The sequence below is a fragment of the Streptomyces sp. NPDC102274 genome, from assembly GCF_044766385.1.
GTDB lineage: Bacteria > Actinomycetota > Actinomycetes > Streptomycetales > Streptomycetaceae > Streptomyces.
Genome location: NZ_JBIWLW010000007.1, coordinates 57,672 through 110,236, shown reverse-complemented (window position 1 = coordinate 110,236; position 52,565 = coordinate 57,672). Strand labels below are relative to the sequence as shown.

The window sequence follows — 52,565 nt, the reverse complement described above, 5'->3', positions numbered from 1 at the left end:
TGCGGGGTGCGGTGCGGGGTGCGGTGCGGGGTGCGGTGCGGGGTGCGGTGCGGGGTGCGGTGCGGGGTGCGGTGCGGGGTGCGGTGCGGGGTGCGGTGCGGGGTGCGGGGTGCCGGGGCCCGGGGCCTCCGGAGGTGCGTGTCCGGACTGCTATCCTCACCGCGCTTCGCGCGAGCTGCGACGCTTTACGTCCTGACACGCACCTCCTGCGACCCCGACCCCCTCCCCCCGGCGGTCGCCTGCCCCCACCGCCCGGCTGGGGAATTGGGGGTGGGTGCGGCCCGGTGGGCCCCGCTACTCGCCATCTCGGTGGGGGTGAGTGGGCCGGTGCGGCCAGAACCTGGCCACTCGCCCGTCCTGGCGGAGCGATCGGGCTCGATACGGGAAGATGCCGCCGCGTCCCCCACCCGCCGTCGCACACGAACGCGTCGCTTGAGCGGGCGGTGAAGGGGGGCGCGCAGGGGGGTCGTGTCCGGGACACTAAAGCATGATGTGTGGCGCACGACCTCCCGTGCCCCGACTGTGGGCAGCTGCGCGCCGTACGAGGGTCCGGGGGTGTCCCCCGGAAAAGCCCAGCATGCCGTCCAGGGCGCGAGCCCCGGAGCGACACCCGGCGACAACCCGCACCCGGCAACAGGCCCCAGCCGAAACGCACCCCGAACCACGACCCCCCGCCGGGAGACGCTACGCCCAGAGCTGGCCGCGCAGCGTTTCGATCGCCTCTTCCGTCGTCGTCGCCGTGTAGACGCCCGTCGACAGGTACTTCCAGCCCCCGTCCGCGACCACGAAGACGATGTCCGCGCTCTCGCCCGCCTTCAGCGCCTTCCGGCCGACACCGATCGCCGCGTGCAGCGCCGCGCCCGTCGAGACGCCCGCGAAGATACCTTCCTGCTGGAGCAGTTCACGGGTGCGCGTGACCGCGTCGGCGGAGCTGACGGAGAATCGGGTCGTGAGGACGGACGCGTCGTACAGCTCCGGGACGAAGCCCTCGTCCAGGTTGCGCAGGCCGTAGACCAGGTCGTCGTAGCGCGGCTCCGCGGCGACGATCTGGATGCTCTCGACGTTCTCGCGCAGATAGCGCCCCACGCCCATCAGCGTGCCCGTCGTTCCCAGGCCCGCCACGAAGTGCGTGATGGAGGGCAGGTCGGCCAGGATCTCCGGGCCGGTGGTGGCGTAGTGGGCGCCCGCGTTGTCCGGGTTGCCGTACTGGTAGAGCATCACCCAGGACGGGTTCTCGGCCGCCAGCTCCTTGGCGACCCGTACGGCCGTGTTGGAGCCGCCCGCCGCGGGGGACGAGACGATCTCCGCTCCCCACATGGCGAGCAGGTCGCGCCGCTCCTGGGAGGTGTTCTCCGGCATCACGCAGACGATGCGGTAGCCCTTGAGCCTGGCCGCCATGGCCAGCGAGATGCCGGTGTTGCCGCTGGTGGGCTCCAGGATGGTGCAGCCCGGGGTGAGCCGTCCGTCCTTCTCGGCCTGTTCGACCATGTGCAGGGCGGGCCGGTCCTTGATCGAGCCGGTCGGGTTGCGGTCCTCCAGCTTGGCCCAGATCCGGACCTCGTCCGACGGCGAGAGCCGTGGGAGCCGGACCAGGGGCGTGTTGCCGACCGCCGCCAGCGGGGAGTCGTACCGCATCAGGCCGCGTACCTGTCGAGCGCGCCACCGGCCACGGCCGGGAGGATGGTGACGCTGTCGCCGTCGGCGAGCTTGGTGGAGACGCCGTCGAGGAAGCGGACGTCCTCGTCGTTGAGGTAGACGTTGACGAAGCGGCGGAGCTGGTTGTCCTTGGCCGGGTCGAGGAGCCGCTCCCGGATACCGGCGTGCCGGGTTTCGAGGTCGGCGAAGAGCTCGGAGAGCGTGTCGCCGCTGCCCTCGACGGCCTTGGCGCCGTCGGTGTAGGTGCGGAGGATGGTCGGGATGCGGACCTCGATGGCCATGGCATGGACTCCTGATCGGGAGAGGGCGTGACGGGCGCGCGGCTCGGGCCCCCGCGCGAGGGGATACGTGGTGGGGACAGCCGGATCGCGGCGAACCGCGCTCGGGGCCGTCGCTCAGCCGGCGGCGCTGGGACAGATGGCACTGGCGAGGCGGCACAGATCGACGTGCAGCCGCGCCACGAGCAGCGGGGTGCTCGGCGTCTTGTCGCTCACGCCCTGGAAAACCATGCGGTCATCGTATCGATTCCCGGTTGGCGGTCCCGCATGTGATCTCGTATCCCGGACGGCCCATATCCGTCAGGCGGACGGCGGGAGATAGACGACGGTGGGCGCGCCGGTGGCGGGGTGCGTGCTGACCTCGGCGGTCACCCCGTAGACGATGGCGAGCAGCTCGGTGGTGAAAACCTCGTGCGGGGTGCCGGAGGCGACGATCCGGCCTTCCTGGAGGACGTAGACGCGGTCGCAGTAGTACGCGGCGAGGTTCAGATCGTGCAGGGCGAGCAGGTTGGTGGTGCCGGACTCTCTGATCAGGGTGAGGATTTCGAGCTGGTAGCGGATGTCGAGGTGGTTGGTCGGCTCGTCGAGTACGAGCAGGGCGGGCCGCTGGACCAGGGCGCGGGCGACCAGGGCGCGCTGGCGTTCGCCGCCGGAGAGGGAGGGAAAGGCGCGGTCCGCGAGGCCGGCGATCCCGACGCGGCCGAGTGCGGCGTCCGCGAGGGCGGCGTCGGCGGCGGTGTCGGCCTCCCAGAAGCGTTTGTGCGGGGAGCGGCCCATCGCGACGACCTCGCGGACGGTCAGTTCGAAGTCCAGTTGTCCGTCCTGCGGGACGGTGGCGACGCGGCGCGCCCTGGCCTTGGGGGTCATGGTGAGCAGGTCGTCGCCGTCGAGCAGGGCCCGTCCGTGGCTGGGGCGGAGCGTTCCGTAGACGCAGCGCAGGAGGGTGGTCTTGCCGCTGCCGTTGGGGCCGACGAGTCCGACGGTCTCGCCGGGGGCCGCGGTCAGGTCGGCGCCGTCGACGAGCCGGCGGCCGTCGGCGGCGTAGGAGAGTCCTTCGAGCCGGAGTGTCGCCGTCATACGGGGGCTCCTTCGGGGCGGCGGCGCATCAGCCACAGGAGGGCGGGGCCGCCGGTGAGCGCGGTGAGTACGCCGACGGGCACGTCCTGGGGCGCGGCGACGGTACGGGCCGCGAGGTCGGCGAAGACCAGGAGGACGGCTCCGCCCAGCGCCGCGACCGGCAGCAGGGCGCGGTGGCCGGCGCCGACGGCCATTCTGGCGGCGTGCGGGACGAGCAGTCCGATGAAGCCGACGGCGCCGCTGGCGGCCACCATCACGCCGGTGACCAGGGAGGCGAGGACGAAGACCGCGGCGCGGAAGCGCGAGGTGTCCAGGCCGAGTACGGTCGCGCCCTCCTCGCCCGCCAGCAGCAGGTCGAGCGGCCGGGCCAGGGCCATGAGCAGCGCGGTGCCGAGGGTGAGGACGACCGCGGGCAAGAACAGGGTGGACCAGCGGGCGCTGCCGAGGCCGCCGAAGGTCCAGTAGACGGCTTCCTGGAAGTGCTCGGGGCGTGCGGAGACGATCAGGACGAGGGTGGTGAGCGCGGAGAGGATGTACGAGACGGCGACCCCGGCGAGGACGAGCCGGCCGCCGGTCATCGTGGACCGGCGGCGGGCCAGCCCGTACACCAGCGCCAGGGCGAGGAGCGAGCCGGCGAAGGCCGCGGCGGGCATGGCGACGGTGGTGGTGATCCCGCCGCCGATGCCGAGGACCATGACCAGCACGGCGCCGGCGGACGCTCCGGAGGAGATGCCGAGGAGGAAGGGGTCGGCGAGCCGGTTGCGTACGAGCGCCTGGAGGACGGTGCCGACGACGGCGAGCCCGGCGCCGACGACCACGCCGAGCAGCACGCGGGGCAGCCGTACGTCGAGCACGATGGTGCGGAAGGGGCTGGGGTCGGCGCCGCCGGTGAGGATGGTGATCACCTGGCCGGGCGGAATACGTACGGAGCCGAGGGCGAGGCCCGCGACGACGGCGGTGGCGAGTGCGGCGGCGAGGCAGCCGAGCACCAGGGGGTAGCGGAGCCGCCCGTGGCCGGGCGGGGTGGTCCGGGTCATGGCTTACTTGACGGTCTCGGGGTGGAGCTGCGCGGCGAGCCGTTCGATGGCGTCGGGCGCGCGTACGCCGAGGACCACGTCCGAGAGCGGCATGACGGCGAACCGCTTGTTCCTGACGGCCGGTACGTCCTTGAGCACGGGGTCCTCCAGCAGCCGCTTCTTCTTCTGGGCGACGGTGGTGGAGCCGTAGTCGTAGACGACGATGACGTCGGGCTTGCGGGCGACGACCTGTTCCCAGGTGGCGTCGCCGAAGGACTTGCCGAGGTCGGCGAAGACATTGCGGCCGCCGGCGCGGGTGATCAGTTCGTTGCCGATGCCCTTGCCGCCGGCGGTGAAGGCGGTCTTGTCGCCGCTGTCGTAGACGAAGACGGAGAGCGGCTCGACGCCTTTGAGCAGGGCGGCGGTGTCCGTGACGGTGGTGCGGGCGGCGGCGATCCACTTCTCGGCGCGGTCGGGGACGCCGAAGGTGCGGCCCGTTTCACGGACCTCCCGGTAGACGTCGTCGAGGGTCGTCCTGTCCTTGGGGCAGTTCTCCAGGTTGAGCCGGGTGTTGATGCCGGCGGACCGGAGCTCGTCGCGGCCGCGACCGTCCTTGGCGGCGAAGGCGCTGGCGTAGCCGCCGTAGACGAAGTCGGGGTCGGCGGCGAGCAGCCGCTCCTTGGAGGGGTACTCCTTGGCGAGCACCGGGACGCTCTTGTACGCCTTCTCGTAGGCGGAGAGGATCCGGTCGTCCAGCCAGGCCGTGCCGACGAGGGACTTCTCCAGGCCGAGCGCCAGCATCACTTCGGTGACGTGCTGGTTCATGGTGACGACCCGCTCCGGCGGCGCCTGATAGGTGGTTTTCACCCCGCAGTTGGTGACGGTGTACGGGAAGCCGGGAGCGGCGGTCGCGGCCCGCGCGCCGTCCTTCGCGTCCGTGGAGGTGGAGGTGGAGCCGCCGCAGGCGGTGAGCGGGAGCAGCAGGGCGGATATGACGGCGGACGTGAGCGCACGGCGGCGCCGGGACGGCACAGACACGACAGGGCCTCCTCCGGGGGATTTCCGCGTCCCCTGGCTGGTGGGAGAAGGGCGGCAGGTCAGTTCCTGGCTGCCAAGCTCTGGGCCTGGTCACAGTGGCGGGACCGCGCCGGATTCACACCGGCTTCCTGATCCCCGCCGCCTCGGTTCGGCGCTCAGTTTGTCAGATCTTGCCAGCGCCGCGACGGGCGCCTCAGACGATCTCGACGTCCTCTTCCGTGACCTCGCCCTCGACGATGCGGTACGAGCGGAACTGGAAGGGGCCCGCGTCGTCGTGATCGGCGGTGGAGACGAGGACGTAGTGGGCGCCCGGCTCGTTGGCGTATGTGATGTCCGTACGGGACGGATACGCCTCGGTCGCGGTGTGCGAGTGGTAGATGATCACCGGCTCTTCGTCGCGGTCGTCCATCTCCCGGTAGAGCGTGAGCAGATCCGCCGAGTCGAACTCGTAGAAGGTGGGCGAGCGGGCGGCGTTGAGCATGGGGATGAACCGCTCGGCCCGGCCGGTCCCGGCGGGGCCCGCGACCACGCCGCACGCCTCGTCGGGATGGTCGGCGCGCGCGTGCTCGACGATCTTGTCGTGCAGGGCCTGGGTAATGGTGAGCATGGAGAAAATATAAAGGGACGAGTGCGGCCCCCGGATCCGGGAGGGAGTTTCCCGGTTCCGGGGGCCGTCAGGGTCTCGGCCGCGTTACTCCGCGGAGGCGTACTCCGGGGTGGGGTCGCCCGGGGCCGCGCCCGCCTCGGTCCGCGGGGTGCGGCGCTTGAGGTACTGCCAGCCGACGAGGAGACAGACCGCCCAGACCGCCCCCACGTAGAGGGAGACCCGCGCGTCCTTGTCGTACGCGATCAGACAGGTGACGAGGGCCAGGAAGCCCACGGCGACCCAGCTGCACACCGAACCGCCCGGGGCGGGGAACGACGAGGCGGGCAGCAGGCCCGCCCGTACCCCGCGGCGGTAGCGGATATGGCTGATCAGGATCATCATCCAGGTCCAGACACCGGCGGCGGTGGCCACGGACGTCACATAGCCGAAGGCCTTCTCCGGGACGATGTAGTTGAGGACCACGCCGATGCCCATGAGGGCGACGGAGACGGTGATGCCGAACGCCGGTGTCTTGCGGGAGTTGAGCCTGCCGAAGAGCTTCGGCGCCTCGCTGTTGGCGGCGAGGTCACGCAGCATCCGCCCGGTGGAGTACATGCCCGAGTTGCAGGAGGAGAGCGCGGCGGTCAGCACCACGAAGTTGACGATGCCGGCCGCGAGCGGGATGCCCATCTTCTCGAAGGCGTGGACAAAGGGGCTGGCGCCCGCCGAGAACTCGGTCCACTTGACGACCGCGAGGATGACGGACAGCGCGCCCACGTAGAAGACGATGATGCGCCAGGGCAGCGTGTTGATCGCCTTGGGGAGGGTCTTCTCGGGGTTCTCGGACTCGCCCGCGGTCACGCCGACCAGCTCGACGGCGAGATAGGCGAACATGACGCCCTGGAGGGTCATCAGGCTGGAGCCGATGCCGTTGGGGAAGATCCCGTCGTGCGCCCAGAGGTTGGAGGCGGCGGCGGTGTCACCGGCGTCGGAGAAGCCGAGGGTGAGCACGCCGAGACCGATGACGATCATTCCGATGATCGCGGTGACCTTGATCATCGAGAACCAGAACTCGACCTCGCCGAAGATCTTCACCGAGATCAGGTTGACGCCGAAGAGCACCACCAGGAAGACCAGGGCACTGACCCACTGGGGGATCTGGGGGAACCAGAAGTGGATGTAGATGGCCGCGGCGGTCAGTTCCGCCATCCCGGTGACGACCCACATCAGCCAGTACGTCCAGCCGGTGGCGAAGCCGAAGAACGGGCCGAGGAACTCTCTGGCGTACTCCGCGAAGGAGCCCGAGACCGGCCGGTAGAGGAGCAGCTCACCGAGCGCCCGCATGATGAAGAAGATCACGACGCCGGCGAGGGCGTACATGAGGATGATGCTGGGTCCGGCCTTGGCGATATTCGCTCCGGCGCCCATGAAGAGCCCGACGCCGATGGCGCCGCCGATGGCGATCATCTGGACCTGACGGCTGCCGAGTCCGCGCTCGTAGCCCTCCTCCGAGGCGCTGCCGCCGGTCGGTCCTCCGACGGTCCCGTCGCCGCCGTACTCCTTGTCGACCTGCGCAGAGGTCATGGTCGTGCGCCCTTTCTCCATGCAGATCCGCGCCGTGCTCGGCCGCGGACCAGTTCCCGATCCCCCCGGATATGGATGGAGTGCCGCCGGCGGTCGGCCGGCCGAAGCGCCCCCGGGGACAAGGGTGGCGTCCCCGGGGGGTCGTGCAGATCTATCACGGTGAACCGGGCGCTCGGCGAAGCAAGCTGTGGCGCAGACCACAGCGAGAAGGGGACAAATCGCACCGCGACCCGCAAAGGTCGCCGGAGCGTTGACGCGATCGTTATGCCGAATTGAGCGTCACCTGAGCGTACGGAAGGGGGCTCACCGGCAACGGGCATATGACATGCGGGAGTCAAGGCATGAGCGTCTCGACGAGCGATTCCTGGAGCGCGCCGAGCCAGAGATAGGCCATCACCATCGGCTTGCGCGGATCGGAGTCGGGCAGCCGGTAGAGCTCGCCGCCCTCGTCCTCGTCAGCGACTTCCAGGCGCGTGCCGATGGTCAGCCGCAGATCGTTGAGCGCGCCGAGCCAGTGCCGGCAGTCGTCGGAGGTCAGCTTGAGTACGGCGGCGCCCCCGCCCTCCACGGCGAGCGCGTCCAGCGTGCGGACGAGCGCCATGCCGTCCTCGCGCTTGCGGCCACGCAGATCGTTTTCCGTGAACCGTCTGAACTCCGAGGAGAATTCACGGAGTTCGTCGTCGTCATCGCCGTACGCGTCCGGGAAGAGCCGCGCCAGCGCCGGGTCGGCGGGCGGCTCGCTGGGGCCCTCGCTGAAGAGCGAGGCGAGCGGGTCCTCGCCCTGGGCCGGCTCGTCACCCGGCCCTATCAGCTCCAGCAGCTGCACCGCGAGCGAGCGCAGGATCGAGATCTCGACCTCGTCGAGCGCGACGGCCGCGCCGCCGCCCGGGACCGCCTCGAACTGCCCGGCCATCAGGCGCGGTCCTGCGAGAGGGTGGCCCACAGCCCGAATCCGTGCATCGCCTGTACGTCGCGCTCCATCTCCTCGCGGCTGCCGCTGGAGACGATCGCGCGGCCCTTGTGGTGGACGTCGAGCATCAGCTTGTGCGCCTTGTCCTTCGGATAGCCGAAATAGGTCTGGAAGACGTACGCCACATAACTCATCAGGTTGACCGGGTCGTTGTGCACGATCGTCACCCACGGCACATCGGGTTCGGGGACGGCGAAAGTCTCCTCGGCCGATTCGGGGCGTTCGATCTCAGTCGGGGCAACACTCACGGTTCGGGACGACCTTCTTCTCTGCGGGGGCGTGCCGGAATTCACAGCCTCACAGGAACCATGCTGCCACCCGTCGTGGCGTGTCGCACAAACGGCCACGAGAAATCGTCAAGGTGACGAGTATTGGGTAGCATCGTCATATGAACAATGCGGACCTTGGGCTGCCAGAAGAGGAAGCGCGCGAAGCGCATCCTGACAACGGTGGCGGCGGCCGACGGGTGGGCGTTCCGTCGACCGCGCTCTTCACCGATCAGTACGAGCTGACGATGCTCCGGGCAGCGCTCCGGGCCGGCACGGCCGACCGGCGCTCGGTCTTCGAGGTCTTCACCCGGCGGCTGCCCGCGGGGCGCCGGTACGGGGTCGTGGCCGGCACCGGACGCGTCCTGGACGCCGTGGAGAACTTCCGGTTCGACACGGATGTCCTGGGCTTCCTCCGGGAGCAGGGGATCGTGGACGAGTCGACGCTCGATTGGCTGGCCTCGTACCGCTTCAGGGGGGACATCTGGGGCTATCCGGAGGGCGAGGTGTACTTCCCGGGCTCGCCGATCCTGCGGGTCGAGGGCTCCTTCGCCGAGTGCGTGCTGCTGGAGACCGTGATCCTGTCGATCCTCAACCACGACTCGGCCATCGCGGCGGCGGCCTCCCGGATGGCGGCGGCGGCGAACGGGCGCGGACTGATCGAGATGGGCGCGCGCCGTACGCACGAGCTGGCCGCGGTCGCCGCCGCGCGCGCCGCGTACGTCGGCGGCTTCGACACCACCTCGGACCTGGCGGCCGGGTTCCGCTACGGCATTCCCACGGTGGGCACCAGCGCGCACGCGTTCACCCTGTTGCACGACAGCGAACGTGACGCCTTCCGGGCGCAGATCGACTCGCTCGGCCGGGGAACGACGCTTCTCGTCGACACATTCGATGTCGCCGAGGCCGTGCGGACGGCCGTGGAGATCGCGGGGCCCGAGCTGGGCGCCGTCCGGATCGACTCCGGCGATCTGCTGCTGGTCGCGCACCGGGTACGGCAGCAGCTGGACGAGCTGGGCGCGGTGAACACCAAGATCGTGGTGACCTCGGACCTGGACGAGTACGCGATCGCCTCGCTGGCGGCGGCGCCGGTCGACGCGTACGGCGTCGGCACCCAGCTGGTCACCGGCAGCGGGCATCCGACCTGCTCCATGGTCTACAAGATCGTCGCGCGCGCGACCTCCGCCGACCCGAAGGCCCCGCTGCGCCCCGTGGCGAAGAAGTCGCTGGGCGGCAAGACCTCCATCGGCGGCCGCAAGTGGGCCGCGCGGCGGCGGGACGCCGAGGGGTACGCCGAGGCCGAGGTCATCGGCACGGGCCGGGTACCACCGGAGCTGCTGGACCGGCAACTGCTGGTGGAGCTGGTCAAGGGCGGCGAGATCGTCGCGCGCGAGTCGCTGGACGCCGTGCGCGACCGGCATGTCGCGGCGCGTGCGGGGCTGCCGATGTCGGCGATGCAGCTGTCGCGGGGCGAGCCCGTGATCCCGACCGAGTACGTGTGAGCGCGTACGTGTGAGCAAGTACGTGTGAGAGCGGGCAGGTGGAGGACCCGGTACGTGTGAGACGGAGGGGGCGGTGGTAGCGGTGGGAGGACAGGACTGCGCGGACACGCCCGGACACGCCTACCCCTCCCGCGACGGGAGCGGAGTCTCTAGGCTCGAAAACGTGCCCGAACAGCCCCCGTCCCCCGCCCCCGGCACCACCCGCTCCCCCATCGAAGGATGACCGCCATGCACCGCGCATTGATCGTCGTAGACGTGCAGAACGATTTCTGTGAGGGCGGCAGCGTCCCGGTGGCGGGGGGCTCCGAGGTGGCCGCCGCCGTCACCGATCTGATCGGCCGCGCGACCCCCGGGTACCGGTATGTGGTCGCCACCCGTGATCACCACATCGACCCCGGTGATCACTTCGCGACGCCCCCGGCCGTCCCCGACTTCGTCCGCAGCTGGCCGGTGCACTGCGTGGCGGGCACGGAGGGCGTGGGTTTCCACCCGAATTTCGCCCCGGCCGTGGCCTCCGGCGCGATCGACGCGGTCTTCGACAAGGGCGCGTACTCGGCGGCCTACAGCGGCTTCGAGGGCGCCGACGAGAACGGCGTCCGGCTGGTGGACTGGCTGCGGTCGCGCGCGGTCGCCGAGGTCGATGTGGTCGGTATCGCCATGGACCACTGCGTACGGGCCACGGCGCTGGACGCGGTCCGTGAGGGCTTCGTCACGCGCGTACTGCTCGACCTGACCGCCGGCGTGGCCCCGGAGACCACGGAGCGGGCGATGGAGGAGCTGGGCGAGGCGGGCGCGGAGCTGACCGGCAAGCCGGTCGTCCACGTCGCCTGAGGGGCGAACGCCCGAACGGTCTCGGGTCGGCCCGCAGGCCGCCTCAGGGGCCCCTCAGACACTCCCCAGACCCTCCCAGGCGGCCCCTCAGGAGCCCCTCGGGCCCTCCTCAGGCCCTTCCGGTACCCGTCGACCACCCCACCCTCGCCGGGGGTCTCAGCAGCGCTCGTATCGGCTGCCAGAGCTGGTCCAGGCACTCCGGTGTGGTCCGCCACAGCAGGCCGTCCGGGTGATGGAGCACCGCCGTGATCTCGTCCGGTGTCGGGGGCTCCGCATTGCCCCGCAGATAGACCGCCCGCAGCCCCAGGTTCCGCAGCCTGGTCAGGGCGCGGGCGCGGTTCGCGGCGTGCACCAGAACGCGTACCGTGCCGCCCTCGGCCGCCGGGCTGGGCAGGGTCAGTGCCACCACCACCGTGCCGTTCGGGAGCTTGCTGAAGCCTCCGCCTGCCATGTCCTTCATCTCCCCCGCGAGACATCGTGTCAATAAGAGATCGTAGGACGCACCTAAACACGAACGGCCGCCGCCCGCTAGAGGGCGACGGCCGATCACGCATTTGACCTGCGGTTACTTGGGGTTACCTACCCGAGGGACCCACCTTGACCGTCATCGTCTGCCCGTCCAGGGGCTGGCTGACGATGCTGATCCTGGTGTTCGTGTCAGTTACCAGGACGCTTCCGCCCTTGTTCTGCTCGCTCCAGTAGGTGCCCTTCCGGTCGTCGAAGACCGGGACACCGAGCTGCGGAGCGATCCGCGTCAGCTTGTCCGCGTTGTGCAGCGACAGACCGGACGCCGGCCACCAGCTGAACGCCGAGTCGTACGCCTGGATCCTGTTGCGCATCAGCGTGCCATCCGCCCACTTCAGCGGCTTGGCGTGCGCGTCGATCGGCAGGATCAGACCCTGGCCCGGGTGCTCGCTGGTGTTGTTGTTCTTCTGCGAGGTGTCCCACTGCCAGATCAGCAGACCGGGCTGGTAGGGGAAGTGCTCGACCTTGCCGTCGTTCGGCGCGGTGAAGCCGAAGTTGTACGGGCCGACCTTGAGGGTCTTGTCGTACGAGACGTACTGACGGTTCTCGGCGATGTAGTACTGGTCGTAGTCCTGGGTGAAGGACTCACCGATGCGCGAGAAGCCCTTCGCGGTCCAGCCCGCGTCGTCGCCCTCGGCGTTGTCCGCGAACACGGGCGCGCCGTCGGCGACCAGGCTGATCTCGTCCGCGGTGAAGCCCTTGCCGCCCGCGCCGCCGTCCGTCTGGTAGCGGAAGCGGAGGTCGATCTTCTTGCCCGCGTAGGCGTCCAGCGAGTAGACGAGCTTCTTGTACGCGCCCGAGACACCGGTCAGCGTCGGCTTGTCGGCGGCGTCACGGGGGATCGCCTTGCCGTCGGCCGTGCCGTCGACCGGCGTGTAGTTGGCGCCGCCGTCCGTCGACACCTCGGCGTAGAGGTAGTCGTAGTCGGCCTCGATGTCCCACCAGCCCTGGAGCTCCAGCGACGCCGTGGACTTGCCGGTCAGATCGACCGAACGGGTGAGGGTGTTCTTGAGGTCGTCACCCATGTCGCTCCACCACTGCTTGGTGCCCTCGGTGGGCTTCACCACGCTGGTGGTCGTGGACTTCTTGGGCAGGTCGACGATGAGCGCCTGCGGGTTCTTGGTGTTGTACTCCGAGACGCCCAGCTTGTGGGTGGAGTTCGTCGCGGCCTTGCCCTTGGTGTAGTTGAGCCAGCCGAGCTGGAGCTTGTCCCAGGCTGTCATGTCGCCCGGCAGGTCGCCGATCGCGTCCTTGCCGGTGCCCAGCCAGGAACCCGACGACATCAGGGACCAGAAGGCGGTGGAGTTCTCGCCGCCCGCGGTGTCGTACAGGTCGGGCAGGCCCAGGTCGTGGCCGTACTCGTGGGCGAAGACGCCGAGGCCGCCGTTCTCCGGCTGCATCGTGTAGTCACCGACCCAGATCCCGGTGTCGCCGACCTGCGTGCCGCCGGACTTGTTGCCGACCGGGCCCGTGCTGCCCGCGTTCGTGCCGTACGCGTACCAGCGGTGCGCCCACAGGGCGTTCTCGCCCTCGGCGCCGCCGCCGGCCGACTCGTCCTCGCCCGCGTGCACGATCTGGAAGTGGTCGATGTAGCCGTCGGGCTCGTTGAAGTCGCCGTCGTTGTCGAAGTCGTAGCGGTCCCACTGGTCGTACTGGGCGAGGTCCGCCTTGATCTCGGCGTCCGACTTGCCCTGCGCCTTCTGGTCCGCGGTCCAGGCGGTGACACCGTCGCGCACCGCGTCCCAGACGTTGGAGCAGTTGGTGCTGCCGCAGTAGTTCGAGCCGTAACGGGCCTCGTTGTACTCGACCTTGACCCAGTCGGAGACCTCGCCCTCGACCGAGTAACGGCCGGAGGAGGTCTTCTCGTAGTAGGTCTTGAGCGACTCCTTCTGCTTGCCGCTCGCGTCCTTGCCCTCACCGAAGTAGAGGTCCTGGAAGTGCGCCTGGTTGTAATCGGCCTGCCAGGCGGTGGAGTTGTCGACCTTGCGGTCGGGCTCGGCTATCTCGTTGTGCTGGGGGCCGGGCTCGCCGCCGTACCTCTTGACGGGCGGCTGCGGTCCGTCGGCGCCGTCCGGGTCGTACATCGTGGTGTCGTCGACCTTGTCGCCGAACTCCACGAGGATGGTGAAGATCTTGTCGGTCTTCTCCCGGCCCAGCTCGACGTACTTCTTGTCGCCGAGCTTGACCACCTGGGAGCCGTCGCGCTTCTGCACGGTGGCGTCACCGGCGATGACCTGCTGGAGCGCCGCCTCGCGCTGCTGCGCCTGCTGCTTGCTGAACGGGCCGTCCAAGTCGTGTTCGACATGGCCCTTCTGGGGCGCCGGGTCACGGCGCTCGATGTCCGCGGAGCCGGACGCGGGGTTGTCCTGGGCCTGTGCCGTGGTGAAAGCTGAGGCCGTGGCGGCGGTCGCGGCCAGAGCCACGATCACCGCGGACAGTGTTCTCGCCCGTCGATTCCTGATCACTTGATGCTTGTCCTCCCCGGCGCACGCGATTCACGGACCGGGAGTGATGGATCCGCGCGCTATGCGCGTCATAAGTGACGACATTGGACCGGAGTTGAAGAAGAAAAGACAGACCTTGACTTGCACTGGTCAACTGCACTATGCGGCCTTCCGGTTCCGCTATTCGGACATGACTCCAGGGCTGGATGATTTCGGACAACCGGCGCACTGACACGGCCCATCGGCAGGGGGCGTGACTCGATGCGCCCCCCGTGCACCGGCACCGTGGGTGAGGTCACGCTTACTAATCGCTCCGCTCGGGCATCCACCGTCGTAGAGTCGCTTGACAGTGCGACCCGCCCTGCGACGTACGTGCGAGATACGCGAAACGCCCCCAACGCCCCCGAATATGACGCCCCGAGGACGGATTCCGCCATGCCGCGTCCGACTGCCGCACAGCTCGCCTACGGAACCGCCACCGTCGTCTGTTCCACCCTCGTCATGCTTCTGCTCTCCGGCACCGCCGCCGGTCTCGGCATCGCGGTGATCGGACTCGCCGCTCTGAGCCTGGGGCTGCTGGTCGCCCTGACCATCCCGGCCAACAGCCGTACCACGACGGCGCGTACGGCCCCCGCGTGTACGGCCGCGCTGCGGCCCGACACGCCCCCGGCGACGAGCGCGCAGCTGCCCGGACAGCGGGCCGAGGCCCGGATGGGCCAGCCCTCACTGCGTCGCTGACACCACGACCGTTCTGGCGGCCTTGTCGTGCAGACCCTGCCGGTAGGGCCTGCTGGCCAGGATCGACACGATGATGATGGCCCACCAGATACAGAGGCAGCACAGCAGCGCCGGCAGCCAGAGGACCACCGAACGCAGCAGTGCGGAGCCGGTGTCGGGGACCGCGCCGTCGTTGAGCATCGCGACGCGCAGCTTCAGCCAGCGTTTGCCGAGCGTCTGCCCGTACTTACGGTCCATCAGGGTGTCGTAGCCGACGAACAACACGATCGAGATGACCGACCAGATCCACTGCGTGCCGGTATTCACCTGATCGGTGACCTCGTCCCACGCACCGGTGTTGTTCGCGGTGCTCCAGCCCCCGACGAACAGCGACACGATCGCCAGTGGGATGAAGATGATCAGGGCGTCGATGACCCGGGCCAGGAACCGCGTGCCGAACGGCGCGAGCGGCGGCATCCCGGCGAGCGGATCCCTGCCGCCGTACGACTCCCCGCCAAAGGCCTCCGAGCCGTACGGGGAGCCCGGGGGCGGCTGCCCGCCGGCGCCGCCGTAGGGGGCGCCGTACGGGGAGTCGTACGGAGATCCCGGCGGCGGGCCCTGCGGCGCCGGAGGCTCCTCGGACGGACCCTCGGGCGGAGGCCCCTCGGGCGAGGGCCCCTGCGGCTTCTTGAGGAACGGGTCTTCCTCGGGGGGCTCGCCGGGCGGCGGCTGATCACGACTCATGTGGGCAGTGCACCGTGCCGGGCAGGGGCCCGCAACGGTTTGCCCGCCGTTCGGAGGAACGCCCGGCCGACGACCGACCGGCCGTCAGGTCACCGGCTGTCAGGGCACCGGCTGTCGGATCACCGGCCGCCGCCCAGCCCTCAGCCCGACACGAACGTGCGGGCCACCTTGTCGTGCCAGCACTGCCGCCAGGGCCGGTCGATCAGACACCAGAGCACATTGAGGACGCCCACGACGAGCACCCCCAGCACGCCGTAGACCAGCCAGCGGCGCAGCGCGGCGCCGAACGCCGGGGTCTCGTGGGACTCGATGTCCCGTACGTCGAGGCCGCACAGCTTCTTGCCCAGCGTGCGGCCCCATTTGGCGGTCGGCAGCGCCTCGTAGAGCACCCCGACGATCAGCAGCGCGGCGAGCGCGGCGCCCAGCCAGACCCCGGTCGTGGCGTCGAGCAGCCAGACGGTGACGGTCTCACCGGTCCGTTCGGCCGCCGCGATCTTGTCGTCGATATGGGCGAGGGCCTTGGACACGAGCGGGAAGGCGAGGGCGCCGACGATCGCGCCCAGCACCACGGTGTCGATCAGCCGGGCCGCGAAGCGCTTGCCGAGGGTCGCGGGCCTGGCGTTCGCCTGGGCCTGCGCGGCTTGCAAAAACGGGTCGTTGACGGGGGGCTTCCAGGGCACGACGGGCTGGTCCGGCTGGTCGGAACGACCGTGCTGGACCGACTGACCCGGCTGACCCGGCTGCGCGAGCTGGTGCGCCTGCTGGGCCCAGGACGCGGCGCCGCCGCCGGTGCCGGGGCTGACGGGCGCGTTCTGACCGGCCGCGGGCGGGGACTGCTGCGGTACGGGGAGCTGCGGCAGCTCCGCCGCCCGGCGCGCACCGTCGGCGCCCTGGGTCAGCGCGCCGAGGGTCATGGTGCCGTCGGGCCGCGCCGTACCGCCGGCCGGGGCGTCCTCGTCCTTCGCGCGGCGGGCGGCGCGCAGGGCGCGGATGGCCATGGTGCTGTCGACCGCCGGCTGCCCGCTGTCGCCGAGCGCGGGTGTCCTGCGCGAATCGGCCGTACCTTCCGCGGGGCCGGTCCCGGATCCCACACCCGCGCTCTCTCCGGTGCCGGTGCCAGTGCCGGAGCCGGAGCCCGAACCGGGCCTGATGCCGCGCCGCAGGCCGCGGATCGTGACCGTGCCGTCGGTGAGCGGCGGACCGTCGCCCGCGCCGGACCCGGAATCAGCTCCGGGGCCCGAGCCGGGACCCAGCGCGCGTACGCCGGGCAGGGCGCCGCCGGTCGGATCGCCGGGCGTGGGCGCGGGCAGCTCACGGCCGGGCTCGGGCGCCGGGCCGGGAACGCGCGGATCCGGCCGGGCCGCTCCCCAGGACACCCGGGCATCGTGCTCGCCGCCGAAGCCGGTCTGCCGCGAGGCGTCGGCCTGCCACGCGGACGCCGGTTCCTGGCGGAGCTCCTGGCGGGGCTCCTCGGGAGGGTCCTCGTCGAAGAAGACCGGCCCGGTCTCCTCGACCGCGCCGGGCGGGAAGGTCGCCGAGCCCGTCCGGGTGGTACCGGGCGTCGCCTCCCCGTCCTGCGGAGCGGGCCGGCTCGTGCCGGGCACCCAGGCCGCGCCGTTCCAGTACCGGACATATCCAGGGATGGACGGGTCCGGGTAAAACCCTTCCCGGGGTACGTTCCCGCCGTCACCAGGAGGAGTAGCCACTGACCCCAACTCCGTTCACTCACACCATTGTCCAAGGAGGACAGTAACGAAGAACACGAGGCCCTGAGGAAAGAGACCGGCAGAAACGGCCGCGTTCGAGCGGCTGACCGCGGACGCCGATGCGAAGCGTGAGGCTGCGGGGTGGGATTCATTCGCCAGGGCGTACGGAACACCGTACGCACGTGCCCGCCCGGGTGGCGAGTCCCCGTCCGGCCACCGTCCGGCCACAGCCCGGGTCCTGTCCGTGTCCTGTCCGGGACGTGTGCGTCCGAAGCCGCGGAAACTCATCGCCGAAAGTCGCGTCATAGTCGGCGGGGTAGCGCCTCTCGACTGGTACGGCCCCCGCGTCGGGCCGCTCGCCAGAAAGGAAGTGCCGCTCATGTACACCATGGTGGAACGCGAACTGGAACTGAATCTGGTGCTGTCGCCCGAGCGCGGCATCCCCGTCCCGGCCCGGCTGACCTACCGCACGGACGACCCGTACGCCGTGCACATCACCTTCCACATCGGCTCGGACAAACCCGTGGAATGGACCTTCGCCCGCGAACTGCTGGTGGAAGGGGTGTTCAGGCCCTGCGGGCAGGGCGATGTACGGATCTGGCCCACGAAGGTCGGCGGGCGCACCGTCCTGTGTGTCGCCCTCTCCTCGCCCGACGGCGACGCGTTGCTGGAGGCGCCCTGTGCCGCGGTGTCCGCATGGCTGGAGCGGACGATGCGGATCGTGCCACCGGGTACGGAGTCCGAGCAGCTCGGCCTCGACGACGGGCTGGCCACGCTGCTGGCTCCGACACCGGCCGACGATCTGTGGCTGCGGGACCCGTGGCCCTTGGACGAGTCCGTGGACGACGAGGCCTAGAAGGAGGCAGAGAAGAGGGGCAGGGGGCGGCGAGGTGGAAGAGGGTGGGGAAGAGACGATGACGCCTGGATGACGCCTAGAAGAGCTTCCCCGGGTTGAGCAGGCCCAGCGGATCGAACGTCCGCTTGATGCCCCGCTGCAACTCCAGGCCCACCGGTCCCAGCTCGCGCGACAGCCACTCCTTCTTGAGGGTGCCGACGCCGTGTTCGCCGGTGATCGTGCCGCCGAGTTCGAGACCGAGCGCCATGATCTCGTCGAAGGATTCCCGGGCCCGCCGTGACTCGTCCGGGTCGGCCTGGTCGAAGCAGACGACGGGGTGGGTGTTGCCGTCACCCGCGTGGGCGCAGACGCCGATGGTCAGGTCGTACTTTTCGGCGATGGCCGCTGTGCCGTCGAGCATCTCGGCGAGGCGCGAGCGGGGCACGCAGACGTCGTCGATCATGGTCGCCGACTTGACGGTCTCCAGCGCGGTGAGCGACAGCCGGCGGGCTTGGAGCAGCAGTTCCGACTCGGCGGCGTCCTCGGCGGGGACCACTTCGGTGGCGCCGGCCGCCGTGCACAGCTCGCCGACGGCGGCCAGATCGGCCGCGGGGTCGGGGGTGTCGAAGGCCGCGAGCAGCAGCGCCTCGGTGGTGTCGGGGAGGCCCATGTTGGCCATCGCGTTGACGGCGCGGATGGTCGTACGGTCCATGAGTTCGAGGAGGGACGGGGTGTGGCCGCGCTCCATGATCCGGCAGACGGCGTCGCAGGCGGCGGCAGCGGAGGCGAACTCGGCGGCCAGGACGAGCTGCTGGGGCGGCTGCGGCTTGAGGGCCAGTACGGCCTTGACGACGATGCCGAGACTGCCCTCCGAGCCGACGAAGAGCCGGGTGAGGTCGTACCCGGCGACGCCCTTGGCGGTGCGACGGCCGGTGGTGAGGAGCCGGCCGTCGGCGAGGACGATGTCCAGGCCGAGGACGTACTCCGCGGTGACGCCGTACTTGACGCAGCACAGTCCGCCGGACGCGGTGCCGATGTTCCCGCCGATGGTGCACATCTCCCAGCTGGACGGGTCCGGCGGGTAGTAGAGGCCCTGCTCACCTACGGCGCGGGAGAGCGTCGCGTTGATGACACCCGGCTCGACGACGGCGATCCGGTCGACGGGGTTGATCTCCAGGATCCGGTCCATCTTCGTCAGGGAGAGGACGATGCACCCGTCCGAGGCGTTCGCGGCGCCCGACAGCCCCGTACGGGCCCCCTGCGGGACGACGGGGACGCGTAGCGCGGTCGCCGTGCGCATCACATGCTGGACGTGCTCGACCGTGCGCGGCAGCACCACCACGGAGGGCGTGCCCGCCTCGCAGAAGCTCGCCATGTCGTTGGCGTAGGAGACCGTGACGTCGGGATCGGTGATCAGGGCGTCGGAGGGGAGCCCGGCCCGCAGCTGTGCGAGGAGATCGTCCATGATCCCAGACTCCCATCCGGGGCCATCGGTGTGAACCCGTCTGCGATCCACAACGGCAAGTACCGGTGTACTCATCATATTGACGCACAGTAATCGCCATGAACGCCATGAAAACGGAGCAGGTCAGACAGTTGAAAAGAGCGGCGCTGGCCGCCGGGGTGGGAGCGACGCTGGTCGGGGGCGTACTGCTGTTCGTCCCCGACGAGGAGCCGGCGTCCCGGCCGGGCCCCGAGGCGCGGGCGATGGCCGCGGTGGGAGTGGGGGCGCCGGCCGCGCTGTCGGATCTGGCCGCGCTCATCCGCGAGCGGGAAAACTGGCTGCGGACGCACCCCGAGGACGGACAGGCGTGGGCGGTGCTCGGCTCGGCCTATGTGGAGCGCGGCGTCGCCGCCGCGGATCCGGCCTACTACCCGAAGGCCGACCGAGCGCTCCAGCGGTCGCTGGCGGTGCAGCCGGGCGCCCCCGGCGAGGGACCGGCGAAGAACGCCGGATCCGGCAAGGACGGCAAGGGAGCGGAGGACGGCAAACCCGGCAAGGGCATCAGGACGGGCAATCCGGAGGCGATGGTGGGGCTCGCCTCACTGGCCAACGCCCGCCATGACTATGTCGCCGCCAGGCAGTGGGGCGAGTCGGTACGGGCGCAGCGGCCCGGGGCGTGGACGTCGTATCCGGTGCTGATCGACGCGTACACCGGCCTGGGCGACTACAAGGCGGCGGGCAGGGCGCTGGAGAAGCTGCGCGAACTGCGCTCGGGGGCGCCGGTGCTGATCCGCGCCGCCGAGGTGTACCGCGACCGCGGCCGGCGCGAGGACGCGGTGGCCAAGGCCACCGACGCGGCGGCGCACGCCGGATCAGCCGTGGAGCGCGCGAAGGCGCTGGACACGCTGGGCGAGCTGGCCTGGGAGCGGGGCGAGCCGACCGAGGCGCTGGGCCATTACGAGGCGGCGCTGACGGCGGCGCGCGACCGGGCCCAGTCACTGGCCGGGCGGGCCAGGGCGCTGGCCTCGCTGGGCAGGTCGGACGAGGCGACACGTGACTACCAGACGGCGCTCGCCAAGCTGCCCCGGCCCGAATACGCCCTGGAACTGGGCGAGTTGTACGACTCGCTGGGGCTGGACGGGGATGCCCAGACGCAGTACGAGACGCTGCGGGAACGGGCCGAGCGTGCCCGGGGCAACGGGGTGAACGAGGAGTTGGTCCTCGGTCGCTTCGAAGCCGATCACGGCGATCCGCAGGCGGCGGTCGCGCGGCTGCGCTCGGAGTGGAAGCAGTCGCACCGGAGCATGGAGGTCGCGGACGCGCTGGGCTGGGCGCTGCACCGGGCGGGCCAGTGGCGCGAGGCGCTGGCGTACGCGACGAAGGCGACCGAGCCGGGACGGCGGAGCGCGCTGTTCTCGTACCACCGCGGCGAGATCGAGCGGTCGCTGGAGATGCACGGTGCGGCCCGCCGCCATATCGAGGAGGCCCTGCGGACCGACCCGCACTTCTCGCCGCTGCTGGCGCCGATGGCCCGGGAGGCGCTGGACGCGCTCGGCGAACCGGAGGAGGGCGGGCCGAAGGACTTCTACGGCTCGGGGCCCGAGAAACCCACGCTGGAACGGAGGGAGCCGGCGCCCCCGCCGAAGGTCTAGTGCCCCTCCCGGCAACGTTTGCCCCGTCGCGACGCCCAGCACGCGCGCTCGCGGGCGTTGGCCACAAGCCCAGGTAGCTCCGCTACCAGGACTTCCGGCCGCCTTGCGATCACACGCACCGACCGCCGCTCCTCGACGGGCAAACCTTGCCGGTCCCGGCACCGGAGTCCGGACGCGTGCCGGAAACGACAAGCCCCGGCACGCGCCGCGCACTCCGTCAGCCGCGCACTCCGTCAGCCGCGCACTCCGTCAGAGGTTGCCGCGCCTCTCCTGCTCGCGCTCGATCGCCTCGAAGAGCGCCTTGAAGTTGCCCTTGCCGAAGCCCATCGAGCCATGGCGCTCGATCATCTCGAAGAAGACCGTCGGCCGGTCCTGGACGGGCTTGGTGAAGATCTGCAGCAGATACCCGTCCTCGTCGCGGTCCACCAGGATCTTCAGCTCGCGCAGCGTCTCCACGGGCACCCGCGTCTCGCCCGCCCACTCGCCGAGCGTGTCGTAGTACGAGTCGGGGGTGTCGAGGAACTGCACGCCCGCCGCCCGCATCGCCCGCACGGACGCGACGATGTCGTTCGTGGCGAGCGCGATGTGCTGGACGCCGGCCTCGCCGTAGAACTCCAGGTACTCGTCGATCTGCGACTTCTTCTTGGCGATCGCGGGCTCGTTGATCGGGAACTTCACCTTGAGCGTGCCGTCGGCGACGACCTTCGACATGAGCGCGGAGTACTCGGTGGCGATGTCGTCTCCCACGAACTCCTTCATGTTCGTGAAGCCCATGACCTTGTTGTAGAAGCCGACCCACTCGTTCATCTTCCCGAGCTCGACATTGCCCACGCAGTGGTCGATGGCCTGGAAGGTGCGCTTGGCGGCGGGCTCGACGATCGGGTCCGCGGCGGTGAAGCCCGGCAGATACGGGCCGTCGTAACCGGAGCGCTCGACGAGGGTGTGGCGGGTCTTGCCGTACGTGGCGATCGCGGCGAGGACGACCGTGCCGTGCTCGTCCTTGATCTCGTACGGCTCCTGGAGGCCGCGGGCGCCGTGCTCGGTGGCGTACGCGTAGGCGGCCCGCGCGTCCGGCACCTCGATCGCGAGGTCGACCACGCCGTCGCCGTGCTCGGCGACATGGTCCGCGAGGAAGCGGCCCCCCTCGGTGGACGGCTTGATGACGGACGTCATGACGAAGCGGGCCGCGCCATTGGTGAGGACGTAACTCGCGGTCTCGCGGCTGCCGTTCTCCGGTCCGGAGTAGGCGACGAGCCTCATGCCGAAGGCCGTGGAGTAGTAGTGCGCGGCCTGCTTGGCGTTGCCGACGGCGAAAACGACCGCGTCCATTCCCTTGACCGGGAAGGGGTCGGCCTCGCGCGCGGTATGGGGAGCGGTGTCGAAGTGCGTCGAAGTGTCAGCCATGTCATCAGCCTCCCGCCGTTCCACAAGGTGCGCAACAGTTCGCTGATTCACTGGGCAATGTGTAGACCAGATGACGAGAATGGCGAGGCTATCTGCACAGTATGACTACGTTTGATTCGGCAGCGCATTGGGGAGCGGATCATGAGCATCGACGGACTCGACGGGCGGCTGATCGTGCTGCTCGCGCGGGAGCCCAGGATCGGAGTGCTTGAGGCATCGCGCCGGCTCGGGGTGGCCCGCGGCACGGTGCAGGCACGGCTCGACCGGCTTCAGTCGAATGGGGTGATCAGGGGATTCGGCCCGACCGTGGATCCGGCCGCCCTCGGCTACCCCGTCACCGCCTTCGCCACGCTGGAGATCAAGCAGGGGCAGGGCGCCGACGTACGGGCCCATCTGACGACCGTTCCCGAGGTGCTCGAACTGCACACCACCACAGGCCAGGGAGACATGCTCTGCCGTCTCGTGGCCCGCTCCAACGCCGATCTGCAACGGGTGATCGACCGGGTCGTCGGTTTTGACGGCATCGTGCGCGCCGCCACGACGATCGTCATGGAGAACCCCGTACCGCTGCGGATCATCCCGCTGGTGGAGCAGGCCGCCGAGGACTCCGCGAAGGGCTCCGCCGGGGACTCCGCCAGGGACTTCTCCGGCGAAGGATTCATCACGAAGGGGTAGCCCTTCGCGGGGTCTTCCCCAGGACGTGTTCCCGTCCCCACAGGCCAAGCGGCTGGAGGGCGGTCGCAAGGGCGACACCGCGCTCGGTCAGCGCGTACTCGACGCGCGGCGGGATCTCGTCGTACACCTCACGGGAGACGATGCCGTTCGTCTCCAGCTCACGCAGCTGGCTGGTGAGGACCTTCTCCGTGACGCCGGGGAGCATCCTGCGAAGCTCCCCGAAGCGGCGCGGGCTCTCGTCCAGCGCCCAGAGGATCAGCACCTTCCACTTTCCGCCGATCACATCCATGGCCGCGTCGATCCCGCAGTGATACGCGCTCGGCGCGCCCGGCCTGCCCACGGTCGCCATCGCCTTGGCCCCCCTCTCTCCGACCTGGTCACATACCTCGGGGGAACCACCCACTTCGGAGTGCGTACTTGTTGGTCCCCGGGTCATCGACCAGCTTATTCGTCATGACCGACAACCTTTCCGCCACTCTTTCCTCTTCCCCCGCGCCCGCCTCTTCGCCCGTTTCTTCGCCCGCCTCTTCGCCTTCCTTTTCCCGTTCCGTCTCGCTGCTCGGGCTCGGGGCCATGGGTACGGCCTTCGCCCGTGCCTGGCTCGCCGCCGGATACTCCGTGACCGTCTGGAACCGTACGCCCGGCCGGGCCGACACCCTGGTGGCCGAGGGGGCCACGGCCGCCACGAGCGCCGCCGAGGCCGTGGCCGCGAACGCGCTGGTCGTCACCTGCCTGCTGGACGACGCCTCGGTCGGCGCTGCGCTGGAGGGCACCGACCTGACCGGCAAGGACCTGGTGGACGTCACCACCGGGACCCCGGCCCAGGCACGGGCGCGCGGCGAGTGGGCCGCGGCGCGCGGGGCCCGTTTCCTCAGCGGCGGGATCATGGCCATACCGCCGATGGTCGGGGTTCCCGAGGCGGGCGGCTATGTCTTCTACAGCGGCTCGCACGAGCTCTTCGAGACACACAGAGCGGCGCTGGCGGTCCCGGTCGGCACGCGTTACGTCAGCGCGAACGCCGGCCATGCCGCGCTCCAGGACGTGGCGCTGCTGAGCGGAATGTACGGCATGCTCGCGGGCATCACGCACGCTTTCGCGCTGGTGCGCGGGGAGGCGGAGATCTCACTGAAGGAGTTCACACCGCTGCTGACCGACTGGCTGATGTCGATGTCCCCGACGGTCGAGCAGGTCGCCGGGCAGTTGGCGAGCGGCGACTACGAATCGGACATCGTCTCCAACCTGGCCATGCAGGTCGCGGGGGTGGGGACCTTTGTGGGGACGGCGCACGAGCAGGGGGTGAGCCCCGAGCTGCTGACCCCGTACTTCGACCTGATGAAGCGGCGACTGGAGGGTGGTCACGGGGCGGAGGGCGTCACGGGGCTCGTCGATCTGCTGACGCCCGACAGCGACGGCTGACGCCACCAGCCGGACGGACGGGGCCCGGACGGGAGCCGGCCGGGCATGCAAAGACTTCGTTGCAAAGAACATGTTGCAACGAAGTCTTTGCATGGCTACGTTAGAGGCATGCCCGAGCCCGATGACCCCGTAGACCCCGCGGAGCCCCCAGACCCCGCAGATCAGACAGAGCCCGTGAAGCCGACGGAAGCACCGCCGCACCCCCCGAAACCCAGGGAGCGCACCCTCGACGCGCGCTCGCTCCGCGGTCTGGCCCACCCCCTGCGGATACGGCTGATGACCACTCTCCGCCACGAAGGCCCCGCCACCGCCTCCCAACTCGCCGAGCGGCTGGGCGAGTCCAGCGGCGCCACCAGCTATCACCTGCGACAGCTCGCCGTGTACGGCTTCGTCGAGGACGACCCGACGCGGGGAAAGGGCCGCGAGCGGTGGTGGAAGGCGTCCGACGAGGGCACGAGGTTCGGCCCGGACCTGCACACCGACACCGACCCGGCGGTGCGCGGCGCGGTCGACCTCATGCTGCACGAGGTGGCCAGCATCCACACCCAGGAGCTCGCCACCTGGCTGGGGACCGCGAGCGACTGGCCCAGGAAGTGGTCATCCTCCGCGGACCTCAGCGACTTCACTCTGCGCCTGACCTCCGAGCAGCTGTACGAGATGAACGAGAAGCTGCACGAGGTCGTCGAGAGTTACCGCTCGGCCGGTCCCGGCGAGGCGGATGCCCCGCAGGTCCGCGTCCATCTGCATTCCTTCCCCCGCACCGGTTCCACCGGCCGAAGCTGAAGGAGACCCTCCGTGCACCCCGCCACGCACCCCGACATACATCTCCGGCTGCACGCCCAGCGCGCCGCCGAACTGCGCCACGAGGCCGCCGGGTTCCGCCGCCGCCCGCCGCGCGCGAACCTCCGTACCCGACTCGGCTGGTCCCTGGTCGAGTTGGGGCTGCGCCTCGTCAACCGGCCGGCGGTGTCCGGGCGTCGGCGCGTACGGCCGTACGCCGCATGACCCCGACGGCCGGTACCGGAGCCGGGTCGGGGACCGAATCCGGACCCGGAGCCGGACCCGTACCCGGCGGGCAGGGCCCCGCTTACGACCGGCGGCCCTTTGTCGCCACCCTCGCCGCCAACACCATCTCCATCGCCGGGAGTTCACTCACCCTGATCGGGGTGCCGTGGTTCGCTCTCCAGACCACCGGCAGCCCGGCCAGAGCCGGGGTCGTCGCCTTCTGTGCGACGCTGCCGGTCGTCGTCTCCGCTGTCGTCGGCGGTCCGGTCATCGACCGGCTCGGGCGGCGGCGGGTCTCCGTCGCCTCCGACCTGATCTGCGGACTCGCCGTGGCCGCGGTCCCGCTCCTGCACTTCGCGGGCGTGCTGGAATTCTGGATGCTGTGCGCGCTGATGGCGGTCAGCGGCCTCGTCCACACCCCGGGGATCACCGCCCGTTTCGTCCTCCTGCCGGACCTCGCCGAACGCGCCGGGACGACCCTGCCACGCGCCGCGAGTCTGTACGACGCGGCCTCGCGCGGCGCGCGCATGATCGGCGCCGCGCTCGCCGGACTGCTGATCGCCGTCGTGGGCGCGGAGGCGGTCCTGCTGCTGGATGCCGTGACCTTCGTGGCGTCGGCGGCGCTGATAGCCGCCGGAATACGGGGGATACGGGCGGCTGAGCCACAGCGTCGGGCCCCGGTCTCGCTCGCGACGTACCGCACCGAACTTCGCGAGGGCTACGACTTCCTGATCCGTACGCGGCTGCTGCTCGGCATCACCGTGATGGTGATGATCACCAACGGTCTTGACCAGAGCTGGAGTTCGGTCCTGCTACCGGTCCATGCCCGGCAGGAGCTGGGCGGATCGGCCGATCTCGGGCTGCTCACCGCGCTGTTCGGCGGGGCGGCGCTGCTGGGGGCCCTGCTGTACGGGGCGTACGGCGAACGCTTCCCGCGCCGCGTCGTGTTCGCGGGCGCCTTCCTGCTCTGCGGGGCACCGAAGTTCACCGTGGCGGCGCTCACGGACGGGACCGTCCCGCTGGCGGTGACGATGGCCGCGGGCGGACTGGCGGCCGGCGTGCTCAACCCGATCCTCACCACTGTCACCTACGAGCGGGTGCCGGACGCGCTGCGCAGCCGGGTGTCCAGTGTGACCACGGCGGGAGTCGAGCTGACCATGCCGCTCGGCGGTCTGGTCGCGGGCCTCCTGGTCGAGCGCGCGGGACTGAGCAACACGCTGCTGGCCGTCGGCGGCGTCTATCTCCTGGCGACGCTGAGCCCGCTGGTCTTCCCTGCCTGGCGCTCCATGGAACGGATCCCGGAGAGGGCGAAAGCCGCCCCGGTCAGCGACCTCAGCAGCTCGGCACCCGACCCGTCTCGCCCCGCGCCAGCGCCGTGAGCGCCGACACCGCGCTCTTCAGCGTGCTGACCGGGATCAGCCGCATCCCCTTCGGCAGCTCGGCCCCGGCGTCCCCGCATTCAGCCTTCGGGACGAGGAAGACCGTGGCGCCGTCGCGCCCCGCCGCCTGGGTCTTCAGGGACACCCCGCCGACCGCGCCGACCTTGCCGTCGCCGCTGATCGTGCCCGTACCCGCGATCTTGCGGCCGCCGGTCAGATCGCCGCCCGAGCCGTCGCCGTCGAGTTTGTCGACGATGCCCAGGGCGAAGAGCAGACCGGCGCTGGGGCCGCCGACGTCGGCGAGATGGAGGCTGACGTCGACGGTCTTCGGGTCCTTGCCGAGCAGGTCCAGGGCCGCCTGGGTCGCGGAGTTCTGGGACTCCACCATGTCGTGGGTGTTGTGCCGCTCGATCTCCTTGTCGGACTCCCCGGACGGGTAGACCGCGTCACGCGGCAGCACGGCGCGGTCTGTACGGAACCAGCCCTCGACCACGTCGCCGAAGTCGACATCGGCGGAGGGGCCGGTCGCCACGATGGTCGTCATCCGCAGCTGCCCCTCGGTCTTCCTGGTGGGCGTCCCGCTGATCGTGATGATCTGCCGGCCCTGGTCCGTACCGAGGACATTCGCGGTCATCCCCGGCTGTGCCACGGAGTACGGCAACGGCGCGACCCCGACCACGGCGAACAGCACGACGATCGGGACGGCGCAGAGGGCGAGGGCGCCGGGGCGCGAGAGGCGAGAGAACACGAGTGTCAATCTATCTGGCGCGGTCCGGCGCCCTGGACGGCGTGTCCGAGCGCCCGGTCGAACCGCCCGGTGCGCCCGGTCGTGCGGACCGTCCGGTGCGCCCGGTGCGCCCGGTCGGACCGTTCGGCAGCCGCCCGGTCGGACCTCAGCGCAGCGCGTCCGCCACTTCCCGGGCCGCGTCCACGACCCGAGGCCCCACCCGATCGGGTACGGCGTCCGCGAGCATCACCACTCCCACGCTGCCCTCTATCCCGGTCACCCCGATCAGCGCGGCGGCGGCGCCGCTCGCACCGGCCTCCAGCTCACCGTGGGTGAGGGTGCAGCGCGGCTCGGTGAGGGCGGCCTGACGGGCGGCGAGTATGGCCTTGCCCGCGGCGCCCCGGTCGAGCGAATGACGGAAGCCGGCCCGGTAGGCGACGTGGTAGTCGGTCCAGGTCGGTTCGACGACCGCGACGGCCAGCGCCTCCGCCCCGTCCACGAGCGTGAGATGCGCGGTGGCGCCGATGTCCTCGGCGAGCGAGCGCAGGGCGGGCAGGGCGGCCTCCCGTACCAGCGGATGCACCTGGCGGCCCAGGCGCAGTACGCCGAGGCCCACCCGGGCCCGGCCGCCGAGGTCGCGGCGGACCAGGGCGTGCTGTTCGAGGGTGGCGAGCAGTCGGTAGACCACCGTCCTGTTGACACCGAGTTTGTTGGACAGCTCGGTGACGGTCAGGCCGTGATCGGTGTCGGCGAGCAGTTTGAGGACGCGCAGTCCCCGGTCGAGCGTCTGGGAGGTCTCCGCGGTCACGACGCCTTCTCCTTCGGAGTGAGGCCGCCGGCGGGCCTCGGCACCACCGGCTGCACTACGCGGCGGAGTTGCCACGGAGCGTTTACATTGCGGGGACACTAACCACGGACACCGCTCAGCGGAAGACCTCGTCCAGAATCCGGGCACAGGAAGAGAGTTGATCCCTATTCGCGGACAAAATCCGACAGAACGAGGAATTGGATTGATCATTCGCGCCATACCGGACGTCTTCGGAGGCGAAGACGGCCGCCGACCGCTCCGGCGGCGGCCACCGCGTACGGAAACCCCTACGACCTCTCTCGATCACCGCTACGGCGGCCGACGGAAATCTCCACGGCATCACCGCATCCGGGTGGCCCACTCCTGAACCTTCGCGATCCGCTCCCGGATCTGCCCCGCCGTCGCCTCGGCGCTCGGCGGCCCGCCGCACACCCGGCGCAGCTCCGTGTGGATCACGCCGTGCGGCTTGCCGCTCTGGTGGACGTACGCGCCGACCATCGTGTTCAGCTGCTTGCGCAGCTCCAGCAGCTCCTTGTGGGAGACCACGGGCCGGCGCTCGGCCGGCAGCTCCAGCAGATCCGCCTCGGCGTCCGGCTTCTTGCGGCTGTGCGCGATCTGCCTCGCCTGCCGCTTCTGGAGGAGCAGTTGCACCTGGTCGGGCTCCAGCAGCCCGGGGATACCGAGGTAGTCCCGCTCCTCCTCGCTGCCCGGGTGGGCCTGCATGCCGAATTCGGCGCCGTCGTAGAGCACCCGGTCGAAGACGGCGTCGGACTCCAGCGCCTCGAAGGGCAGCATGTCCTGCTCGCCGGTGTCCTCATCCTGCTGCTTCTCGGCCTCCGCCATCTCCTTCTCGGACTCGGCGTAGGGGTCCTCCTCACCGTTCTTCTTCGGCTTGTCGAGCACATGGTCGCGCTCGACCTCCATCTCGGCGGCGAAGCCGAGCAGGCCCGGGATGGTGGGCAGGAAGACGGACGCGGTCTCGCCGCGCCGCCGTGAACGTACGAAACGGCCCACGGCCTGCGCGAAGAAGAGCGGGGTCGAGATGGTGGTGGCGTACACGCCGACGGCCAGGCGCGGTACGTCGACGCCCTCCGACACCATCCGGACCGCGACCATCCACCGGTCGTCGCCCTCGCTGAATTCATCGATCCGCTTCGACGCGCCGGTGTCGTCGGAGAGGACGACGGTCGCCTTCGAGCCGGTGATCTCGCGGATGAGCTTGGCGTACGCGCGCGCCGAGTCCTGGTCGGTCGCGATGACCAGACCGCCGGCGTCCGGGATGCCCTTGCGCACCTCGGTCAGCCGCTGGTCCGCGGCGCGCAGCACGTTGGGCATCCAGTCTCCGCGCGGGTCGAGCGCGGTGCGCCACGCCTGCGAGATGGCGTCCTTCGTCATGGGCTCGCCGAGCTTGGCCGCGATCTCGTCACCGGCCTTGGTGCGCCAGCGCATATTGCCGCTGTAGCTGAGGAAGATGACGGGCCGGACGACACCGTCGCCGAGCGCGTTGCCGTACCCGTAGGCGTAGTCGGCGGCCGAGCGGCGGATGCCGTCGTTGCCCTCCTCGTACGCCACGAAGGGGATGGGGTTGGTGTCGGACCTGAACGGCGTGCCGGTCAGCGCGAGCCGCCGGGTCGCGGGCTCGAACGCCTCAAGACAGGCCTCGCCCCAGGACTTGGAGTCGCCCGCGTGGTGGATCTCGTCGAGGATGACCAGGGTCTTGCGCTGCTCGCACCGGTTGCGGTGCAGCATGGGCCGGACCCCGACGCCCGCGTAGGTGATGGCGACGCCGTCGTACTCCTTGCTCACCGGCCCCGCGGAGTAGTCGGGGTCGAGCTTGATGCCAATGCGCGCGGCGGCCTCCGCCCACTGCTTCTTGAGGTGCTCGGTCGGCGCGACGACGGTGATCTGCTGGACGACATGGTGGTGCAGCAGCCATGAGGCGAGCGTCAGGGCGAAGGTCGTCTTCCCGGCGCCGGGGGTGGCGACGGCGAGGAAGTCGCGCGGCTGCAGCTCCAGATAACGGCCGAGCGCACCCTCCTGCCAGGCACGCAGCTTGTTCGCGGTGCCCCAGGGGGCGCGACCCGGGAAGGCGGGTGAGAGGTGGTGGGAGGCGGCGGTAGTAGTCACGGTCTCCGGTTCGGGCGCGGGTTGGCGGGGTCGGGCAGGGGTACGTACGACAACCGGGCCACCCTACCGGTGGCCCGGCGCGACCCTCGTACGAACGGGACGGGGGACGGCCAGGTGCGACGGGCGCCACATTCCGTACGGCGGGGACGGGGCGCTACACCTGATCGGCCGGCCGGTCGGGGCGGGCGAGACCGGCGAGACGGTCGCGGTGGGCCGGGGTCAGGCGGAGGTCCGCCGCGGCGACGTTCTCCTCCAGATGGTCGATCCGGGCGGTGCCCGGGATCGGGAGGATGACCGGCGAGCGGTCGAGGAGCCAGGCGAGCGCGACTTGCGAGGGGGTGGCGTCGAGCTCGGCCGCCACGGCGGTGATCTCGGCATCGGCCCCCGACTTCCCCCAGGCGACGGGCCGCCACGGCAGGAACGCGATCCCCGCCGCCTCGCAGGCCGCGAGCACGGACTCGTGCTCGCGGTCGAGCACGCTGTAGCGGTTCTGTACGGACACGACGTCGATGATCTCCCGCGCCTGTTCGAGCTCGGCGACGGTGATCTCGGACAGCCCGAGCCGGCCGACCTTGCCCGCGGTCAGCAACTCCCGCAGCGCGCCGAGCTGGTCGGCGAGGGGCACCTCAGGGTCGATGCGGTGCAGCTGGAGCAGTTCGAGCCGCTCGACGCGCAGTCGGCGAAGGGCGTTCTCGACCTGGTCGCGCAGGACTTCCGGCCGGCCGTCGAGCCCCCACTCGCCCGATTCCGCCGATCGCGCGACGCCGACCTTGGTGGTGACGAGCAGCCCGTCCGCGTAGGGGTACAGGGCCTCGGCGAGCAGTTCCTCGTTGGCTCCCCCGCCGTACAGATGGGCGGTGTCGATCAGTGTGACGCCCAGCTCGACGGCCCGCCGGGCGACGCCGAGGGAGACCTCGCGGGCCGGTCCCGGCTCCGTCGGCAGCCGCATCGCCCCGAATCCGAGCCGCCGTACGCTCAGGTTCCCGCCGATACGAAACGTGGTCGCTGTCATCGTGCTGTCTCCGCCCCCTCGGTCAAGGGGCCCACGCTAACAGGGCGGTCGAACGTGGCGTGGGCAGTGCCCAGCGGGTCCGTGCACGTGCTCAGCGGTCCGTATCCGCGGTCGGCGAGTGTCCGTATCCGCGGTCAGTGGGGGTCCGTATCCGCGGTCAGTGGGTCCGTATCCGCGTCGCCACCCACACCCCGACCAGCGCCACCGCGGCCATCGGCAGAAACACCGCGGCGAAGGCCGCCGGGTGGGATCCCGCCGCGCCCGACGCGGCCAAGGAGGCGTGGCCGCCCACCGCGCCGCCGCCCAGGGCCGCGAACGCCGCGCCGCCCGCCGCCAGCAGGAGCACGTTCGACAACCCGTCGGAGATCTGGAGCGCGGCGGAGTTCGCGCCCGCCTCCTCCGGCGCCGAGAGCTTGAGCAGCAGCACGCTGGTGGAGGCGATCACGGCGCCCATGCCGAGACAGCCGAATGCCCAGGCGACCGCGACGATCCACACCGGTACGGACTCGACGAGCACGCTCGGCACGGTCGCGATCGACAGGGCGACCAGCACCATCCCGCCCGCCATCAGCCGCTCGCGGTACGGCTCCAGGCGCGGCCTGGACTGGACGTACGAGCCGAGCGCCCAGGTCGCGCCGCCCACCGCGAGCGAGAGCCCGGCCATCGTCGGCGACAGCCCGCGCTGGGTGACGAGCATCAGCGGTACGAAGCTCTCGGCGGCGATGAAGGCCCCGGCGGCGACCCCGCGCAGCAGCACCACGGAGGGCAGCCCGCGCGCCGCGCGCCAGGTGCCGTGCGGCAGCAGCCCGAGGACGGCGGGGACGAGGAACGCGGCGCCGGCCAGCGCCGGGAGGAGCGAGAGCCAGCGCAGATCCTGGCCCGCGTACTGGAGCAGCCCCGCGCCCAGCGAGATCCCGAGCGCGAGCCGGATCCGGCGCCGGTCGAAGGACGGGACGGGCCCGTCGGCATCGGCGGGCCCCGACGCCTTGCGGCGTATCGCGGGCAGCGCGAGCGCCAGCGGCAGCACGACCAGGACCGGGATACCGATGAAGACCCAGCGCCAGCCGAGGTGTTCGGTGACGGTGCCGGAGGCGAGCGGTCCGACGACGGAGGGGATCACCCAACTGGCGGCGAACGCGGCCATGATCGAGGGCCGCAGCCTCTCCGGGTAGGCCCGGCTGACGACGACATAGAGTGCGACGATGACCAGCCCGCCGCCGAGGCCCTGGACGGCGCGGCCGAGGATGAACAGCCACATGGTGCCCGCCGTGCCCGACAGCAGCAGCCCGGCCCCGAAGGCGCTGATCCCGGTGGCGAGCGGCGCGAGCGGCCCGCTGCGGTCGGCCCACTGGCCGGAGAGCACCATGGCGAAGAGGCTGGTGGTGAAGTACGCGGAGAAGGCGAAGGCGTACAGCGGAATCCCGTGCAGCTCCCGCGCGGCGACGGGCATCGCGGTACCGACGGCGGTCGCCTCGAAGGCGATGAGCAGGACGACGGAGACGATGCCGATACTGAGCGCCCGGTGCTGAGGCCCCAGCACACCGCCTTGTCCCGGAGCGTCGCCCCGGCCGAGAGCCGGGGATTTCCGCAGGGGGTCCGCTACGGCGGATATGTCGGCGGGAGCGACATCGGCGTCGCGTGGGTCCAGGGCGGTCATGGGGTCAGCGTAAGGGGCACAGCCCGGATATGGCCCTGTCGTAGGGCTGATCGGATCTGGTCCCTTGGGCGTACGCCTCCCCCGGCCCCACCGGCCCGCCGCCCACCATGAACGGAGTGTGGCAGTCGCGTTGCGGCCCGCCCGGACGCCTTGAGCCCCGTGCGCCACCGGCCTACGGTCAATGACAGGAGACAAACATGGCCGTGTGCCCGAGTGGTTCAGGGGCTCGCCTGCAAAGCGAGTTACGCGGGTTCGATTCCCGCCACGGCCTCCAGGAACAGCGCGAGCGGCCGCCCCCGGGGATTCCGCGGGCGGCCGCTCGGTGTCATGGGCGCCCCGGGACGGCCGTCCGGCGGAAGACGCCCGCCGGGCCGCGCTCCCGTACGACCGCGCCGCGACCGCGCTACGTAGCCGCCGGCGCCGCCGCCACCGCCGCCTGGGGGCGGATCGGGAGGCGGCTGATGGGCCGGCCCGTCGCCGCGCGGACCGCCGAGGCGACCGCCGCCGGGGACGTGACCACCGGAGCCGCGCTCGCGGGCTTGGCGCCGAAGGGGGCCACCACGTCGCGCTCCTCGACCAGCTTGACGATACGGATGTCCGGCGCGTCCAGGGACGTCGGAAGCGCGTACCCCGTGAGGTCGGGGCGGCGGACCAGACCGCGGGTCGTACGGAGGTTCTCCGTCAGGGCCGTGCCGATGCCCTGCGTGACGCCGGCCTCGATACGGGTGGCCAGCTGCGCCGGGTTGAGGACACGACCGACGTCCTGGGCCACGGCCATCTCCACGACCCGGATCGAGCCCAGCTCGATGTCGACGTCCACGACCGCGCGGATGGCGCAGAAGGCCAGCCCCACGAAGGCGTCGCCCTGGCCCGAGGCGTCGAGGGGTTCGGTCGGGTGGGGGCGGCACTGTGCCGTCGCCCAGAGTTCCTTGCCGTCCATCGCCTCGGTGACCGTCGTGGACAGCACACCGTCGTACGAGGTGATCTTGCCGTCCGTGATCTGGAGCAGCTCGGTGGACATCCCGAACTTGTGGGCCAGCGGCTGGAGCAGCTGCGTACGGACCATCTTCGCCGCCCGCTCGACCGCGCCGCCCGAGACCCAGGTGTGCCGGCCGTGGGCGGCCGGACCCGCCGGAGGCTGGTCCGTGTCGACGGAGGCGACATGGACCTCCTCGATGCCCAGCGTCTCCTGCACGATCTGCCGGGCGAGGGTGGCGAAGCCCTGGCCGGTCTCGACGGCCGCGCAGATGACCGTGGCCACGCCGTCGTGCACCTTGACGGTGGCCGTGGAGACCTCGTCCGCGCCCTCCGCGCCGAGCATATGGACCATGCCGAGCGCGTAGCCGACGCCCCGGCGTACGGCCCCCGGCTCGCCCGCGCCCTCGGGGCCGCCGGGCAGCAGCCAGGCCGCCTCGGGGGTGTCCTTGGGGAGCGGGGGCAGCGGGAAGTCGCGTACGGAACGGAGCAGTTCGGCCACGGGCGCCGGGCAGGTCACCGTCTGGCTGGTGGGCAGGATGTCGCCGGTGGCCAGGACGTTGCGCAGGCGCAGCTCGGCCGGTTCCACCCCCAGCTTGGCCGCCAGCTTGTCCATCTGGCCCTCGTACGCCGCGCACACCTGCATCGCGCCTTCGCCGCGTACATGGCCGGAGGGCGGGTTGTTGGTGCGTACGGCCCAGCCCTCGATGAAGGCGTGCGGGACGACGTAGGGGCCGCAGGCGAAGGCGACCGCCGCCGCGAGGGACTCGGACGAGGCGTCCGCGTACGCCCCCGCGTCCAGCAGGATCTGGGCCTCGACCTTGACGAGCCGGCCCTCGGCGTCCGCGTGGTGGCGGTAGCGCAGCAGCGTGGGGTGGCGGTGGGCGTGACCGAGGAAGGACTCCTCGCGGGTCGCGGCGAGTTTGACCGGGCAGCCGGTACGCAGCGCGAGCAGGCCGAGGGGGATCTGGAAGCCCGGGTCCTCGCGGTCGCCAGTGGCGCCGGGGACGCCGGTGACGACGACCTTCACCCGGTCCGGCTCCAGGCCGAAGCAGGCGGCGGCCAGATCGCGGTCGGTGTGCGGGTCGGTGGAGGCGGTGTAGATCTCGACGCCGCCATCGGGCCTCGGCACGGCGAGGCCCGCCTCGGCGCCGATGGGCGCCGGGTCCTGGCGGCCGATGCGGTACAGCCCCTCCACGACGACCTCGCCGGTGATCTCCGGATCGCCGTAGCGCAGCGGGATATGGCGGATCAGATTGCCGTCGGGGTGCAGCGGCTCGGCGGCGAACGCCTTCTCGGGGTCGGTCACCGGGTCGAGGACCTCGTACTCGACGGCGATCGCGGCGGCGGCGAGCCGGGCCGTGTCGGGGTGGTCGGCGGCGACGGCGGCGATCGCCTCGCCGTGGTGGCGTACGACCTCCGAGGCGAAGACGGGACGGTCGGCGATCCGCCTGCCGTACGCCGAGTCGCCCGGCACGTCCTCGTGCGTGACGACGGCGCGTACGCCCGGCATCTCGGCGGCCGCGGCGGTGTCGACCGAGACGATACGGGCGTGCGGGTGCGGCGAGCGCAGGATCGCCGCCCACAGCAGGCCCTCGGCCCACAGGTCGGCGGCGTACGGGAACGTGCCCTCGGTCTTCGCGCGCGCGTCGGCCGGGGGGAGGGATGCGCCGAGGCCGTGCGCGGGCGGCTCCTGCTGGGGGCCGTCGAGCGTCGGGGTCCCGGTGGCCGCGTCGTTGCTCACGCCATGCCTCCGTCGGGCGAGTGCGGGGGGGTGTGCGGGCCGGTGTGCGGGGGCTGGACGCCGCCGGCCCCGGGGGGTGCCTGGTGCGGGATTCGGGCTTCCTCGGAGGCCGCGGCGGCGGCCTCCGCGCTCGCCCTGCGCCCGGCGACGACCTCGCTCACCGCGTCGAGCACGCCGCGGTAGCCCGAGCAGCGGCAGAGGTTGCCGCAGAGCGCCTGGCGGGTCTCCAGCTCGCTGGGGGCGTGGTTGCCCTCCAGGAGGTCGTGGACGGTCATGGCCATGCCGGGGACGCAGAACCCGCACTGCACGGCCCCGCACTTCGCCAGCGCCCGCTGGACGTCGGAGGGTTCGCCGTCGGCGGCCAGCCCCTCGACCGTACGGACCTCGGAGCCGGCGGCGGTGGCGGCGGGGACGAGACAGGAGGCGACGAGCCGGCCGTCGACCTGGACGTTGCAGGCGCCGCATTCGCCCTGGGAGCAGCCGTCCTTGGCGCCCGCGAGGCCGAGGCGCTCGCGCAGCACGTACAGCAGCGACTCGCCGATCCAGGCGTCGGTGACGGGACGGTCGGCGCCGTTGACGCGCAGGACGTAGGAGCCGGAGGGGTGTTCGGCGCTGTCGCTGCTGCTGGTGAGGGGCGCGGGCTCGGGCTCGGGTTCCGGCTCGGGTTCCGGCTCGGGTTCCGGCGCGGCCCCGGATTCCGGTCCGTGCTCCGGTCCCGGCGCGGTCTCCGCTCCGTGCTCGGGCTCGGCCGGGATCTCGGGGACGGTCTCGGGCGCCGCCTCGGGCACGGTCCCCGGGCCGGGCTCGTGCGCGAGGTCCGGTACGGCGTCCGGCAGGGCGGCGGACGGCTCGGGCTCCATGGCCTCCGGGACGCCCGGCACCCCCGGTGCCTCGACGCTCTCCGGGACGGCGAATCCGCCGGCGTCTCTGCCGGGCGGTGCCGGTTCCGTCGCCCACGGCGCGGCGGCGCCGCCCGGCAGAGTCGCCGGCGGGCTGCCGCCGTTCCACTGGGACGCCAGCACCGACTTGCTGAACTCGCCGGATTCGTCCGGAAGATCCCCCTGGGCGATCGGGATCGTCCACTGCCCGGTCAGCTCGGATCCACCCGCGGGGTCCCCCGCCGCGGCCTGCCCGGCACCCGCGACCGCCCCGGCGTCGGCGCCGTTACCGGCGCCCGTGTCGCTGAAGTTCCACTGGCCCGTCGCCTGCGGGTCGTAGCCACCGCCGGGCCCGTAGCCACCGTGGCCGTAACCGCCCTGCGCGTACCCGCCCTGGACATAGCCGCCCTGCTGCGGGTCCGGCCACTGGACCCCGCCCTGGGCGTCGGCCGCCGACGGGTCGAGCTGTGCCGGCGGCACGATCTGCGGCGGTACGTACCCGTGCCCCGGCGCGGCCAGCGGAGCGTCGAAGACGTCCTCCGGGGGCAGTTGCACGAAGGCGGTCGACTCGCCGTCGTACTCCCCGCCCTGCGGGACCGGCTGCCAGCCGCCCTGGCCCTCGGGGGCCCCGGAGCCGGTACCGGAGTTCTCGTTGGTGGTCACGACAGCGCCCTCCCCAGTGCTCGTCGGGCCAGTGCGGCGACCGTGCGCCGCAGATGCAGTACGGCGGGCGACGGCGGGGGCACTTCGCCCCCGTCGGCCGGCGCGGGCGGGTCCGGGATACAGGCCGCGGCGACGTACTCGCCGAAGGCGGCGAGCGCCTCCTGCGCGAGCCCGCGCGCGCCGTCCCAGTCGATCAGCGAGGCGATCCAGCGCTCCGCCTCCAGCGGGCGCAGCGGCATCGGGGCGATCGCGCCGACCGCGCACCGCACCCCGCGCCGCGCCGGGTCCAGTACGACGGCCACGGACGCGGTGGCCCGGCCGGGCCCCGTCCGTCCGGTCGCCTTGAGGAAGACCTGGGGGGCGTGCAGCAGGGGCACCCGCACGAAGCCGATGAGTTCGGCGGGCGCGAGCATCTCGCGCCCTGCCAGCAGATGCGAGACGGGGATCTCACGGCGCGCGCCGCCGGGCCCCCCGATCACCAGATCGGCCTCCAGCGCGGCGAGCACGGGCAGCGCGTCGCCGGTCGGGGCCGCGGTGGCGATATTGCCGCCGAGCGTCCCGGCGTTACGGATCTGCGGCGGGCCCGCCGCGCGCGCGGACGCGGCGAGCGCGGGGATGAGGGCCGCGAAGTCCGGTCTGCCCATGCGCGCGTGGGTGAGACCGGCGCCGAGCAGGGCGTGACCGTCCTGGTAGTGCCAGCCGCGCAGCTCGCTGATCCGACCGAGGCCGACGAGTCCCGCGGGCCGTAGCTGGCCCTTGTTGACGGCCGCCATGAGATCGGTTCCACCCGCGACGGGCACGGCGGCAGGCATCGCGGTGAGCGCCGCCACGGCCTCGTCGAGCGAGGCCGGCAGCGTCACGAACTGCGCCGTCTGCGGTGCGTGCGTGGTCAACCCAGCTGCCCCTTTCCGGTGTCCCGGTGTCCCGCCTGTGTTGCCGTACCGTACGTGCTCACAGACCGGACGTGGCAACTCTGGCACATCTTCCGGTCCGCCCGACGCGAGGGTCCGCGAAGGGCTGATCCGTCCCCCACCAGGGGGAAGGTCCGGTTTCGCACCTCTTCGCCGTCACATACGGAATGCCACTCTTCAGCGGTCGTTGTACGACTTATCCGTACGGACTACTTATCCTTACGGACTACCACGGTCCCAGGGACACCGTTCCGGGGCGGCCATCTCCCCGCGGGCTCACACGTTCGGGGGCGCCCCCTCGATCGGGCGGCCCAGGCTGGCATTGTCTCCGTTGGGGGCGGGGCGGCGCTGCCAGGGCAACGGACCGCCGGGCGGCCGGTATTCGACCCCGAGCGCGTCAAGGCGCCGGTAGTGCTCCGCCATGCGCTGCTCGAAGTCGGCGAAATCACGTTCGGCGGGGGCGGGGAGGTCCGACCAGGCGACTTCGGCGAAGGCGGCGAGTCGCGGGAAGACCTGGTAGTCGACGCGGGCGCTGTCGTGCATGACTTCGGTCCAGACATTGGCCTGGGTGCCGAGGACATGGGCCGCCTCCTCCTCGGTGAGCTCGGGCGGCAGGGGCTCGAAGCGGTAGACGTCCTCCAGGGTGCGTACGTACCCGATGGGCATCGGCTCGTCGTCGCCGGCCGCCTGACGGTGGTCCAGGTACACCTGCTGCTCGGGGCACATGACGACGTCGTGGCCGGCCTTCGCGGCGGCGATCCCGCCCGCGTATCCGCGCCAGGACGACACGGCGGCGCCCGGCGCGAGCCCGCCTTCCAGGATCTCGTCCCAGCCGATCAGCCGCCGGCCGCGCTCGGCGAGCCAGTTGTCGAAGTGCCGGATGAACCAGGACTGGAGCTCGTCCTCGCCGGTCAGACCGAGCCGCTCGATCGTTGCCTGGGCCGCCGGTGACGCCTTCCACTGGTCCTTGAGGCACTCGTCCCCGCCGACGTGGATGAAGGTGGAGGGGAAGAGTGTGAGCAGTTCCTCGAAGACGTCCTCGTAGAACCGCAGCGTGTTGTCAGTGGGGGCGAGTACGTTTGCGGTAATGCCCCAGGTGTCCCAGACGGTGAGGGAGGTCGTGTCGATGACATCGGTGTTGCCGAGTTCCGGATACGCGGCGATGGCGGCCTGCGAATGTCCCGGGATATCGATCTCGGGGACGACGGTGATATGCCGCTCGGCGGCGTACGCGACGATCTCGCGGATGTCGTCCTGGGTGTAGTAACCGCCGTGCGGCTTCTCCTCCCAGAACTCGGAGGCGCGGTGGCCCCATTTGGTGCGCGGGCGCCAGGAGCCGACTTCCGTCAGTCTCGGATGCTTCTTGATCTCGACGCGCCAGCCCTGGTCGTCGGTGAGATGGAAGTGGAAGACATTCAGCTTGTGGGCGGCGAGCAGGTCCAGATAGCGCAGCACGCCGTCCTTGGGCATGAAGTGGCGTGCCACGTCGAGCATCAGCCCCCGCCAGCCGAAGCGGGGCGCGTCCTCGATGAGGGTCATCGGTACGGACCACTCGCGCGCGGGGTCCAGGGCCTGTCCGACAGGCCCCAGGCCCTGTCCGGCGGATCTTCGCAGGCCCGCGACGCCTGGCACCGCACCTCGCCGCGTTGTCGGAGTCGTCCACGTACGTCCAGTACGAGGACGATCCTCCGCCTTGCCATGCACGGCACCAGACGCCGCGGTCTGATCCGCGAAGATCCGCCGGACAGGCCCCAGCGGCGCTCTGCGGTACGCGTCGGGCCCGAGCAGCTGACGGACGGTCTGCGCCCCCCAGAAGACCCCGGCCGCGGCGCCGCCCTCGATACGGATCGCCTCCGCGTCGACGCTGATCCGGTACCCCTCGGGGCCCAGTTCGCGCGCGATGTCCGGGCTGATCCCCAGGACGATCCGGTTGTCGTCGGCGCCGACGACACCGGTGTCGTCCGCGAACGGCAGCCCCGTCGCGGCTCCGACGGCGGTACGGAACCACCGCGCCACGCCCTCCGTGCCGGGCCCTGCCCCGATCACGGTCTCGCTGTCGAGCGGGAAGACACCCGCTCCCGGCTGCGCCGGCCAGGCCCGCCTGGGGTCCGGGATCAGATCCATGAAGTCCACCTCTAATCCTTGACGGCACCGCCGAGTCCGGAGACCAGGCGCCGTTGTACGAGCACAAAGAAAACCAGCACGGGAACGGTCATCACCGTAGACGCGGCCATGATCCCGCCCCAGTCGTTCTCGTCCGGTTTGAAGAAGACCAGCAGCGCCATCGGAAGGGTCGACTGGGAGGTGTCGCTGATGATGAAGGACTTGGCGAACAAGAAGTCGTTCCAGGTCGAGATGAAGGAGAAGACACTCGTCGCGACAAGCCCGGGGAAGACCAGCGGGAAAAGGATCTGCCACAGGAACCGGGTACGGCTCGCACCGTCGATGTACGCGGCCTCCTCCAGCGCCTCGGGGACGGCCTTGACGAATCCGCGCAGCATCCAGACGGCGAACGGAAGTGAGAAGGCGAGATGCGGCAGGACCAGCGAGCCGAGCGTATTGAGCAGCCCGGCGTCCCGCATCAGGAAGAACAGCGGGATGGCCAGCGCCTCGATCGGCACCATCTGCGCGACGAGGAACATGATGAGGAGGGTCGTACGGAATCGGAAACGGAACCGAGTCACGGCCGTCGCGGCCAGAAACGCGATGAGCGCGGAGGCGATCACGACCGTTCCCGCGACCGCCAGGCTGTTGAGGAAGTACCGCCCGAATTCCTGCTGTTCGAAGACCCGGCGGAACGAGTCGAGCGACGGCGAGAGCGTCCAGGGACGGGCCTCCGTGGACTGGATCTCACCGGCCGGTTTGAACGCGGAGAGGACCATCCAGTACAGCGGAAAGGCCACGATCACGGCGATGACGAGGGCGGATGCCTCCGCCAGCAGCCGCCAGGGACGGCGAATACCGAGCAGGTTCACAGTTCTTCTCCCCGGCGTCGGATCAGTCGCAGATAGACGAGCGTGATCGCCAGCAGAATCAGCAGCATGACCACGCCGATCGCCGAGCCCAGGCTGTACTGCGAGGACGCGAAGGCCTGCTGATAGGCGTAGACATTGAGCACGAGATTCTGGCCGGCGATTCCGCCACCGTTCGTCATCACATAGATCTGGGTGAAGACCTTGAAGTCCCAGATGATCGACTGGATGGTGACGACCACCAGGATCGGCCGCAGCATGGGAGCGGTGACCGACCGCCAGATCCGCCACTGCGAGGCGCCGTCGAGCGAGGCCGCCTCCAGCACCTCGCCGGGGATGGCCTTGATGCCCGCGTAGACGGTCACCATCACGAACGGGAACGAGCACCAGACCACTTCGAACAGGACGAGCGCGAAGGCGCTGTAGCGGCCGTACGTCCAGGAGAAGTCGCCGAGCCCCAGCAGCCGGTTGACGGGGCCGTAGTCCGGGTCGAAGAGGAACACCCAGACCGTGGAGCCGGTGATCGCCGGGGTGGCCCAGGCGCCGAGCGCGGCGAGCATCAGCGCGAGCCGCGGCACGGCCCGTACGCGCGTCAGCAGGACGGCGAGGGCGCAGCCGACCGCGAGGGTGGCGACGACACACGCCGCGGCGAACAGCACGGTCGCCAGCAGCACCTGCCAGAACTGGCTGTCGCCGAAGAGCGCGGTGTAGTTGCCGAAGCCCTTGAAGGAGGTGGGTTCCCCGCCGCTGACCTGCGCCTGGGTGTACTCCAGGAAGGAGATCAGGCCGAGTTGGTAGATCGGGTAGATCAGCAGCCCGCCGAGGACGACGAGCGCGGGCGCGAGATAGAGCCAGGGGGTCCAGCCGGCCCGGCCGGCCCGGCGGGGGGTCCGCCGGGCCTTCCGGGGTGCCTGCCGGGCCTCGCGTACGGGCCCCGGGCCCCCGGTGGCCGTACGGCCGGAGTCGATCCGGCCGGTTTCGGTCGTCATGGCGCTCAGCCCGCGGACGTGAACGCCGCGTCCATCTTCTTCGCCGCGTCGTCCGACGCCGCGGCGACGTCCTTACGGCCGCTGACGATCTCCTGGAACATCGTCGGCAGGATGAGCGAGGAGTCGATCTGCGCCCAGCCCGGCGACGCGGGGACGAACTTGGCGCCTGCGCCCAGGGTCTTGACGAAGGGCTCGATGAACGGCTGCTTCTTCGCCGAGTCGGCCAGTACGTCCGTGTACGTCGGCAGGAAGCCCATCGCGTCGAACAGCTTGGCCTGGGTCTCCTTGCCGGTGAACGACTTCATCAGGTCGACGGCGAGCGTGCGGTGCGCGCTGCTCTTCAGTACGCCGATGTTGTTGCCGCCCGCGAAGGCCGGCGCGACCGAGCCCGCCTCGACCCCGGGCAGCGGCACGACCGCGTACTTGCCCTTCACCGTGCCCGCCTCGACGGCCTGGTGGCTGAAGTCGCCGCCGATCGCCATCGCGGCCTTCCCGGACGCGAAGGCGGTCACCGTCGCGTTGCCGCCCATCGAGGCGCACTTGGCGGCCGGACAGTTGTCGTCGCCGAAGAGGGAGGTGTACGCCTCGATGCCCTTGCGGGCGGCCGGGCTGTTGACCGCGGCCTTGTACGTGCCGCCGTTCTCCTGCGCCAGTTCGCCGCCGTTCGCCCACAGGAACGGCATCGCGCCGTAGGTGTACGCGCCGCCGACCGCGAGTCCGTACAGCTCCGGCTTCGCCTTGCGGACCTTCTTGGCCGTGGCGATCAGTTCGGCCTGGGACTTGGGGGCGGATATCCCCAGTTCCTTGAAGACATCGGTGCGGTAGTAGAGCGCCCGGACGCCGACGAAGAGGGGCGCCCCGTAGATCTTGCCGTCGACCGTGACGGACTGACGGGCCGTCGGGTCGGTGTCCTTGGCCTCGTCCCAGGCGTTGAACTCCTCGGTGACGTCGGCGAGTCCGCCGTCCTTGACGTATCCGGCGGTGTCGGTGTTGCCGTACTCGATGAGGTCCGGCGCGCTCTTCGGATCGTTGAAGGCGGCCTTGATGCGCTGGGCGCGGGTCTCGACCGGGATGTACTCGATCTCGACCTTCGTCCCCTCGTGTGTCTTGCCGAAGGCGGCGACCGCAGCGTCGACGACCTGTTCCTTCGGCTTGTTGTTGACCTCCTGGAAGAGCCAGACGCGCAGCGTGCCGCTCTTCTCGTCCTTCGTCGCGCTGGTGTCGGAGGTCTGCGGGGCGCAGCCGGTGGCGGTGAGGCCGGCGAGGGCGAGTGCCGCCACCGGGACGGCAATACGGGAGGAAAGCTTCATCCGGGATCCCTACGGGTCGGCGTTGCAGCATGCGCAACGAACGTTTCGTGCTGCACAACTCGCAGGAGATTAAGCGCGGCCGGAAGTCTCCGACAAGTGGTCTCAACCAATCTGTGACCGCGGGCCACCCCGTACAACGCGAGACGGCTTCCGGGGCGCGCGTGTGCACGCGCGCCCCGGAAGCCGTCTCCGACAGTGACTCAGGTTCTGTCCGGTGCCTGGACGAGTAAGTCCGGCGGTCGGTCGCTACTTCTTACCGCTGTCCTTGCCGCCCTTGTCCTTGCCCTTGTCCCCGCCGGGACCCATGGACTCGTAGATCTCCTTGCACATCGGACAGACGGGGTACTTCTTGGGGTCGCGCCCCGGTACCCAGACCTTTCCGCACAGTGCGACCACGGGAGTGCCGTCGAGGGCACTCGCCATGATCTTGTCCTTCTGGACGTAGTGGGCGAAGCGCTCGTGGTCGCCGTCGCCGTGCGACACCTGTGGTGTCGGCTCCACGAGGGTGCCCGTACCTGCCCCGCGCTCGGGCTCAAGAGTGCTCATAGCAGCCAAGGGTACCCACGCCGGGGGGATCCCGAAGGCTCCGGGTCCATGCACTCCGGAGCCGCACGCTCACGCATCGCGCCGACACGCCGACGACACGCCGAGCGGCGACGGCCGAAGCGCTCGGCGCGCCGACGGAACGGGCCGAACCGTCCGGATGGTCAGTTGAGGGAGGGATCATCCGGGTATGTCGCGACCATGGCCAGCTTGCCGCGCTGTCTGCGCAGCACCGCCCGCCACAGGCTCTCCGGCCTCGGCGACGACACGTCGCCCGGCTCCGACTCCACGACGTACCACACCCCTTCGCGCAGCTCCTCCTCCAACTGGCCGGGGCCCCAGCCCGCGTATCCGGCGAAGATCCGCAGCGAGCCGAACGCCCGCGCGAGCAGCTCGGGCGGGGTCTCCAGATCGACGAGGCCGATCGCCCCGTACACCCTGCGCCACCCCAACGGCCCCTCGTCGCCCGGGATCACGGCGAGGCCGAGGGCGGAGTCCAGCGAGACGGGACCGCCCTGGAAGACCACACCGGGCTCCCCCGCGAGCTCCCCCCAGGACGCCAGGATGTCCGCGACACCCACGGGTGTGGGCCTGTTGAGGACCACGCCGAGCGAGCCCTCCTCGTCGTGATCGAGCAGGAGCACCACCGCGCGGTCGAAATTCGGGTCGGCCAGGGCGGGAGTCGCGACAAGCAGCCGCCCTGTGAGCGAGGACACCTCGGTCATGCTCGACATGATCCCGCATATTCGCCGCCCGCGGGGCGCGCCCGGCACAGTACGTGTGAACGCAGCTCAGGGCGCACGGTGGCGACGGGAGCGCACGGTTTCCGGGAAATCGAATTGGTGACCCTCCGCGAGCAAGTCGGAACAGTACGTGTCGGACCCGCTTCAATTACGTGTCACCTGTGTGCCGACCGCTCCCCGGGACTTACGGGACGGGGGTCCCGGCCCCTTACCCTTTTCCTTGGCCACCCGCCCGCCCACTCCGGAACGCGAGATTCATGACCGGCACAGACGATGTAATGCTTGTCCACGGTGGAACCCCGCTGGAGGGTGAGATCCGCGTCCGCGGCGCGAAGAACCTGGTGCCGAAAGCCATGGTCGCCGCGCTCCTCGGCAGCAGCCCGAGCAGACTCCGCAATGTGCCCGACATCCGCGACGTACGGGTCGTACGGGGACTGCTGCAATTGCACGGCGTGACCGTACGCCCCGGCGACGAACCGGGCGAGCTGGTCCTCGACCCGACCCATGTCGAGAGTGCAAATGTCGCCGACATCGATGCCCACGCGGGCTCGTCGCGCATTCCGATCCTCTTCTGCGGACCGCTGCTGCACCGGCTCGGCCACGCGTTCATCCCGGGTCTCGGCGGCTGTGACATCGGCGGTCGGCCGATCGACTTCCACTTCGACGTCCTGCGCCAGTTCGGCGCGACGATCGAGAAGCGCGCGGACGGCCAGTATCTGGAGGCGCCGCAGCGGCTGCGCGGCACGAAGATCCGGCTGCCGTACCCCTCGGTCGGCTCGACGGAGCAAGTGCTGCTGACGGCCGTACTCGCCGAGGGCGTCACCGAGCTGTCCAACGCCGCCGTGGAACCGGAGATCGAGGACCTCATCTGCGTCCTGCAGAAGATGGGCGCGATCATCTCCATGGACACCGACCGGACGATCCGGATCACCGGCGTCGACCGGCTGGACGGCTATACGCACCGGGCGCTGCCGGACCGTCTGGAGGCTGCCTCCTGGGCGTCCGCGGCGCTGGCCACCGAGGGCAACATCTATGTCCGCGGCGCGCAGCAGCGCTCGATGATGACGTTCCTCAACACCTACCGCAAGGTCGGCGGCGCCTTCGAGATCGACGACGAGGGCATCCGGTTCTGGCATCCGGGCGGCTCGCTCAACGCCATCGCGCTGGAGACGGACGTGCACCCCGGTTTCCAGACCGACTGGCAGCAGCCGCTGGTGGTGGCGCTGACGCAGGCGTCGGGGCTCTCCATCGTCCACGAGACGGTGTACGAGTCGCGGCTGGGCTTCACCTCGGCGCTCAACCAGATGGGCGCGCACATCCAGCTCTACCGGGAGTGCCTGGGCGGTTCGGACTGCCGCTTCGGGCAGCGCAACTTCCTGCACTCCGCGGTCGTGTCGGGCCCGACCCGGCTCCAGGGCGCTGACCTGGTCATTCCCGACCTGCGCGGCGGTTTCTCGTATCTGATCGCGGCGCTGGCGGCGCAGGGCACGTCGCGGGTCCACGGCATCGATCTGATCAACCGCGGCTACGAGAACTTCATGGACAAGCTCATCGAGCTGGGCGCGAAGGTCGAGCTGCCGGGCGGCGCGCTCGTCTGACGCACCGTCACACGGTCACACCGCCGGCCCCGCTCTCCCCCGAGCGGGGCCGACGGCGTTCCCGGGGCCGGCAGGCGGCCTGGAGGAGCTTCTGAAGGCCGGACACACCAGGGGCGGCCACCCGGTCCGGGTGGCCGCCCCTGCGTGTCGCCTATGGGTGTTACTTGCCCTTGGCGGCTTCCTTGAGCTTGGAGCCCGCGGAGACCTTCACGCTGTAGCCGGCCGGGATCTGGATCGGGTCGCCGGTCTGCGGGTTACGAGCGGTCCGAGCGGCACGATGGGTGCGCTCGAAGGTCAGGAAGCCGGGGATGGTGACCTTCTCATCGCCCTTGGCGACGACCTCACCGACCGTCTCGGCGAGAGCGGCCAGCACAGCGTCGGCGTCCTTGCGGGTCACCTCGGCGCGGTCGGCCAGGGCGGCCACCAGCTCACTGCGGTTCATGTTGTTACTCCCGTGTTCTTCTTGCCTGTAAGGCGTGAGATCGAAGCCGATGCTGCCAGGGCCCTCGGACAGTCCCCGGACCCGGGTCTGCTGACAGACCCTCGCGCCCGAATACGCATCCTGCCCCCACCAGCGGCGGGAAAGCCAATCCGGCACCCTCCGGAGTCACACGAAAAGCGCCACTGCCTCGTCGTCGTGACGTTCCGTCGACTCTGTGGAGACTCCTTGGAGCCTTGGGGCCCTTGAGCCCGCCGGAGGCCCTGAAAACCTCCCTGGAGCGGCGGGGCTCATGGTCCGCCACCCTAGAGGGGCCCGTGGGGCCCGGCGAATCGCGACGCGCCGGGCACCGGACGGACGTGAGATGTACCGCAGTCCTGGGTAGCGTGACCGGGCCCCGTGGTGGGCCTGGTCACATTTCGGGCCGGGATCCGGGGGCGTATTTCGCGCTGCCCCGAACCCCTCCCCCTCCCTGGATCAGGGATCAGATCTGGGTGACGGGCGCCGTCACGTCCGCGCCGGCCGCCCTGGCGGCGTCGCGCACCGCGCCCGCCACCGCGCCCGCGACCTTGTCGTTGAAGACCGAGGGCACGATGTAGTTCGGGTTGAGCTCGTCCTCGGAGACGACATCGGCGAGCGCCGCCGCCGCGGCCAGCATCATGTCCGTGTTGACCGTGCGGGACTGGGCGTCCAGCAGACCGCGGAAGACACCGGGGAAGACCAGCACGTTGTTGATCTGGTTGGGGAAGTCGGAGCGGCCGGTGGCCACCACGGCCGCCGTCTCGCGCGCGATCGCGGGGTCGACCTCGGGATCGGGGTTGGCGAGGGCGAACACGATCGCGCCGTCCGCCATGGCCGCCACGTCGTCGCCGTCCAGCACGTTCGGGGCCGAGACCCCGATGAAGACGTCCGCGCCGGCCACGGCCTCCTTGAGCGTGCCGGTGACACCCTCGGGGTTGGTGTTGTCGGCGATCCAGCGCAGCGGCGACTCGTGGGCGGCCTCCACCAGGTCCTCGCGGCCCGCGTGCACCACACCGTGGATGTCGGCGACCACCGTGTGCTTGACGCCCGCCGCGATCAGCAGCTTGAGGATGGCCGTACCGGCAGCGCCCGCGCCGGACATGACGACCCGCACGTCCTCGATGCCCTTGCCCACCACACGCAGCGCGTTCGTGAGGGCCGCGAGCACCACGATCGCGGTGCCGTGCTGGTCGTCGTGGAAGACCGGGATGTCCAGGGCCTCGCGCAGCCGCGCCTCGATCTCGAAGCAGCGGGGCGCGGAGATGTCCTCCAGGTTGATGCCCGCGAAGCCGGGGGCGATCGCCTTGACGATCTCGACGATGGCGTCGGTGTCCTGCGTGTCCAGGCAGAGCGGCCAGGCGTCGATACCGGCGAACCGCTTGAAGAGGGCCGCCTTGCCCTCCATGACGGGCAGCGCGGCCTTGGGGCCGATATTGCCCAGGCCGAGCACCGCTGAGCCGTCCGTGACGACCGCGACGGAGTTGCGCTTGATGGTCAGCCGCCGGGCGTCCTCGGGGTTCTCGGCGATCGCCATGCAGACCCGGGCGACACCCGGGGTGTAGACCATCGAGAGATCGTCACGGTTGCGGATGGGGTGCTTCGACTGCATCTCGATCTTGCCGCCGAGGTGCATCAGGAACGTACGGTCGGAGACCTTGCCGAGGGTGACGCCCTCGATGCCCCGCAGCCGCTCGACGATCTCCTCCGCGTGCCCGGTGGAGCTGGCGGCGATGGTGACATCGATCCGCAGCTTCTCGTGGCCGGAGGCGGTCACGTCCAGACCGGTCACCGAGCCGCCGGAGGACTCCACGGCCGTGGTCAGCTGGGAGACCGCGGTACCGCTCGCGGGCACCTCCAGCCTGACCGTCATCGAGTACGAGACGCTGGGCGCCGTTGCCATGACCGAGTCCCTCTTCTTTCCCTAGCCTCTTTGCCGCTCCACCCGAACACGTCGGGGACGGAGCTTTCAGATGGTCGCACCTACCGGCGGGTAACAGGTAAAGACCTTTATCTACGGAACGCCACCTTCCATGATGTGAGACGAAAACAGGCCTTCACCGAAGTCTGGTGAAGGCCCGCCGACGCGTCTGTGGCGCTGACGCAAAGCTGAAGTAAAAGGTGGCACCGACCCGCCATGCTCGCCTCGCGGCAAGTGGTCGCTCGAAGCGACGAAGGTTGGGCCCGGGGGCTTGGATCGAGCCGGTGCCACCACCAGGCTAACAAACCACCCCGGTAAGTGATCCCCTTCGTGCGAGTTGACTGCCGGTCAATCCGGGACCGGTGCCGTGGCCGATCCGGGACCGGTGCCGTGGCCGATCCCGGACCGGTGACGTGGCCGATCCCGGAATCAGTCCCGCAGCAGGTCCGGTACGCCCTCCGCGTCCGGTTCGTCGCGGGCCGCCGAGACCACCGTGAGCTGCTGGGTCGCCCGGGTCAGCGCGACGTACAGCACCCGCAGACCGGCCGGCGACTCGTCCGCGATCTCCGCCGGCGAGACCACGACCGTCGCGTCGTACTCCAGCCCCTTGGCCTCCAGACTGCCCAGCGCCACCACGCGATCGCCGAGGCCGGCCAGCCAGCGCGCCGCCTGCTCGCGCCGGTTCATGGCGACGACGACGCCGACCGTGCCGTCCACCTGGTCGAGCAGCCGCCGCGCCTCCGCGCGTACCGTCGCGGCCGGATCGCCGTTCTCCACGACGCGGAAGCGCGGCCGTACGCCCGTGGAGCGCACCGCGCGCGGCGACTCCATGCCGGGCATGGCGAGCGCCAGGACCTTCGACGCCAGCTCGGCGATCTCGGCCGGGTTGCGGTAGTTCACGGTCAGGGTGAAGCGGCGGCGCGGGCGGGTGCCGAGCGCCTCGTCGCGGGCCTCCGCCGCCTCGTCCGGGTCCGACCAGGACGACTGCGCGGCGTCGCCGACGACCGTCCAGGTGGCGTGCCGGCCGCGGCGGCCGACCATCCGCCACTGCATGGGGGTCAGATCCTGTGCCTCGTCGACGATGACATGCGCGTACTCCGTACGCTCCGCGGCCAGCCGTTCGGCCCGCTCGCGCTGCGACTCCTCGCGCTGCGGCATCAGCTCCTCCAGACCGGTCAGCTGGTCCAGCGGATCGAGATCGCGCCGCTTCCTGGGCCGTGGCGGCGCGCCGAGCAGCGTCTCCAGCTCGTCCAGGAGCGCCACGTCATGGACGGAGAGCGGGCCCCCGCCGTCCGGTCCCAGCCGCTTCAAGGAGCGGGCCAGACGGCGGTTCTCGCCCTGGTTGAGGATCCGTCGCGACCAGCGGCCGAGCCGCCGCTCGTCGGCCATCGCGGCGAGCACCCCGCGCGGGGTCAGCTCGGGCCACCAGGCGTCCAGGAAGCCGAGGAAGCTGTCCTCGGACGTAACGTCCTCGTCGAAGGACGAGCGCAGTTCGGCGGCCAGCTCCGGATCGGTGTGCCGCTGGGCCGACCCGGACTTCGACCAGAGGGCGTCCAGCAGGAGCCTTCGGGCACGCGGCCTGAGCAGATTGACGGGCGCGGTGCCGCTGAGCACGGACTGCCGGATGCGGTTGAGCTCACCGGCCTCCAGCTCCAGCCTGCGGCCGAAGACGACGACCCGGAGCAGATCGGTCCGTACGGGCGCGCCCCCCGCGGTGTCCACGTCGCCGTCCCCGTCTCCATCCGTGTCCGCGTCCGGGTCCTCGCCGAAGGCCAGCTGGCCTTCGGCGAGGACGAAGGCCAGCCGGCCCTGCTGATCACGGCTCCGGGAGCCGGAAAGCGCCGGGAAGGAACCTTCCAGCGCGCCCCTGGACGCCTTGCGCAGCACCTTCAGCATGCGCGCCGAGCCCTTGACCCGCGCCACCGCCGGTTCGTCGTACGCCGTGGCCTCCGCGCCGTCCACCAGCGACCCGACCGCGCGGATCGCGACCTGCCCCTCCTCGCCCAGCGAGGGGAGCACGCCCTCCGTGTACGCGACGAGCAGCGGCGTCGGCGAGACGACCAGGATGCCGCCCGCGTAGCGCCGCCTGTCCTGGTAGAGCAGATACGCGGCACGGTGCAGCGCCACGGCGGTCTTGCCCGTGCCGGGGCCGCCCGAGACCTCGGTGACCGAGGCGGCGGGGGCCCGGATGACCAGGTCCTGCTCGGCCTGGATGGAGGAGACGATGTCCCGCATGGTGTGCCCGCGCGCCTGGCCCAGCGCGGCCATCAGCGCGCCGTCCCCGATGACGGCCAGCGAGGCGCCGTCCAGCGAGGCGGTCAGCTCCGGGCGCATCAGATCGTCCTCGACGCCCAGGACCCGGCGCCCCTTGGAGCGGACGACCCGGCGCCGTACCACCCGGCCGGGGTCCACCGGGGTGGCGCGGTAGAACGGCGCGGCGGCGGGCGCGCGCCAGTCGATGACCAGCGGCGAGTAGTCGGAGTCCAGGACTCCGATACGGCCGATGTGCAGCGTCTCGGCGATCTCGGCGGTGCTGTCCGGAGCGATGGCGTCGTCGGCGGGCTCGACCGACGTGTACGCGCCGTCCGGGCCCTTCTTGCCGTCCTTGCCCCGGAGGAGGTCGATCCGCCCGAAGAGGAAGTCCTCGAATTCGTTGTTGAGCCGGTTGAGGTGGATCCCGGCGCGGAAGACCTGGGCGTCCCGCTCGGCGAGGGCTCCGGGCGTGCCGACCTGCCCCCGCTTGGCGGCGTCGTTCATCAGGAACTCCGCCTCGTGGATTTTCTCCTCAAGACGGCGGTACACCTGGTCCAGATGGCGCTGTTCGACGCCGATCTCGCGGTCGCGTACGGAGTCGTGCTCCGTGGCGCGTACGGGATCGACGGCGGGTCCAGCGGTTTCTACAGCGGCATCCTGCGCGGCCACCGAGGCCCCCTTCATGACGTGCATTGGGCAGCCGTCAACCGTACGCGAAGGGGGCGGGTATGTCAGGCGTCGACTTCCACCAGTCGTTCGCCGTCGAACGTACGGACCTCGAAGTGATCGATGTCTTTGCTCGCCATGGCCGTACCCCCCTCGACGTAGAGCGGCTTCTTGCCGTTCTCGTCCGGGCTGTCGGGGATGCCGTACCCCCACGTGGGGACCGACCACGAGGTCACGACCTCCTGCTCGCCGGTCTTGGAGACGGCGACCAGACTGCACTTGAGCGGGCCCTTCACATTCTTGAGCTCCAGGGCGGTGCGGGTGCCCCAGCCCTTGGGCTCCATGGCGATGGAGGCGCTGACCTTGGTGGTGGTGTCCGTCGCGCCGATCTTGCCCGGCATACGGGCGAACTCCTCGGCCGGGGTGCGCTCCGCCGTCACCGTCGTGCCCGTCCCGGCGTCGCCCGAGGTGGCGATCCCGACGCCCACGGGCCCGCCGACGATCAGCACCGCGGCGGCGGCGACCAGATACAGCCCCCGGCGCTTGCGCTGGGCGCGCTTGACGGCGACCTCGTCGACCAGCCGGCCGAGCAGCTGCGGGCTGGGCCGCACGGAGACGGCGGGGGTCGGCAGCTGTGCGAGGGGCACGGGCGGCGGGGTCAGCGGGGTGGGCGCGAGGAAGGGGTCGGGATCGTCCGCCAGCATGGCCAGCATCGGTTCCATCCCGGAGAACTCCTCCAGCTGGACGGCGCAGATCCGGCAGCCGGCCAGATGCGTCTCGAAGGCCGTGGCCTCGGCATCGTCCAGAATTCCGAGAACGTACGCTCCGACGGCTTCATGCACAGTACTTTCGTCGCCCAGT

At 70.8% G+C, this 52,565-nt stretch carries 46 protein-coding genes, 1 tRNA gene and 1 riboswitch (1 of these 48 only partly in view); of the genes, 12 read left to right on the top strand and 35 right to left on the bottom strand.

The features are described 5' to 3' along the window. Positions 1-684: 684 nt before the first annotated feature. The 10 genes from ACIRQP_RS12255 to clpS form a co-directional block, all read right to left on the bottom strand. The gene (locus ACIRQP_RS12255; RefSeq protein ID WP_403887419.1) at positions 685-1,635 is read right to left on the bottom strand and encodes a PLP-dependent cysteine synthase family protein; all 951 of its coding nucleotides are present in this window, start codon (positions 1,633-1,635) and stop codon (positions 685-687) included. Continuing rightward, positions 1,635-1,937, bottom strand: coding sequence for a MoaD/ThiS family protein (locus ACIRQP_RS12250; RefSeq protein WP_403887416.1), 303 nt, complete (start codon positions 1,935-1,937; stop codon positions 1,635-1,637). The genes ACIRQP_RS12255 and ACIRQP_RS12250 overlap by 1 nt, the downstream gene beginning before the upstream one ends. Positions 1,938-2,051: 114 nt before the next feature. Next, entirely contained in the window at positions 2,052-2,165 is a 114-nt protein-coding gene (locus ACIRQP_RS12245; RefSeq protein WP_403887413.1) for a putative leader peptide, read from the bottom strand. A 69-nt stretch (positions 2,166-2,234) separates the two neighbouring features. After that, a complete protein-coding gene (locus ACIRQP_RS12240; RefSeq protein ID WP_403887410.1) occupies positions 2,235-3,011 on the bottom strand; it encodes an ABC transporter ATP-binding protein in 777 nt (258 codons plus the stop codon). Beyond that, positions 3,008-4,048, bottom strand: coding sequence for a FecCD family ABC transporter permease (locus tag ACIRQP_RS12235; protein ID WP_403887407.1), 1,041 nt, complete (start codon positions 4,046-4,048; stop codon positions 3,008-3,010). Before ACIRQP_RS12235 ends, ACIRQP_RS12240 begins: the two co-directional genes overlap by 4 nt. Positions 4,049-4,051: 3 nt before the next feature. Further along, positions 4,052-5,065 carry an ABC transporter substrate-binding protein gene (locus tag ACIRQP_RS12230; RefSeq protein WP_403887404.1) on the bottom strand — a complete coding sequence of 338 codons (1,014 nt, stop codon included), beginning with the start codon at positions 5,063-5,065 and terminating at the stop codon, positions 4,052-4,054. 39 nt (positions 5,066-5,104) lie between these two features. Then, a riboswitch (cobalamin riboswitch) is annotated at positions 5,105-5,240 on the bottom strand. Between the two features lie 18 nt (positions 5,241-5,258). After that, a complete protein-coding gene (locus ACIRQP_RS12225) occupies positions 5,259-5,672 on the bottom strand; it encodes a Mov34/MPN/PAD-1 family protein (protein WP_403887401.1) in 414 nt (137 codons plus the stop codon). 84 nt (positions 5,673-5,756) lie between these two features. Then, a complete protein-coding gene (locus ACIRQP_RS12220; RefSeq protein ID WP_403887398.1) occupies positions 5,757-7,235 on the bottom strand; it encodes an amino acid permease in 1,479 nt (492 codons plus the stop codon). A 334-nt stretch (positions 7,236-7,569) separates the two neighbouring features. Beyond that, a complete protein-coding gene (locus ACIRQP_RS12215; protein ID WP_403887395.1) occupies positions 7,570-8,148 on the bottom strand; it encodes a DUF2017 domain-containing protein in 579 nt (192 codons plus the stop codon). Further along, complete coding sequence (gene clpS / locus ACIRQP_RS12210; protein WP_030355090.1) at positions 8,148-8,453, bottom strand: ATP-dependent Clp protease adapter ClpS; 306 nt, start codon at positions 8,451-8,453, stop codon at positions 8,148-8,150. The genes ACIRQP_RS12215 and clpS overlap by 1 nt, the downstream gene beginning before the upstream one ends. A gap of 140 nt (positions 8,454-8,593) precedes the next feature. Here clpS and ACIRQP_RS12205 point away from each other — a divergent pair, with 140 nt between their 5' ends. Both ACIRQP_RS12205 and ACIRQP_RS12200 read left to right on the top strand, forming a co-directional pair. Next, positions 8,594-9,973: a nicotinate phosphoribosyltransferase gene (locus ACIRQP_RS12205; protein WP_403887392.1), complete on the top strand. Its 1,380-nt coding sequence runs from the start codon at positions 8,594-8,596 to the stop codon at positions 9,971-9,973. Between the two features lie 228 nt (positions 9,974-10,201). Further along, positions 10,202-10,804, top strand: coding sequence for an isochorismatase family protein (locus ACIRQP_RS12200; RefSeq protein WP_403887389.1), 603 nt, complete (start codon positions 10,202-10,204; stop codon positions 10,802-10,804). Positions 10,805-10,913: 109 nt separating this feature from the next. On the opposite strand, the gene ACIRQP_RS12195 is transcribed toward ACIRQP_RS12200, so the two are convergent. Continuing rightward, positions 10,914-11,255 (bottom strand): hypothetical protein, encoded by a 342-nt coding sequence (locus tag ACIRQP_RS12195; protein ID WP_403887386.1) that lies wholly within the window; start codon positions 11,253-11,255, stop codon positions 10,914-10,916. Between the two features lie 124 nt (positions 11,256-11,379). After that, on the bottom strand, positions 11,380-13,794 hold the full coding sequence (locus tag ACIRQP_RS12190) for an immune inhibitor A domain-containing protein (RefSeq protein ID WP_403887383.1): 2,415 nt from the start codon (positions 13,792-13,794) through the stop codon (positions 11,380-11,382). 414 nt (positions 13,795-14,208) lie between these two features. Here ACIRQP_RS12190 and ACIRQP_RS12185 point away from each other — a divergent pair, with 414 nt between their 5' ends. Further along, positions 14,209-14,511 (top strand): hypothetical protein, encoded by a 303-nt coding sequence (locus tag ACIRQP_RS12185; RefSeq protein WP_403887380.1) that lies wholly within the window; start codon positions 14,209-14,211, stop codon positions 14,509-14,511. Here the strand turns inward: ACIRQP_RS12185 and ACIRQP_RS12180 are convergent. Together ACIRQP_RS12180 and ACIRQP_RS12175 are read right to left on the bottom strand one after the other, a co-directional pair. After that, on the bottom strand, positions 14,497-15,234 hold the full coding sequence (locus ACIRQP_RS12180) for an RDD family protein (protein ID WP_403887377.1): 738 nt from the start codon (positions 15,232-15,234) through the stop codon (positions 14,497-14,499). The two genes, ACIRQP_RS12185 and ACIRQP_RS12180, sit on opposite strands and share 15 nt — an antisense overlap. 140 nt (positions 15,235-15,374) lie before the next feature. Next, entirely contained in the window at positions 15,375-16,940 is a 1,566-nt protein-coding gene (locus ACIRQP_RS12175) for an RDD family protein (RefSeq protein WP_403887374.1), read from the bottom strand. Positions 16,941-17,319: 379 nt separating this feature from the next. On the opposite strand from ACIRQP_RS12175, the gene ACIRQP_RS12170 reads away from it, so the two are divergent. Next, positions 17,320-17,796 (top strand): SsgA family sporulation/cell division regulator, encoded by a 477-nt coding sequence (locus ACIRQP_RS12170; RefSeq protein WP_403887371.1) that lies wholly within the window; start codon positions 17,320-17,322, stop codon positions 17,794-17,796. A gap of 76 nt (positions 17,797-17,872) precedes the next feature. Here ACIRQP_RS12170 and ACIRQP_RS12165 read toward each other — a convergent pair whose 3' ends face one another. Then, entirely contained in the window at positions 17,873-19,240 is a 1,368-nt protein-coding gene (locus tag ACIRQP_RS12165; protein ID WP_403887368.1) for an FAD-binding oxidoreductase, read from the bottom strand. A gap of 98 nt (positions 19,241-19,338) precedes the next feature. Here ACIRQP_RS12165 and ACIRQP_RS12160 point away from each other — a divergent pair, with 98 nt between their 5' ends. After that, entirely contained in the window at positions 19,339-20,871 is a 1,533-nt protein-coding gene (locus ACIRQP_RS12160) for a tetratricopeptide repeat protein (protein ID WP_403887365.1), read from the top strand. Between the two features lie 249 nt (positions 20,872-21,120). Here ACIRQP_RS12160 and hppD read toward each other — a convergent pair whose 3' ends face one another. Beyond that, positions 21,121-22,275: a 4-hydroxyphenylpyruvate dioxygenase gene (gene hppD / locus ACIRQP_RS12155; protein ID WP_403887362.1), complete on the bottom strand. Its 1,155-nt coding sequence runs from the start codon at positions 22,273-22,275 to the stop codon at positions 21,121-21,123. Positions 22,276-22,416: 141 nt separating this feature from the next. On the opposite strand from hppD, the gene ACIRQP_RS12150 reads away from it, so the two are divergent. Next, positions 22,417-22,950, top strand: a complete 534-nt coding sequence (locus tag ACIRQP_RS12150; protein WP_403887360.1) for an Lrp/AsnC family transcriptional regulator — start codon at positions 22,417-22,419, stop codon at positions 22,948-22,950. On the opposite strand, the gene ACIRQP_RS12145 is transcribed toward ACIRQP_RS12150, so the two are convergent. Further along, complete coding sequence (locus ACIRQP_RS12145) at positions 22,937-23,299, bottom strand: winged helix-turn-helix transcriptional regulator (protein ID WP_403887357.1); 363 nt, start codon at positions 23,297-23,299, stop codon at positions 22,937-22,939. The genes ACIRQP_RS12150 and ACIRQP_RS12145 overlap by 14 nt on opposite strands. A gap of 104 nt (positions 23,300-23,403) precedes the next feature. Here ACIRQP_RS12145 and ACIRQP_RS12140 point away from each other — a divergent pair, with 104 nt between their 5' ends. From ACIRQP_RS12140 to ACIRQP_RS12125, 4 genes are all read left to right on the top strand, one after another. Continuing rightward, positions 23,404-24,366, top strand: coding sequence for an NAD(P)-dependent oxidoreductase (locus ACIRQP_RS12140; RefSeq protein ID WP_403887354.1), 963 nt, complete (start codon positions 23,404-23,406; stop codon positions 24,364-24,366). A 174-nt stretch (positions 24,367-24,540) separates the two neighbouring features. After that, positions 24,541-25,149 (top strand): ArsR/SmtB family transcription factor, encoded by a 609-nt coding sequence (locus ACIRQP_RS12135; protein ID WP_403887351.1) that lies wholly within the window; start codon positions 24,541-24,543, stop codon positions 25,147-25,149. A 12-nt stretch (positions 25,150-25,161) separates the two neighbouring features. Beyond that, positions 25,162-25,371 carry a hypothetical protein gene (locus tag ACIRQP_RS12130; RefSeq protein WP_403887348.1) on the top strand — a complete coding sequence of 70 codons (210 nt, stop codon included), beginning with the start codon at positions 25,162-25,164 and terminating at the stop codon, positions 25,369-25,371. Next, the gene (locus tag ACIRQP_RS12125) at positions 25,368-26,750 is read left to right on the top strand and encodes an MFS transporter (RefSeq protein WP_403887345.1); all 1,383 of its coding nucleotides are present in this window, start codon (positions 25,368-25,370) and stop codon (positions 26,748-26,750) included. The genes ACIRQP_RS12130 and ACIRQP_RS12125 overlap by 4 nt, the downstream gene beginning before the upstream one ends. On the opposite strand, the gene ACIRQP_RS12120 is transcribed toward ACIRQP_RS12125, so the two are convergent. The 5 genes from ACIRQP_RS12120 to ACIRQP_RS12100 all read right to left on the bottom strand — a co-directional run bounded on the left by ACIRQP_RS12120 (position 26,704) and on the right by ACIRQP_RS12100 (position 33,081). Continuing rightward, on the bottom strand, positions 26,704-27,498 hold the full coding sequence (locus ACIRQP_RS12120) for a S16 family serine protease (protein WP_403887342.1): 795 nt from the start codon (positions 27,496-27,498) through the stop codon (positions 26,704-26,706). The two genes, ACIRQP_RS12125 and ACIRQP_RS12120, sit on opposite strands and share 47 nt — an antisense overlap. A 145-nt stretch (positions 27,499-27,643) precedes the next feature. Continuing rightward, the gene (locus ACIRQP_RS12115) at positions 27,644-28,285 is read right to left on the bottom strand and encodes an IclR family transcriptional regulator (RefSeq protein WP_403887339.1); all 642 of its coding nucleotides are present in this window, start codon (positions 28,283-28,285) and stop codon (positions 27,644-27,646) included. A gap of 339 nt (positions 28,286-28,624) precedes the next feature. After that, on the bottom strand, positions 28,625-30,412 hold the full coding sequence (locus ACIRQP_RS12110) for a DEAD/DEAH box helicase (protein ID WP_403887336.1): 1,788 nt from the start codon (positions 30,410-30,412) through the stop codon (positions 28,625-28,627). A gap of 154 nt (positions 30,413-30,566) precedes the next feature. Next, positions 30,567-31,424 (bottom strand): aldo/keto reductase, encoded by an 858-nt coding sequence (locus tag ACIRQP_RS12105; protein WP_403887333.1) that lies wholly within the window; start codon positions 31,422-31,424, stop codon positions 30,567-30,569. A gap of 157 nt (positions 31,425-31,581) precedes the next feature. Continuing rightward, the gene (locus ACIRQP_RS12100) at positions 31,582-33,081 is read right to left on the bottom strand and encodes an MFS transporter (RefSeq protein WP_403887331.1); all 1,500 of its coding nucleotides are present in this window, start codon (positions 33,079-33,081) and stop codon (positions 31,582-31,584) included. A gap of 199 nt (positions 33,082-33,280) precedes the next feature. Between ACIRQP_RS12100 and ACIRQP_RS12095 the strand changes: the two genes are divergently transcribed. After that, a tRNA-Cys gene (locus tag ACIRQP_RS12095) sits at positions 33,281-33,355 on the top strand. A gap of 129 nt (positions 33,356-33,484) precedes the next feature. On the opposite strand, the gene ACIRQP_RS12090 is transcribed toward ACIRQP_RS12095, so the two are convergent. The 9 genes from ACIRQP_RS12090 to ACIRQP_RS12050 all read right to left on the bottom strand — a co-directional run bounded on the left by ACIRQP_RS12090 (position 33,485) and on the right by ACIRQP_RS12050 (position 44,791). Then, complete coding sequence (locus ACIRQP_RS12090) at positions 33,485-35,800, bottom strand: xanthine dehydrogenase family protein molybdopterin-binding subunit (protein WP_403887328.1); 2,316 nt, start codon at positions 35,798-35,800, stop codon at positions 33,485-33,487. After that, on the bottom strand, positions 35,797-37,341 hold the full coding sequence (locus ACIRQP_RS12085; RefSeq protein ID WP_403887325.1) for a 2Fe-2S iron-sulfur cluster-binding protein: 1,545 nt from the start codon (positions 37,339-37,341) through the stop codon (positions 35,797-35,799). Before ACIRQP_RS12085 ends, ACIRQP_RS12090 begins: the two co-directional genes overlap by 4 nt. Continuing rightward, complete coding sequence (locus ACIRQP_RS12080; protein ID WP_382521145.1) at positions 37,338-38,234, bottom strand: FAD binding domain-containing protein; 897 nt, start codon at positions 38,232-38,234, stop codon at positions 37,338-37,340. Before ACIRQP_RS12080 ends, ACIRQP_RS12085 begins: the two co-directional genes overlap by 4 nt. Positions 38,235-38,528: 294 nt before the next feature. Beyond that, on the bottom strand, positions 38,529-40,376 hold the full coding sequence (locus tag ACIRQP_RS12075) for a beta-N-acetylhexosaminidase (protein WP_403887321.1): 1,848 nt from the start codon (positions 40,374-40,376) through the stop codon (positions 38,529-38,531). An 11-nt stretch (positions 40,377-40,387) separates the two neighbouring features. After that, positions 40,388-41,221, bottom strand: coding sequence for a carbohydrate ABC transporter permease (locus ACIRQP_RS12070; protein ID WP_206300598.1), 834 nt, complete (start codon positions 41,219-41,221; stop codon positions 40,388-40,390). A 2-nt stretch (positions 41,222-41,223) separates the two neighbouring features. After that, on the bottom strand, positions 41,224-42,213 hold the full coding sequence (locus ACIRQP_RS12065; protein WP_403887318.1) for a carbohydrate ABC transporter permease: 990 nt from the start codon (positions 42,211-42,213) through the stop codon (positions 41,224-41,226). A gap of 5 nt (positions 42,214-42,218) precedes the next feature. Further along, positions 42,219-43,523: an extracellular solute-binding protein gene (locus ACIRQP_RS12060; protein ID WP_403887315.1), complete on the bottom strand. Its 1,305-nt coding sequence runs from the start codon at positions 43,521-43,523 to the stop codon at positions 42,219-42,221. 246 nt (positions 43,524-43,769) lie between these two features. Then, positions 43,770-44,069 carry a DUF3039 domain-containing protein gene (locus ACIRQP_RS12055; RefSeq protein ID WP_030355120.1) on the bottom strand — a complete coding sequence of 100 codons (300 nt, stop codon included), beginning with the start codon at positions 44,067-44,069 and terminating at the stop codon, positions 43,770-43,772. Between the two features lie 161 nt (positions 44,070-44,230). Further along, on the bottom strand, positions 44,231-44,791 hold the full coding sequence (locus tag ACIRQP_RS12050) for a YqgE/AlgH family protein (RefSeq protein ID WP_403887312.1): 561 nt from the start codon (positions 44,789-44,791) through the stop codon (positions 44,231-44,233). A 275-nt stretch (positions 44,792-45,066) separates the two neighbouring features. Between ACIRQP_RS12050 and murA the strand changes: the two genes are divergently transcribed. Then, positions 45,067-46,407 (top strand): UDP-N-acetylglucosamine 1-carboxyvinyltransferase, encoded by a 1,341-nt coding sequence (gene murA, locus ACIRQP_RS12045; protein WP_403887309.1) that lies wholly within the window; start codon positions 45,067-45,069, stop codon positions 46,405-46,407. 160 nt (positions 46,408-46,567) lie between these two features. Here the strand turns inward: murA and ACIRQP_RS12040 are convergent, their stop codons facing one another. The 4 genes from ACIRQP_RS12040 to ACIRQP_RS12025 all read right to left on the bottom strand — a co-directional run. Further along, a complete protein-coding gene (locus tag ACIRQP_RS12040) occupies positions 46,568-46,849 on the bottom strand; it encodes an HU family DNA-binding protein (RefSeq protein WP_004571953.1) in 282 nt (93 codons plus the stop codon). Positions 46,850-47,330: 481 nt separating this feature from the next. Then, positions 47,331-48,767 carry an NAD-dependent malic enzyme gene (locus ACIRQP_RS12035; protein ID WP_403887306.1) on the bottom strand — a complete coding sequence of 479 codons (1,437 nt, stop codon included), beginning with the start codon at positions 48,765-48,767 and terminating at the stop codon, positions 47,331-47,333. A gap of 447 nt (positions 48,768-49,214) precedes the next feature. Continuing rightward, entirely contained in the window at positions 49,215-51,707 is a 2,493-nt protein-coding gene (locus ACIRQP_RS12030; RefSeq protein ID WP_403887904.1) for a HelD family protein, read from the bottom strand. A 62-nt stretch (positions 51,708-51,769) separates the two neighbouring features. Next, a protein-coding gene (locus ACIRQP_RS12025) for an anti-sigma factor family protein (RefSeq protein WP_403887303.1) crosses the window boundary here: on the bottom strand, positions 51,770-52,565 show its 3' portion. 23 nt of this gene lie beyond the right edge of the window; only the last 796 of its 819 coding nucleotides appear in the window; the start codon falls outside the window, past its right edge; its stop codon occupies positions 51,770-51,772.

Coding starts and splice junctions, on each gene's coding strand:
- ACIRQP_RS12205 (WP_403887392.1), top strand. CDS start 8,594: ATGAACAATGCGGACCTTGGGCTGCCAGAAGAGGAAGCGCGCGAAGCG.
- ACIRQP_RS12255 (WP_403887419.1), bottom strand. CDS start 1,635: ATGCGGTACGACTCCCCGCTGGCGGCGGTCGGCAACACGCCCCTGGTC.
- ACIRQP_RS12150 (WP_403887360.1), top strand. CDS start 22,417: ATGAGCATCGACGGACTCGACGGGCGGCTGATCGTGCTGCTCGCGCGG.
- ACIRQP_RS12145 (WP_403887357.1), bottom strand. CDS start 23,299: ATGGCGACCGTGGGCAGGCCGGGCGCGCCGAGCGCGTATCACTGCGGG.
- murA (WP_403887309.1), top strand. CDS start 45,067: ATGACCGGCACAGACGATGTAATGCTTGTCCACGGTGGAACCCCGCTG.
- ACIRQP_RS12225 (WP_403887401.1), bottom strand. CDS start 5,672: ATGCTCACCATTACCCAGGCCCTGCACGACAAGATCGTCGAGCACGCG.
- ACIRQP_RS12065 (WP_403887318.1), bottom strand. CDS start 42,213: ATGACGACCGAAACCGGCCGGATCGACTCCGGCCGTACGGCCACCGGG.
- ACIRQP_RS12075 (WP_403887321.1), bottom strand. CDS start 40,376: ATGGATCTGATCCCGGACCCCAGGCGGGCCTGGCCGGCGCAGCCGGGA.
- ACIRQP_RS12195 (WP_403887386.1), bottom strand. CDS start 11,255: ATGGCAGGCGGAGGCTTCAGCAAGCTCCCGAACGGCACGGTGGTGGTG.
- ACIRQP_RS12060 (WP_403887315.1), bottom strand. CDS start 43,523: ATGAAGCTTTCCTCCCGTATTGCCGTCCCGGTGGCGGCACTCGCCCTC.
- ACIRQP_RS12220 (WP_403887398.1), bottom strand. CDS start 7,235: ATGACCTCTGCGCAGGTCGACAAGGAGTACGGCGGCGACGGGACCGTC.
- ACIRQP_RS12250 (WP_403887416.1), bottom strand. CDS start 1,937: ATGGCCATCGAGGTCCGCATCCCGACCATCCTCCGCACCTACACCGAC.
- ACIRQP_RS12215 (WP_403887395.1), bottom strand. CDS start 8,148: ATGGCCGGGCAGTTCGAGGCGGTCCCGGGCGGCGGCGCGGCCGTCGCG.
- ACIRQP_RS12165 (WP_403887368.1), bottom strand. CDS start 19,240: ATGGACGATCTCCTCGCACAGCTGCGGGCCGGGCTCCCCTCCGACGCC.
- ACIRQP_RS12245 (WP_403887413.1), bottom strand. CDS start 2,165: ATGGTTTTCCAGGGCGTGAGCGACAAGACGCCGAGCACCCCGCTGCTC.
- ACIRQP_RS12055 (WP_030355120.1), bottom strand. CDS start 44,069: ATGAGCACTCTTGAGCCCGAGCGCGGGGCAGGTACGGGCACCCTCGTG.
- ACIRQP_RS12040 (WP_004571953.1), bottom strand. CDS start 46,849: ATGAACCGCAGTGAGCTGGTGGCCGCCCTGGCCGACCGCGCCGAGGTG.
- ACIRQP_RS12170 (WP_403887371.1), top strand. CDS start 17,320: ATGTACACCATGGTGGAACGCGAACTGGAACTGAATCTGGTGCTGTCG.
- ACIRQP_RS12185 (WP_403887380.1), top strand. CDS start 14,209: ATGCCGCGTCCGACTGCCGCACAGCTCGCCTACGGAACCGCCACCGTC.
- ACIRQP_RS12235 (WP_403887407.1), bottom strand. CDS start 4,048: ATGACCCGGACCACCCCGCCCGGCCACGGGCGGCTCCGCTACCCCCTG.
- ACIRQP_RS12180 (WP_403887377.1), bottom strand. CDS start 15,234: ATGAGTCGTGATCAGCCGCCGCCCGGCGAGCCCCCCGAGGAAGACCCG.
- ACIRQP_RS12125 (WP_403887345.1), top strand. CDS start 25,368: ATGACCCCGACGGCCGGTACCGGAGCCGGGTCGGGGACCGAATCCGGA.
- ACIRQP_RS12035 (WP_403887306.1), bottom strand. CDS start 48,767: ATGGCAACGGCGCCCAGCGTCTCGTACTCGATGACGGTCAGGCTGGAG.
- ACIRQP_RS12160 (WP_403887365.1), top strand. CDS start 19,339: ATGAACGCCATGAAAACGGAGCAGGTCAGACAGTTGAAAAGAGCGGCG.
- ACIRQP_RS12140 (WP_403887354.1), top strand. CDS start 23,404: ATGACCGACAACCTTTCCGCCACTCTTTCCTCTTCCCCCGCGCCCGCC.
- hppD (WP_403887362.1), bottom strand. CDS start 22,275: ATGGCTGACACTTCGACGCACTTCGACACCGCTCCCCATACCGCGCGC.
- ACIRQP_RS12105 (WP_403887333.1), bottom strand. CDS start 31,424: ATGACAGCGACCACGTTTCGTATCGGCGGGAACCTGAGCGTACGGCGG.
- ACIRQP_RS12200 (WP_403887389.1), top strand. CDS start 10,202: ATGCACCGCGCATTGATCGTCGTAGACGTGCAGAACGATTTCTGTGAG.
- ACIRQP_RS12100 (WP_403887331.1), bottom strand. CDS start 33,081: ATGACCGCCCTGGACCCACGCGACGCCGATGTCGCTCCCGCCGACATA.
- ACIRQP_RS12050 (WP_403887312.1), bottom strand. CDS start 44,791: ATGACCGAGGTGTCCTCGCTCACAGGGCGGCTGCTTGTCGCGACTCCC.
- ACIRQP_RS12240 (WP_403887410.1), bottom strand. CDS start 3,011: ATGACGGCGACACTCCGGCTCGAAGGACTCTCCTACGCCGCCGACGGC.